Raw genomic sequence first — 57671 nt, 5'->3', positions numbered from 1 at the left:
AGCTGACCGCTTATCGCCAATGGCTGCTCAGACTGACTATTTGCGACCCGGCTTGCGGTAGCGGAGCTTTCCTGAACGCGGCTCTCGATTTTTTGATAGCAGAGCATAATCTTCTCGACGAAATGTCCGCCAAACTCTTAGGCGGAGGACTTGTATTTCCCGATGTAGAAAATGCTATTTTGGAAAATAATCTTTACGGCGTAGATATTAATGAAGAAAGCGTTGAGATTGCCAAATTAGCGCTGTGGTTGCGAACCGCCAAACCCAACCGTAAACTCAATTCTCTGAACGACAATATAAAATGCGGCAATTCTCTTATTTCCGACCCCGAAGTTGCCGGCGACAAAGCCTTCGATTGGCAAAAAGAATTTCCGCAAGTGTTTAAAGAAAAAGAAAAGAAAGCCTTTCATATCACGACAGCTATTCACGACAGCCGGACTTCTCAACGAATGATTGATTATAAGGTTCGTCAAAAACGATATAACGGCACTTTGCCCGAACCGCAAGTATATCCACTTAGTGATAACGATGAACAGATTATAACAGAGACCATTGCCAAAATAGTAAAAGAAGACGGACTCAATGTAATGGCGTACAATATTTGCGTAGATCATTTGCATTTGCTTTTGGTATGTGAAGAAGAGGAAGTTCCTAAAATAGTCGGAAAAATAAAGTCGATGACCGCACGAGCCTGTAATATAGCACGGGGCGTAACGATTCCATATAACAATGGGGCATGCCCCATTGTCAAAGAAAAGGAAACGGCATGCCGCCCTCTTGTCGAAGAAAAAAGAGGAGAAACGCAAGTCCCGTTATGGACGCAAAAGTTCGGTTGTAAGGAAATAACTTCCGATGAGCAACTGTGGAATACGGTAGAATATATCCGAAATAACCGCGTAAAACACGGACTCGCCGATAGCGATGCCGATACCACCAACAAGAGGGCATGCTCCCTTGTCAAAGAGATAGCCGAAATAGAAACCGACTTCGAACACGCTTTCCGTACCGAATATAAAGGCGGTTTTGATGTGGTGATTGGAAATCCGCCGTATGGAGCAAAAATCGACAATAAACAAATATCATTTTTGACAAAACGATTTGCAAATTGGGGAATTACCAACTCGATGAATGATACCTATTTTGTTTTCTATGCAATTTCATTGGAATGTATTTTGAAACAAAATGGAGTTCTTGGTTTTATTACTCCTAATACATGGCGATTGATTGAAGGAGCAAAAGATTTCAGAAAAAAAATATCGGACGGCGAATTTCAACTTTTACAAATAATTCAACACGCGAATAAAGTTTTTGCCGATGCCACAGTTGATTGTGACACATTAATCGTTCAAAAACAAAATCGGGCTGAAAATAATATCTCAATTTTATTCTTAAACAATTCAAATATTGATAATAAACACATTCTCCCACAACTGACACTTACAAAGCAAGATTACTACAATCTTTTTCTTACCGAAGAGGATTATGCGTTGAAAGATAAAATTCTTAAACAATCTGAACTTGTAAAAGACGAATTTATCATAAAAAACGGAGTTAAGCCTTACGAAAAAGGAAAAGGAAAACCTGCACAAACTTCGGTTACAATGCAAGAAAAGCCTTTTACTTCGGAAATTAAAAAAGATGATTCATTTTCTCCGCTTATTGGAGGAAGTTATTTTCATAGATACAAATTATTATGGAACCATGATTATTGGATACAATATGGCGAATGGCTTGCCGCTCCAAGAGATAAATTCATTTTTGAAGCGGAAGAAAAATTGATTTTCAGACAAACAAGCGATTGTTTAATAGGCGCTTTGGTGACAAAAGGGTTTATTATGCGAGATAATACTCACATTTTATTGAACAAGGAAGATTCTGACTACAATCTTAAATATGCATTGAGCATTTTAAATTCAAAACTCCTGAATTATTTTTATTGGACAATCAATCCTGAAAAAGGCGAAGTGATGGCACAAGTAAAAGCTTTTCATTTAGGATTACTTCCAATCAAACAAATTCCACTCTCCGCTCAACAACCCTTTATCGAAAAAGCCGATTTAATGCTTTCGTTGAACGCAGAACTTCAAACCAAACGCCAGCGTTTTATCTCACGGCTGAAAGATAATTTTGAGAATATAAAAATCACTGGAGCATTAGAGAAATTCGATGAATCGGACTTCAAAGGATTTGTCGCCGAACTAAAAAAACAAAAAATCACACTATCCCTCAAACAACAAGACGAATGGGAAGAATATTTTTCCGAATACAAAACGGAATGTAATCAACTATCTTCGCAAATAGCCGAAACGGTTTATGAATTGTATGGTTTGACGGAGGAGGAAGTGAAGATAATTGAAAAAACATAAAAAGAGATGCTTTATATAATAATGAAAATATAATACTTTTGTAAAATGGATAAAAAGAGAATGGAATATATTAAAAATCTTGAGACTCTTGACTTTCAAATTGAAAATCAAGATAACTCCTCTATTTATCTTGTTGATAAATTGGAGGAGTATATTAAGCAAGACGATGTCTCTCCGTACATTATAATTGCATTGGACAAAGCAAAACTATTCGATGCTGATGCTGTTTATTTTCGTTTTTTTGATGATAATCGTCCGCCATTAGCTCAGATTTATTTGTATGATAATATTCAAAAGCAAAAAAACTCTGAGTATTATGCTGAGAAACACCGCGAAATTTGGAGTAGTTGTGAAGTTGCCGTATTTTTTGTAATAGATAAAACAACAATAAGAATATACGACAGTAGAAAACCAGTTGAAACAAATAATGACGGGAGTATTAGCTCGAAAACGATTGATTGCATAGATTTCTTATCCGATGTTAATAATGCAATAAATAAATATCGAGCACAAAACTTTAACAATGGCAGTTTCTGGGAAAATCAATTGTCTGGAAATAACTTTTTGGATTCTAAAATTGCCTCCGAACGACTGATAAATGGATTACGCATTGTTCGAAATGAATTACGTAAAAGTAAACTATCATATGCTCTGATTGACAAACTTTTGATTATCTGTATTCTTATTAAGTATTTGGAGGAAACAGGGATAGATAAAAACGGAGAAAATTATGCATGTGCATTTTTCAAGAAAGCAACAGGGTATGAAAAATTAGAAAGTATCATATTTAACAATAAATTACATTGTCTCTTAACCGAATTAACAAAGCATTTCAATGGCGGAATTTTTCATATAGATGATAATTTCAAGGAGGAACTTCAAAAATCAGATATTAGCATTTTATCTCATTTTTTTGAAGCGGGATATAAAAATAATTTATTTGGATGGAAGGAATATTCTTTTGAACATATTCCTATTGAGTTGATTAGTAATTTTTATGAAGAATTTATTCCTAAAATAGGGACGAATAATAAAAAAGATACAGGTGCGGTTTACACTCCAAGTTTTGTGGTAAATTTACTAATTGACGAAAATTTGCCATTGAACAATTTAGACGAGAATATAAAACTTATGGATCCTGCCTGTGGTTCGGGAATTTTTCTCGTTGCTGCATACAAAAGACTTGTGCAGCGTTGGCGAATTAAAAATATTGCTCAAAATAAATTAGCTGATACTAATCCTAAAATATTAAAGGGTATCCTGTCAAAAAATATTTTCGGAGTCGATGTAAATCCCAATTCGATAAATTTGTCAATGTTCAGTTTGCAATTAGCATTATGTTCCATGCTAACTCCAAAGCAAATATGGACGGAACTTCAATTTATTGATTTAAAAGCGGATGGAAATCTCGTGCAAAAAGATTTTTTTGAGTATTTGATACAAGATAATACTCGCTATGATTACGACTTAGTAATAGGTAACCCTCCGTTTAATAAAAGGAAATTAAATGAAAAAACGTATGAGTACTATATAGAACTATTAAACGATAAATTTCCGATAAAATTTAAAAATCCTAAAAAAGAATTTGCCTTACTTTTTCTTGAAAAAGCAATGCACCTTCTTGAAGAAAAAAAAGGAAAATTATGTTTAATACTTCCTTCTGGCTCATTATTATATACCGATAATTCTTTGTTTTTCAGGAAGAATCTATTCTCGACATATAATATCAAACAAATTATTGATTTTACTTTTCTTCGTAGAGTTTTGTTTGAAGCTACAGTTGCCTCATTGGCTATTTTTGTTGATTGCAACCAACCAACAGAATTTCCTATATTACATATCACGGCAAAACGCACGAAACAAAGCAAAGAACGTTTTTATTTTGAGTTTGACCATTATGATTTTTATCAAGTTCCAAAAAATTTGGCTGTTGATAAATTGAATGTATGGAAATGCAACTTATTAGGTGGTTTCAGAGTTTGCGATATTATTGACAATTTTAATAAGATTGAACCTAACTTCAAAACTTGGTGTGCATCTAATGAAATAACAATATCAGGTACTGTATTTGAAGATGACTTGTTTGATGGAGTAGAGAAAAAGATAGTAAAGGAGTTATTATTGTTTGAGAAAGAAATATTCACACCTAAAAACAGACTTGATTGTTGGGGTATTAAAAAAAATATTACAAAAGGAATGTTCCCTACGGAAATTTCTGCTAAAGATTTCAAGAAAAGAACATTTGATGGGATTGAATTTAAGGGAACTCCTGAAAAAATACAATCACTGAAGAATTATTTTAATGAATATTCCGATTTAATCGCTTTTTATATTACGGCTATAAGTGGTCGGCAAGGGATTAGAAGTCCTTATGTGTTCGAATTGGTTGATTTAAAAGAAACTCCCTATTTCCCAAATCGGGATAATATTTCTGAATCAGACAAAATTATCATTGATGATGTAATAAAGTATACATTAGAAGAATTTGGACAAGGAGAAAAGTCGCCAATAAATACAGAAATTGCGAGTAAAGAAAATTTAATTGATTTTGCTCACATTTATTCCGAAAATCTGAATAGATACTATTCTTCTGATGGGAAACAGTATAAGTTGATTAACTTAATGCAAGGAGATGCTTATTTTGTTTGTGAATTAAAATACACAGATGAAAAAGTATCTAAAATATCTTTTGAGAAGCGAGAAGATTCATTAGTCGATTTATTGACAGAATGGAATCCGTCAGAAAGTGCAAAAATTCATAAAATCATACGATATTATGATAATGAAAATAATATCATACGAATAATCAAGCCGAAACAATTGCGATTTTGGTTGAAAAGTAAAGCATTGAGAGATGCGGACGAAACATTTGATGATATTCTAACACATTAATTATGCAGATAATTTCAAATAATACAGGTATTCCCCCATCTTCTCTACCCATTTATGAAAATTTATTTGGTTTCATTGAGTGTAGCTTGCCTGATTTTACTCCATTGAGCAAAACAAATAAAGGGAAACAAATTGACCAAGAAGATGATATTACCGAAGATTTGGTAAGTTTTTTTGAAGATAAAATAGAGTCTCTTAATTTGGATGAAAATAAAACATTCAAGTTTACCAATCAGAGTAAACAAGGTAGAAATAGAACCGATATAGGAGTCAGGCTTGGACGTAAATATCTTGCTAGTAATCGTCCTCTCTTCTGTTGGATTGAATCCAAACGGTTACCCACGCCTAACGCTGGAAAAACACGCGATGAAAGAGAATATGTAATTGTTGATAAGACTAATAAAAAATTCAAAGGGAATGGTGGGATTCAACGATTCAAAGAAGGCAAACATGCCTCTAACCTACCTTTTTCTGTAATTATTGGATATATTCAGTCCAATGATGCGTCCTATTGGCTATCGCAAATAAATGGTTGGATAACTAATCTTGAAAATGAATTTCCTATCATTTGGACTGCAAATGATTGTTTGCAAGGGCAAATGTCGGAAAAATGTAACAGATACGTATCTTTACATGAACGGGAGAATAATTTAGGACAAATTGTCCTACAGCACTTTTGGGTAAATATTTGATTTTTTGAAAGATATAATCATGTCCGACGATAAAATCCAACCCACCCAAAGCCAATTTATCCTCTATCAAGATGATAACGGCATAACCAACGTCAATGTCCGTTTTGATGGCAAGGATGTTTGGCTATCGCAACAACAAATAGCAATGCTGTTTGATACTACGCGCGAAAATGTTGTTCAGCACATTCGAAATATTTATCAAGAAGTTGAATTACAGGAAGAACGAACTTGTAAGGATTTCTTACAGGTTCAAATGGAAGGCAGGCGATCCGTGAAACGTAATGTTCCTAACTATAATTTAGATATGATTATCGCTGTCGGCTATCGTGTGAAATCGCAAGTTGCAACCCGATTTCGTCAATGGGCGACTCAACGCCTACATGAATATATCCAAAAAGGATTTGCCATTGACGATGAACGCCTGAAAGGAAACGGCAATCGCTATTTTAGGGAATTGTTACAACGCGTTCGAGATATTCGTTCAAGTGAACGCAATTTGTATCAGCAAGTAACCGATATTTATGCTACAGCAATTGATTACGACCAACAAGCCGATATTACTCGTCAGTTTTTTGCCATTGTGCAAAATAAAATGCATTATGCAGCACAACAACATACTGCTGCAGAAGTAATTTATCAGCGTGTTGATGCCGACAAACCAATGGTCGGCATGACCAGTTTTAAAGGAAATTATATTACACGAGACGATGTAAAGATTGCAAAAAACTACTTGTCGGAGAAAGAATTGCAAGTCTTGAATTTATTAGTATCTCAATATCTTGACTTTGCCGAATTGCAAGCTATCGAACAGCACACTATGACCATGCAACAATGGATAGAGAAACTGGATAATATTCTCTCTGTTGGCAATCGTCCTTGCTTAGCAATGCAGGAATGATCTCTCATAAACAGGCTATTGAAAAAGCAACTCAGGAATTTGAAGTTTATCGCCGCAAAGAAATGTTGCAATATGAAAGTGATTTCGATAGGGCAATCAAAGAGTTGAAAGCACAATCGGACAATAAAAAAGAAGAAGAAAATAATGGTTGAAATTCGCTGAATCCAAATTCAAATAATTATGTCCGAAACTCAAAATATAGAATACAAATCCTCATGGCGAGACGAATTTCTGAAATGGATATGCGGTTTTGCCAATGCACAAGGCGGAACATTATTCATAGGAAAAAATGATAACGGCAATGTTGTAGGTTTGAAAAACGCAAAAAAATTGTTAGAAGATTTACCAAACAAGATAACGGCAATTTTAGGCATTGTTGCCGATGTAAATTTGCACCAAACCGAGCAGGGCGATTATATTGAAATCATAGTTGAACCTCACTCCAACCCTGTGAATTACAAAGGCGAGTATCATCTTCGCAGGGCAGTACCAAGCAAGAATTAAAAGGTTCGGCATTGGATAAGTTTCTGTTGAAAAAGCAGGGAAAACATTGGGACAGCGTGCCAATTCCAAATGTTGCAATTGAAGATTTGTCGCTAATTGCCTTACAGCGTTTCCGCAACGAAGCCGCCCAAAGCGGTCGCGTTGACGAAGATGTTTTGAATGACGGCACCAAACATTTATTGCAAGATTTACAATTGATAGATGATACTTCGGGCAATCTGAAACGAGCGGCAATTTTATTTTTCCACCCCAAACCCGAAAGATTTGTAACGGGAGCTTACATAAAAATCGGCTTTTTTCAAGGCGATGACGACGATTTGGCTTTTCAAGATGGAATACACGGATCGCTAATGGAACAAATCGACAAAGCATTTGATTTACTGAAAAGTAAATATGTCGTTTACGCTATTTCATACGAAGGAGTTTCTCGACGAGAAAAACCCACTTTCCCGATAGCTGCTTTGCGAGAAAGTCTTCTGAATGCTATTGCTCACAAAGACTATACTTCGGGCGTTCCGATTCAGATTAGCGTTTATCCCGACCGTATTGTTTTTTGGAATTCAGGGCAGTTGCCTCATTCCATAACCATTGAAAAACTTTTGCAAAAACACCCTTCTATTCCGTACAATCCTGATATTGCCAATACGCTTTTCCGTAGCGGCGACATAGAAGTTTGGGGCAGAGGTTATCGCAAAATTATTAAATCCGTATTGGACAATAAGCAATTACCGCCTGTAATTAAAAATGTAGGCGGTTTAATGCTCACATATTACACTAACCGTACATACGCAACTGAAAGCGGAAAATATTAATGAAAAAATAATACAAATCATAAAATATGTGATTGCTAACGGAAGTATCAACAATTCGGAAGTGCAAAAATTGTTGAACACAAGTAAACCAACAGCGACACGCTTACTCAAACAAACGGAAAAGTGGTTGGAAATGAAAAATGTTGGAAGAAGAGGAGTTGAATACTATTTTAAACGAGGATATTAACGGCTCATTAACGGCTCAAAAATAAGTGTCATAATGCATATATTTCTGATTATCTTTTGTTTAAACAAATATTTAATGGCTCATAATTGGCACAATTAGAAAAATAAAGGAAGTGGAACTGAATTATACGGCATATAACAAGCAGTTTGCCGTAATGCGGGTGTCGCCCGCAGAAAGTCCTGTCGGATTTTCAAGCGTTCGTCCCCGCACAAACAGCAGTTAGCCGCCACCTTCGCCAAGCCGCCGACCATTGGCGGTAACTTTGGCGAGCGATAGTGCGTTAAATAACTGATTATATCCTTTATTGTCCCTCGATGAAATTCCAGCAACACGCTTGAAGAATTTCCCCAAAAACGTTGAGAACGAAAAATTCAGTTTATTGCCAATTTGTTGAATGGCATATTGATTGATTTCTCAACACTCTCGATATTCTTTGGGCGACATGCCTACACAGCTCTTAAAATATTTACAAAAAAACGATGGATTGGGAAAATTAAGCTCATTGCTTATTTCTTGAATCGAAAGTTCGGTTGATTTCAGCAGAAGTTTAATTTCCACAACCGTACAGCTGTCAATCCACTCTTTTGCGGAACGTTTATCCATATCCAATTCTTTCAATATTGCTGAAAGATATTTGGGCGTAATATGAAGTTTTTCGGCATAAAATGAAACTTCTCTGCTGGTTTTGAAATGTTTCAATACCAAACTGCAAAATCGTTCCATTATCCCCGTCTTACGCGAGCGGGAAGAATGTTCCAGCGATTCGTGTCTTTTTATTTTATCGTAAACGTCCAAGAAAAAATTACGTAGCGTATTCATGATTATTTCTCTGCAAAAAAGATTTTCTTCGTCCCCGTAATACAGTTTCAAAGAACAAAAGCAATGTCGGTAAAATTTATCGAATTCTAATTCGCCATATTCATGCGTGTTGTTTTCTTTAATATAACCCACAAAAGCAGGCGGAAAACGAAACAGAATTTCGCTCATGAATTTGGATGACAATCTTATGTATAAAAAAGAAAAATCGGGTATGGTCGATACAGCTTTAGAAGTAAAGAAATATGTCAAATCCGTATTCGGAGCAACTTCGCCCCAATTCAAACAAGTAAGCAAATTAGAGTTTTCTCGCCCGAAATAGAGCATAAAACTCGAAACCGATAACAGAAATAAGCCTTGCTTCGCAAGGCTTATTTCTGTTATAAGTTACATTCTTCCGTCCGCTTTTGATATTCCATTATCCGCATTTGTAATTTTCCCAAAGGGGGATTGTATTTTTTTTATCCGAGATTGATATTCTTGCATACGGGTTTAATATTTTAGTGTCCGAGTTTGTAATTCTTTCGTCCGAGAGTTATATTATTCAATCCGATAAATATATTCTCACAACCTGACCAAGTATTTTCCGATCCGAGTTCATAATTGTTTAAAGAAAAATTGTACTTTTACAAATCGGATTTCTACATATAGAAAACGACAATGAAGAAATAAGCAGTAAAGCAACCCCCAACAAGCGTTATGAGGAATCAGGTTATGATACAAGAATTATAAAATAATAAAAAAATGATTGATGTGATTTTTCAAATTATTGCAATACTGATTTTGATATTTTTCTATGCAATTTATATCGGAAAAATGATTGCACAAAGAAAAAAGGGAATTCAAACGGACCAAATAGCTCGCGGGAAGAAATCAAAAAGACTTTTCAGAATAGAAATAGCAATGAAATTAGCAACTTACAGTATTGTTGTGGTTTAAATTCTGAGCATTTTTATGAATACAACGATTTCCTGTTTCCCGGTTAAAATTGCTGGTTCTGTTTTAGGAATATTAGGTGTTGCGATTTTTGGTGTTGCTGTTTATACAATGCAGGATAGCTGGAGAGCAGGAATACCGGAAAAAGACAAAACAGAACTGGTTACAAAAGGTATTTTCAAAATAAGTCGTAATCCGGCTTTTCTGGCTTTCGATTTAGTTTATCTGGGCATTCTGCTTATGTTTTTTAATTGGATATTGCTTTTCTTTACCATTTGGGCCATGATTATGTTACATTTGCAAATAAAACAAGAAGAGAAATTCTTATTATCGGCATTCGAAGAAAAATATATTGAGTATAAAAAGCGAACCCGAAGATATTTATAAATGAAAACCACAAACGAGAAAATAGAATTAAAAGATAAGAACGGCAAAAATCGTATCGGAAGAAAAATATCCGTAAGTTCTACATTCAATTGCTCGCCTGAAATAATGTGGGAAAAATTACTCGATATTGAAACACTTATAGAAATATGCAAACCCAAAGCCTCTTTTAAAAGTGTTTCCAAGATGCCGGAAAAATGGGAAGAAAACGTTATTTATAAATTCAAACTTTTCATTTACGGATTTATTCCTTTTGGAAAACATGAAATTCTATTGGAAAATATCGATCAGAGCAGAAAAGAAATACAATCAAAAGAACACAATAAAATTGTTCGTATTTGGAATCACTTGATTATTCTGAATGAAACACAAGATGGGAAAACCTTCTACACAGATATTGTCGAATTGCATTCAGGAATATTTACATACTTTACTGCTCTTTGGAGTATAGGTTTTTATAAGCACAGACAAAAAAAATGGAATAAAATAATAGAACGGTCAGGTAAAGAATCGAAAGAAAATACCTGTACAAGCGTTTCGGCGTAATGCAGAACTTTGTCGTGGTTTAACAATTCATTGCGATTTTACCTCTTCCAAATGCCAAGTCTCATAAAGTTTAGTGCCATTTGTAGTAAAAATATATGATTTTATTCAGAAGATAAATTCTGCTGTAATAAAATTTCCAACCTAAAATACAGATAATTACAAAAATTTTCCTACATTTCTTCAATCAAAATCAGAATTTTAAAAATAAATTATACGATTATCGTCACATAATAAAACAATCGTATATTTGCTTTCGAATCGTAAACAGAAATTAATATATAAATTGATTGTCTATTTATCTGATTATATAAATTTTAAACTTAATGCTAAGTTTTTATGAAAGCAAAAACAATTATAGAATTAAATGATTTAGTGAAAAAATTTCCTGTCGGAGACGGATTTTTTACTGCATTGAACAAAATTAATCTTTCGTTTGGCGAAGGAGAATTTGCCGGTTTGGTGGGACCAAGTGGTTCAGGGAAAACCACTTTACTCAATATTATCGGTTCTCTTGATGTGCCAACTGAGGGCAAAGCAATTGTAATGAATCATTCCATTGACAAACTTACAGCAAAAGAATCTGCTAAATTACGAAATGAAAATATTGGGTTTATTTTCCAGAGTTACAATCTCTTGCCTGTTTATACGGTATATGAAAATGTAGAATTTGCCTTGCTCCTGCAAAAAATTCCATCCGAAAAACGCAATAAAATGGTCATGGAATCTCTTGAGTGGGTCGGACTTACCGACAAAGCAGATTCTCGTCCGTCTCAACTATCCGGCGGCGAAAGCCAGCGTGTTGCTATTGCACGCGCAATGGTAAAACGCCCGACCATTGTTCTTGCCGACGAACCTTCCGCCAATCTGGATGCGAAAAACTCGCATACCATTCTTCAAACCATGAAAAAACTAAATGAAGAATTAAATACAACCTTTATTTTTGCCACCCACGACGAAAAGGTAATGCAATATCTAAACCGCATTGTATCTCTAAACGATGGAAAAGTGGAGAAAGATGAGCTTATTTGACGATTTAAAAATTTAATCTAAATAAAGTAAACAATATGTTAACAATACGTACTGCATTTAAAAACATACTCGGAGCAGGAAAACGCACTTGGCTCAATGTATTTGTGCTTTCTTTTACAATGGTTATTACTGTAGCTTTCAATGGATTGATTGACGGATGGGTGGAGGAATCGAAAGAAGAATCTATAAAATGGGAAATGGGAGACGGGCAGTTTTGGCATCCGAAATATGATCGATACGATATTTTCAGTCTTCAAGACGCTCATGGGCAAATTCCGTCAGAACTTATTTCTTATGTGGAAAGTGGCAATGCGGCTCCTGTATTACTCACTCAAGCAACCATTTATCCGCAAGGAAGAATGCAAAATATAATTCTAAACGGAATTGGCATTGAGCAATCCGTTTTAGAAATTCCTGTCGATTTATTACGGACTGAAAATAAAGCAGATATACAAGTTATCATTGGCGAAAGAATGGCAAATTCTGCCGAACTCAAAAAAGGCGACAGGGTAATGCTTCGCTGGCGAGACAAAAATGGCGTTTTTGATGCACAGGAAGTTGTAATTGCAGGAATTTTCAACAATAAAATTCCGACTACAGATGCAGGGAAAATCTGGATGAATATCAACGATTTATACAATATGACCGAAATGCATGGCGAAGCAACTTATATTGTAAAATCGAAAGATTGTCCCATAAATAATGTAAATCAATGGATTTTTCACGATTTAAAATATCTTTTGGCAGACATTGAGGAGATGCAAAAGAGTGCATCTATGGAGTCGGCTGTAGTTTTCATCCTGCTATTATCAATTTCATTATTAGCTGTTTTTGATACGCAAACATTATCTATATTCCGCCGTCAGAAAGAAATCGGAACCTACATAGCCTTAGGAATGACACCTCGAAAGGTTATAGGATTATTTACTCTCGAAGGAACTTGTTACAGTATTCTCGCCGTTGCTGCAGGAATAATTTGGGGAACGCCATTGCTGATTTTATTCAAAAAATACGGATTCAGTATTCCCGGTTCTTTCCAAGATATCGGCGTAGTAATGGGAGATGCGATGTATCCGGTTTATAACTTTTCAAGCATAATCACAACTTTGTTTATCATCATTATTTTATCCGCTTTCATCAGCTACATCCCCGCTCGAAAAATCGCCAAACAGAATGTGGTTTATGCGTTAAAGGGGAAGATTGAGTAGTGATGAGTTATGAGATGAGTGGAATAGTAAAATTTTAAAATGAAAGTATATGGCAAAAAGTATATTAAAAGATAAATCATTTCTCTTTGCAATTGAATGCATTGAGTTATATAAATTTCTTACAGAAACTAAAAAAGAGTTTGTTATGAGTAAGCAATTTTTAAAATCATCAATTTCTGTTGGGGCTAATATCCGAGAAAATCAAAATGCAGAAAGTTCTATGGATCTTATTCATAAATTAGCAATTACTCAAAAAGAATGCTATGAAAAAACTTATTGGTTAGAGTTATTAAAAGCAAAGAACTATATAGAATCGGACGTATTTACAAAGCACAACTACAATGCAACAGAAATTCTAAAAATGATTAGAAGCTCTATCCTAACAAAGAAAAACAATCTCAAAAACAAATCATAACTCATAACATAAATCTCACAACTATCACCATGAATAAATTTCTATTAAAAGGTATTATCCGAGACAAACGCCGCAGCCTTCTACCTGTGATTGTGGTTACTATCGGTGTATTTTTTGTCGTATTTTTGGATGGATTTATCGGCGGAATGATGAGCAACATGATAAAAATGACTGCAAATTTTCAAACCGGGCATCTTAAGGTAACGACTCGTGCCTATCTGCAAAATGAGGAGCAAAAGCCTAACGACCTGGCTCTGCTTGATGTAGATGTTGTAATGGACGAACTCCGGCAAGATTTCCCCAATGTAGATTGGAACGAACGTATTTACTTTGGCGGTTTGTTAGATATTCCCGATGAAAACGGCGAAACTAAAGCACAGGGACCTGTAAGCGGAACGGCATATAATCTGCTTTCATCAAAAAGTAAAGAATCGCAACGAATTAATCTTCAAAAATCAATTGTCGATGGCAACTTAATAAAAAAACAAGGAGAAATAATTGTCAGTTACGATTTTGCTCAGAATTACGGCGTAAAGCCCGGTGACGAAGTTACATTTTTTGGTTCAACGATGTACGGTTCAATGACTTTTGTTAATTATATCGTTGCCGGAATTGCTCGTTTTGGGACAGGAATGTTAGATAAAGGAGCTGTTATTCTGGATATTTCGGATGCTCAAACTTTGCTCGACATGGATAATGCGGCAAGCGAAATTTACGGATATCTTCCTCAAGAACATTACAACAATCTGCAGGCCGAAAAAATCAAAACTCAATTCAATGCGCTGTGTGCAGACGATAAAGATGAATACGCTCCTGTTATGCAGCAGCTTGCCGACCAAAACATGATGAAGCAAATGTTGGTTTACGTAGATAATATGTCGCTGATAATTGTTTTATTGTTGATGTTAGCTCTTTCAGTTGTTCTCTGGAACACAGGACTTTTGGGCGGAATCCGGCGTTACAATGAATTTGGCGTTCGGCTCGCAATGGGTGAATCCAAAGGACATATCTATCGTTCCTTACTAACAGAATCCTTATTTATCGGAATCATCGGTTCAATTTTCGGAACGTTTTTCGGCATTCTTCTATGTTCCTATCTGAGTAAACACGGAATTGATTACGGCAGTATGATGGACAATTTGTCTATGATGATTGACCCCGTGATACGCGCCGAAGTCCGGTCGAGACTATTTTACATCGGATTTATTCCGGGAGTACTATCCATTTTTATCGGTACCGCCTTAGCCGGAAGAGCAATCTACAAACGGAAAACGGCTATGTTATTTAAGGAATTGGATTGATTTGAAATTCAAAGATTTAAAAATTTAAATATTCAAAATTTTAAAAAATGAAAAAAATAACAATATTCACAATTGCAATCTTTTCGACTTTGGGTTTATTTGCTCAAACCGCAACGGAAATTCTGGACAAAATCGACAAAAACATGTCGGCAGAAAGTCGGGTTATCGAATCAACAATGATTATTCACGGAAAACGCAACGACCGTACCCTGACTTCGAAAAGCTATGTCGAAGGCGAGAAAAAATCCTTTACAGAATATCTTTCTCCTGCTCGCGACAAGGGAACAAAAATGTTGAAATTAGACAAAGAACTTTGGGTTTATTCACCTTCTACAGACCGTACAATTATGATTTCGGGACACATGTTACGTCAATCGGTAATGGGTTCCGACCTTTCGTATGAAGATATGATGGACGACCGAAAGCTGCAAGACACTTATACATCGGTTATTACAGGGGAAGAAACCATTGACGGACGAAATTGTTTCGTTCTCAAACTTACCGCCAAAGCAGATGACGTTGCTTATCATACGCAAAGCATTTGGGTGGATAAAGAACGCTTTATTCCATTGAAACAGGAGTTATTTGCCAAAAGCGGGCAACTGTTAAAACGAATTACGCTTTCCGATATTCGAAAAATCGGAAAGCGTTGGTTTCCCATGATGATGAATTACAAAGACATGCTCAGCAATGGCGATGGAACAGACTATATCATCAATAGTATAGAATTTGATAAAACTATTCCCGAACATATTTTCAGCAAAGCAGGATTGAAGCAATAGGGAAATTCAGAAATTCAAAGACTTAAAGATTCAAATATTCAAAAATTTAAATTTCTTATGGAAGTAAACAAAAAACAAATCGACATTCTCAACGCAACTAAGGACTTATTTTATAAATACGAATTTCGGAAGGTAACGGTAGAAGATATTTGTCGCGCCGCCAATGTGAGTAAAATGACTTTCTACAAATTTTTTTCCAACAAATTAGAGGCAGCAAAAAGCATGTTAGACCTGCTTTTCGGTGAAGCTATGGATAAATTTGATGCTATGATGGGTTCCAACATTCCTTTTGCCGAGAAAATGAAACAGATTGTAGTAATGAAAGTCGAACGTTCAAAGAATTCGGAAATGGTTATTATTCAGAATCTTTATACCGATACTGATCCCGAAATTGCACAATATATTCAAGGCTGGATTCATAAAGGATTGAATTTCACAAAAAAACATTTTCTAGAAGCACAACAGAAAGGCGAAATGCGGAATGATATTTCGGTAGAACTCATTATGCTTGCTATCGATAAAATGCAAGAGATTGCTAAAGATAAACGTATTTTTCAAATATATGACAACACCCGTGATTTTACGACCGAAATAACAAAGCTGTTTTTGTACGGAATAACTAATGATGAGGAAAAGTATTAAAATTCAAGAATTTAAAGATTAGAATATTACGCATTTATAAGTCTTACGATAAATTCCAAAAAATATCCAAATAGAAAATAAAAGTAATAATAAAGAATCGCAACAATAAATAATGAAACTCTTAAAACTCCGAATCTTTTATTTTTAAATAAGAAATACAAAACCGTTTGAAACCAATTATATACATAACGTTATTACTTTTTTCGATGCAAATATTTGCCCAGGAAGCGGATACAATTCCTCATGCAAACAAAGAAAATAATTTTCAATTCAGCGGACAACTCTCGGGATGGATGCAATATACGCCAAATATTGACATGGACTTTTGGATAGGAGGACGATATATTCCGCAAATCAACTACAAAATTCCATTTAAAAAGAAGAAGGATTTGATGATTGATTTTGAGGTTTCCGCAAATATTTACGGAGATATGGGCGTGCATTTCTTTGATAGTCTTGATTTTTCAGGAAAGATAAAACCCTACCGCGCCTGGGTGCGATTTTCTTCTCGCCGCACTGAATTACGATTAGGCTTGCAGAAAATTAACTTCGGCTCCGCAACTATGTTCCGCCCGCTGATGTGGTTCGACCGTATGGATGCTCGCGACCCATTGCAACTGACAGACGGTGTTTACGGGCTGTTGTTTCGTTATTATTTCCAAAACAACACCAATCTCTGGTTTTGGGGGTTGTATGGCAATCGCGATACTAAAGGCTTTGAAATTCTTTCCGGCAGCAAAAAATATCCCGAAGGTGGAATGCGGGCGCAATTTCCGATAAAACGCGGAGAAATTGCCGGAACGTATCATTTCAGAATGGCAAATACAAAACTGTTGCAAGATTATGGTTTGCCACTCAATTACAATGAAATCGGAGAACACAAAATCGGTTTCGACATGCGTTTGGATGTCGTTATCGGACTTTGGCTGGAAGCCTCTTGGACAACTTTTAACAGGAATCTGGATGTTTACACCAATCAGGAAATGATTACATTAGGAATGGATTATACCTTTGGTGTCGGAAACGGATTAAATTTTGTTTTCGAACAGATGGTTTACTCCAATGATAAATCGCCATTTGCCTTCTCCAACGCTACAACTTTTTCCGGGCTTTCCCTCTCCTATCCGCTTGGCATGTTCGACAATATCAGCACAATGATTTATTTCGACTGGATAAATGCAAAAGTCTATGCTTATTTAAGTTGGAAGAAAGAGTTTAAAGTCGTAACTTTTCATGTAATCGGCTATTGGAATCCGGAACAATACGCACTACCGGGACAAAGTCTTGAAAGCAATCGATTCACCGGAAAAGGGTTGCAGTTTTTGGTGGTATGGAATCATTGATTTTTCATATTAACCATTCAGTAAAAATTTATATTTTTGTATCCGTTATTTCATTTTAAAAAATGAGAAAAAGGAGTTGATTTAATTGAATAAAATAACAACTATCCGACAAAATTTCAATTTCAAAATAATGAAATAAAGTATTTGAATGATAGTTCGACGAATTTCATAAAATAAATAAGAATTTATCAGAATGAAATATTTTACATACATATTAATTTTATTTTTTATGGCTGGATGTACAAGTGTATCCTCAAACAAAGAGAATAGTAAAGCTACGATTATTGCTTTGGAGAAACAGGCTCTGGAGTTATGGAATAATGGAAATCCGGACGGATTTTTAGATTTATCTTCCGATGATGTTGTTTATATTGACCCTGCTTTCGAGAATAAATTAGAAGGAAAAAAAGCTCTGGAAGAATATTATAATAGCGTCAGAGGTAAGATTAAAATCGATTCGTATGAAATGATAAATCCTACAGTACAGTTATCAAAAGACATTGCTGTTCTGACATATAATTATGAGGTTCAAAGAGATGGTCGGATATTCAAAATGAACTGCACAGAGGTTTATAGATTAGATATATCTGATCGGTGGAAAATCATACACACTCATTGGTCTTTCGTTCAACCCAATGAATAAATCAAAAATAGAAAAATAATCGTCTTTTCGGTAAGCGGTTCGGCATCAAGCTAAACGTCCGAATACCAAGGCATCGGCCGTTGTCCTCGATTAAGCTTGAAGAACAGGAATGATAACTTTTGCGAATAAAGTACAAATCGTCAAAAATCAGTTCGGCATTACCGGCGATACAGTAAAAAACAGGAACAATTTTTAAAACTTCAACATATCAGAGCGAGATTGCTCTGAATCAAAATAATTTGTGATACCTCATCTTTTAATCTTATCATTTTCTTAACAAGTCCGAAAATCAGACGTAACATTCTACGAATACTTTTGTGGCGTCAAATTAAAAAAGTATAAGTATGATGAAACATTTAAGATTAAGTAAAAAGACATTGTTTGTTTTATGCGGATTTTGTTTATCTGCAATGAGTTTCGCACAATCTCAGGAAGCCGACACCAATCGGTTTGAAGTAATGAAACAGAAAACACAAGCGTTGGAAGAAGAAGTAAAAGGATTAAAAAAGTTTAAAGTTTCGGGTTACATTCAGGGACAATACCAGTGGGGTGAAGAAAATGCTTCTCTAAAAGTAGGTTCGGCAAACGAAAATCCTGAAAAAGCATTTAACCGTATCGGCATCCGTAGAGGACGAATCAAATTTACGTATGAGGGGAAAATTGCTTTGGGAGTATTTCAGTTGGATTTGACTGATAAAGGCGTTGGATTCAAAGATGCTTATCTCGGTATTAAAGACCCGTGGTTTAATTCGCAGAGCATGATTAAAGTCGGTATTTTCGATCGTCCGTTCGGCAATGAAATCAGTTATTCTTCTTCACTTCGCGAGTCTCCCGAACGTTCAACCGTTTTCCAGACACTCTTTCCCGAAGAACGAGATTTAGGAATCATGTTACAATTACAAGCCGGTAAATCTTCGCCGTGGAATATTCTTAAATTGGAAGCAGGAATTTTCGCCGGAAACGGTATCAAAATGGAAACCGATAACCGTAAAGATTTTATCGGGCATCTTTCCGTAAATAAATCTTTTGGAAGTAATATAAAGCTCGGAGGAGGAATTTCATATTACCACGGTAGCGTTTATCAAGGCAGTAAAAACATATATACAATGGATAACAACGGATATATCCTCAGCAGTGACGACATAAATATAGGAAAATTTGCCAAACGGGAATATGTTGGCTTTGATATTCAATTCAGCATTTCCAGTATATTGGGTATGACACAATTAAGATCGGAATATTTGTTCGGACAACAACCGGGCGGTAAATCCAACAGTAAAAGTCCTAACTCATCATCATTACCTTCAAGCGATACCTATATTAGAAATTTTTCCGGCTGGTATGTGATTTTCATACAGGATTTTGGTCCGCTTCCTCTTTCTGCCGTGCTTAAATACGATGTATATAATCCAAATACAAAAATATCCGAAAATGAAATCGGTTTAAACAATACAACAGCCGGTGATATTGCTTATAATACATTGGGTTTAGGATTGTTATGGCGAGCTACAAGCGACATAAGAGTTCAGGCATATTACGAAATCATCAAAAATGAAAAAACGGAAAATCTTGCCGGTTACGAAGAAGATAGAAAAGATAATGTTTTCACATTGAGATTACAATACAAATTTTAATTGAAGTTTCAAAAATCGAGAACAAAAAAATGAGAAAACCGAAATTTAATCCAAAATTAAAAAAACGAATAATACATTTCTTAGTAAATTACATCACAAATCACTGGTTAATAAATCCTTCAATTATGATAGACATTGTATTAAACTCTCAAAAGAAATCTTAACAAAATCGTAACAACATTGTCAACAAGGCGTAACATTGACAATCTATTTTTGCACCGAATAAGTAAGTAAATAAAAAACATTAATTTAATAGTAAAAAGAAATGAAAAAAGTAATTTTAGCAACAGTAATTTTAGCAAGCGTCATGTTTAACGCCACTGCACAAAAAATCAAAGGTTCCGATACCGTATTACCAATATCACAAAAAGAAGCGGAAAGCTATATGAAAGAAAACGCTTCACAATCTGTTACCGTAACCGGAGGCGGAAGCGGCGTAGGAATATCCGCCTTAATGCAAGGTACAACAGATATTGCACAATCTTCGCGAAAAATTAAGTTCGATGAAAAACAAAAACTGCAAGAAGCCGGAAAATCAGTTAAGGAAGTTGTTATTGCCTACGATGCTTTGGCAATCGTTGTACACCAGAGCAATAAAGTAACCAACCTTACCCGAGAGCAATTAGAAGACATCTTTACCGGAAAAATCACTAACTGGAAAGAAGTTGGCGGCGAGGATTTAAAAATTGTGCCTTATTCCCGTGAAACATCATCCGGAACTTATGAATTTTTCAAAGAAAGCGTTTTGAAAAATAAAAACTATATGAACGGCATAATGAGCATGCCGGCTACCGGTTCTATTATTCAATCTATCAGTCAAACAAAAGGTGCTATCGGTTATGTTGGATTAGCCTACTTAAATAAAGATGTAAAAGCTATTCATGTTTCTTACGACAATGGGAAAACATACACAGAACCGTCTGTTGCCAATGCAAAGAACAAAACTTATCCAATTGTACGCCCTTTATATTACTATTACATAACAAGTTCGGAATCAAAAATAAAACCGTTTATTGATTATGTTCTTTCAGACAAAGGACAAAAAATAGTATCTGAAGTCGGATTTATTATGATTAATTAAGAATTAACGGCGAAGAATAGAGAGTTAAGAATCGGAATGAAGAAAAAACAATATATTAAATTGAAATAAAAAAATGAAACAAAAAAGAAATTTTCAATTCTCAACTCTCCATTCTCCATTCAAAAAATTTATAGAGTGTATTGTTGAAAGTATTTTAACTGCAAGCGGAGCTATTACAAGCATTATAATATTATTAATTGTCCTATTTTTATTCAAAGAAGGTTTTGGTTTATTTAAAAGTCCGACAGTAGAAAAAGGATATATGCTTTGTGTAAATGCATCAAATCCTATTGAAACTCTGACATCGCAACAAATAAAACAAATCTTTGACGGTGAAATCACAGAATGGAACATTGAAAATGGAGAGTTGAAAACAGAAGGCGAAAATAATTTTCAATCCTCAACTCTTAATTTTCCATTAGAAATTATGATATTCCGTTTTGACGACATATTCAATCTTTATTCCGACGAGGAGTTGGGAGAAAATTATGATCTGCTTCCGGAAAAATTAGGTGAAGTAATTTCGGAAAATCCAAATATCATAGCCTTTCTTCCCGAAAAATATCTTCCCGAAAACAATGATGTTAAAACGCTATCATCAACTCATATAACTCCTGCCGATTTCTTTTTAGGTAAAGAATGGATACCTACTGCTACTCCTGCTGCTCAATTTGGTGTTCTTCCATTAATTATGGGAACATTATGGGTAAGTATTTTTGCCATAATTATTGCTTTGCCTTTAGGTTTGGGCGTAGCAATTTATCTTTCGGAATTAGCTGAAGAGCGCACCAGAAAATTATTAAAACCAAGCATAGAATTATTGGCGGGAATACCGTCGGTAGTATATGGATTTTTCGGATTGGTAGTACTTGTACCTTTGATTCAAAAAACATTCAAACTTCCTGTAGGCGAAACTGCTTTTGCCGGCAGTTTGATATTAGCCATAATGGCATTACCGACCATTATAAGCGTTGCGGAAGATGCAATGCGAAATACACCGCGAACCCTGCGGGAAGGAAGTTTGGCCTTGGGAGCAACACGTTGGCAAACCATATATAAAGTTGTTATTCCGCATTCCATCTCCGGTATCTCAGCCGCAGTGGTTTTAGGAATCGGGAGGGCAATAGGCGAAACTATGGCGGTGCTTATGGTTACGGGAAATGCCGCTGTAATTCCAAATTCACTTTTTCAACCTGTTAGAACTATTCCCGCCACTATTGCCGCAGAATTGGGAGAAGCTCCGGTTGGCGGAACTCATTATCAATCACTATTTATGTTAGGTTGTATTTTATTTGTCATTACGTTGATAATTAGTATTACAGCCGAGACTATTTCTAAAAAACAACCAAATAAAGGATTATAAGACTGATGAATAGAAAAATAACCCAAAATATAGCATTCGCTATTTTCAGAGTTCTCGGCATTTTTGTAGTAGGTATTTTATTTTGGATACTGGGGTTTATCATTTACAACGGAATTGGCATTATCAGTTGGGAATTCCTCACTACAGCTCCATCGGAAGGAATGACGGCAGGCGGAATATTTCCTGCAATTATCGGAACATTGTGCCTGATTGCCGGAAGTATTTTATTTGCATTTCCGTTAGGAATAATGTCTGCAATTTACACTAACGAATATGCGGGAAACGGATTGGTTATCAAATTTATCAGAGTGATGACCAATAACCTTAGCGGTATTCCGTCCATAGTATTCGGACTATTCGGAATGGCATTGTTTGTAAACACATTAGGATTCGGAGACTCAATTCTTGCGGGCTCCCTAACTTTAGGTTTGTTAATTTTACCTCTGATTATTCGTATTACGGAAGAAGCGCTAAAAGCTGTCCCAGATTCATATCGAACTGGGAGTTATGCTTTGGGAGCAACAAAACTTCAGACCGTCCGCAAGATTGTTTTACCTGCAGCAGCACCCAATATACTTACCGGTTTAGTATTGTCTATAGGCAGGGTATCCGGAGAAACGGCTCCTATTCTTTTCACAGTTGCCGCCTATTTTTTACCTAAACTGCCAAACAGTATTTTCGATCAAGTAATGGCTTTGCCTTATCATTTATATGTAATTGCAACCAGCGGAACCGATATTGAAGCATCCCGACCAATAGCTTACGGAACGGCTTTAGTATTAATTATAATCGTTTTACTAATGAATTTACTTGCAGCATTCTTCAGACGTTATTTCGGAAAGAAAACAAAAACAAATTAATTTAACATGATTCAAGCAAAAGATATTAATTTTTATTATGGTAATTTTCACGCTTTGAAAAACATCAACATGAAAATGCAAGCCAACACCGTTACAGCCTTTATCGGTCCATCCGGTTGCGGAAAATCGACCTTTCTGCGATTGTTCAACCGAATGAATGACCTGATTAGTAATATCAGCCTAACCGGAGAATGCTTGATTGACGGTGAAAATATTTACAATAAATCCGTGCAGGTTGATCAATTGAGAAAAAATGTAGGAATGGTTTTCCAGAAACCAAACCCGTTTCCGAAAACCATTTTTGAGAATGTGTCCTATGGGCTTCACGTCAATAATATGGGAGACAAAAAATACATAACGCAACGAGTAGAAGAATCGCTCAAAGCAGCAGCTCTTTGGGATGAAGTCAAAGACAAGCTGAAAAAATCGGCTTTCGAATTATCCGGCGGACAGCAGCAAAGACTGTGTATAGCCCGTGCATTAGCAGTATCTCCTTCTATTTTATTGATGGACGAACCCGCATCGGCATTGGATCCGATTTCAACTTCAAAAATAGAAGAATTGATACACGATTTAAAAAAGGAATACACCATTGTTATTGTAACGCATAACATGCAACAAGCAGCAAGAGTCAGCGATAAAACGGGATTTTTTATGCTCGGCGAATTAATCGAATACAGCGATACAAAAAAAATGTTCTTAAATCCCGATCAAGAACAAACACAAAATTATATCACAGGAAGATTTGGTTAGGCAATGAATAAAGGAAAATTGAAAAAACATAATATAAAATATTCATGTATATCAAAATTAAAAAAAGTAAATAAGATCAATATATCCATAATTATAAAAATTTAATTTTTCAATCATTTACATATGAACAAACACAAAAACATAGCATTAGTTGCCCACGACAATTGCAAAAAAGACCTTATTGAATGGGTTGAATGGAATTGGGAAGAATTAATTCAACATAAATTGATATGTACCGGCACAACAGGAAACTTCGTTGAAAATGTTTTACATCAAAAATTGAAAGATAATGGTAAAACAAAAACTTTCAATATAGAAAAACTTAAATCAGGACCTTTAGGAGGCGACCAACAATTAGGAGCTTTGATTTGCGACGGTGATGTGGATATCCTTATTTTCTTTTGGGATGCCATGGAACCGCAACCGCACGATGTAGATGTAAAGGCTTTGCTTAGAATTGCTACTTTATACAATATAGTTTACGCATGCTCAAGATCCGCCGCAGATTTTATAATCTCATCACATTTGTTAGACACAAAATATTCTCCGATCCTTCCTGATTTTGACAACTACAAAAATCGTAAATTATCATGAAACATACTGAACAAGAATTACAATCTCTTAGGGAAGAGATTAATCAAATGTGGCAATTAGTTTTATCGCAACTTGAAAAATCGAAACAGGCATTCTTGAATAGCGATATTGAATTAGCAAGAGAAATTGTCAGTCGCGAAAAAAGAGTAGATGTTTTTGAGCTAAAAATAGATAGTGATTGTGAAAATTACATTGCACTTTACAACCCCGTAGCAATAGATTTGAGATTGATATTATCTCTTATGAAAATAAACAGCACCTTGGAACGCATAGGCGATTTTGCCGCAGGAATAGCCCGTCATGTTATTGACGACGACTGTAATAAAATCGATATTTCCATATTTGAAGAATTACAAATCGAAAAAGCATTCGATATATTGCTCTCAATGCTGTCTGATTGTTTCGTAGCTCTTGAATCGGAAAACACAAAAATCGCAGGGAAAATATTGGCAAAAGATGAAGACATCGATGAAATTTACCGCAATTCTATCGTCATTCTCACAAAATATTTGCAGGAAAACCCCGCATACATACATTGCGGGTTGAAAATCATTCTTTTAGTAAGAAAATTAGAACGCATAGGAGATCATTGCAGTAATATTGTAGAAGAAATCGTTTTTTATGTAGATGCAAAAGTATTAAAGCATAACAATAAAAAGAACTTACGAAAATAGAGAAGCTAAATCTCTTCAGAATTGATTATTTGTTTACTTTTGTAAAAATATTTAGTGGATGCAACATAAAATCCTTATTGTCGATGACGACCGAAATATTTGCGAAATCCTCGAATTTAATTTAATTAACGAAGGTTATCAGGTTGAATGTGCCTATTCGGCAGAAGAAGCTTTGAAGAAAATATCCTCGGAACATACGCTCATCTTACTTGATGTTATGATGGGTGGAATATCGGGCTATAAAATGGCGGAAAAACTACGCAAAGACAACAATCAGATTCCTATTATTTTCCTAACAGCCAAAGATACTGAAAACGATATGCTTACCGGATTTTCCGTAGGAGCTGATGATTACATTTCCAAACCGTTTTCCATAAAGGAAGTAATTGCCCGCATAAAAGCCGTTATAAAAAGAATAGATGCTACAGAACAAAATACTAATGATAATAAAATCATTTTTGATGATATTATCATTGATATTATGGCAAAAGAGCTTATTATTAATCAAATACCTGTTACGCTCACCAAAACCGAGTTTGAAATTTTAATTTTGCTTGCTAAGAAACCCGATAAAATTTTTTCACGCGAAAATATTATTGATACTGTTTGGCAAGATTTTCCTTATATTACTGAAAGAACTGTAGATGTACACATTACCCGTTTAAGAAAAAAAATGGGGAAATATGCTTCCATCATTGTTAATCGACCCGGATATGGTTATAAATTTACTCCTTCCAATATATGAAATTAAGTTATAAACAAAAATTATTTCTTTATATTTTTATCATATTCGCGCTGTTTACGGCAGGAATTGTAATATTTGAACAGGCAAAAGAAAGAAAAACCAGAACAGAAATATTAGAAGGAAAATTGGACGCTTACGCCGAAATTGTCTATGCGGGGTTATCGGCTACCGGAAATAATCTGCAAAACATAGATAGCATAACCCGATTACTTCCTCAAAATATACGCCTCACCATAATAGATAAAAAAGGAAATGTGCTTTACGATAATAATGTTAAGAATATCTCTTATTTAGAAAACCACTCTGTTCGTCCGGAAATTATGATTGCGCATGAAAAAGGGAAAGGAACAGATATTCGTACATCTGCTTCCAATAATAAAGAGTATTTGTACTACGCCAAAAAATTCAACAATTATTACATTCGCACCGCCTTGCCTTACGACATTCAAACACAGCGATTTATTAAACCGGACAATCTGTTTATATACTTTATTATTGCTTTCTTTTTAGTAACATTATTTGTTATCAATATTATTGTCGGAAGATTTGGAAAATCAATACAAAAATTACGGGATTTCACTCTGTCTGAAAACAAAGACCAATTTATAAAAAATACTATAGAATTTCCTCACGACGAATTAGGCGAAATCGGAACAAAAATCATTCGGGATTACAATTATCTTCAGGAAAGCAAAAAAACAATAGCTCTTGAAAGAGAAAAATTACTACAACATGTTCATACCTCCGAAGAGGGATTATGCTTTTTCAGTGCCGATAAAAAAATCGAATATTATAACGGCCTTTTTATGCAATATCTCAATACAATCATTGGAAATACAAGCATAGATCCATCTGTAATTCTTTCGGACGACACTTTTAAAGATGTCTCAACTTTCATTATTTGTAATAATGAAGAGAAATATTTCGAAACACAAATCAATAAACAGGGAAAACACTTTACTATACGGGTAAATATTTTCGACGATAATAGCTTTGAAATTATTCTGAACGACACCACTAAGCATGAAAAAGTAAGACAGCTAAAACAAGAGATTACCGGCAACATAGCACATGAATTGCGAACTCCAGTAACAAGTATTCGCGCTTATCTTGAAACCGTTTTAGGAAAAAAATTAAGCACTGAAAAAGAGCATCATTTCATTCAACAGGCTTATGACCAATCCGTTGTATTATCAGAATTGATTCAGGATATGGGCTTAATCACAAAAATGGAAGAAGCTCCAAATTCATTCAATCTTACCCCAATCAATATAAACGAGTTGCTCAACAATTTAAAAAATGACCTTCAAATACCCTTACGGGAAAAGGGAATAAAAATGGAATGGGACATTCCGGAAAACCTGATAATAAATGGAAATCAAAACCTCATCTATTCTATCTTCCGCAATCTGACCGATAATGTTATTCGTTATGCAGGAGAAAATGTAACAATAACAATTACAAAATACAATCAAGATAAACAATTTTACTATTTTTCTTATTCCGACAACGGAGTAGGAATTTCCGATGAATCTCATTTGAATAGACTTTTCGAACGTTTTTATAGAATAACCGAAGGTCGCACCCGTGATTCGGGCGGCTCCGGATTAGGATTATCCATTGTTAAGAATGCAATCGCATTTCACAAAGGTTCAATTGTCGTTAAAAATAAAAAAGGAGTAGGTTTGGAATTTTTATTTACTTTGAAAATCGATTAATTATTCAAAGAATTCAAAAAAGACGAATGCCGAATATTGTAAATATTTACAGACAACACAGTGTGTAACTAAGTCAGTAACATCTAAAGAAAACATTGATTTGTAAAACTGTTTAAAGTTTTGAATTCCGGAATTTTGTATCTTCGCAGAAAATTTTGCTGAAATCTTGCATTATACTACGTCGCAAAAACGTTAATAGCAATATTATCAGATAGTATAATTTATAATAATATAATAATAACATTAAGATTATGGAAAAAAATTATTTAAATGCAGAAATCAAATTGATAGATAACGGACTTAAATTTCAAACAAAAACAGGAAATAATCCGGAAATAATTACCGACTATATTCCTCCTTTGGGAAATGGCGAGGGATATATGCCGTTAGAATTATTTTTAATAAGTTTCGGAACTTGTATCAGTGGAGTCGTATTGCCGATGTTAAGAAAAATGCAAAAAAATATCGAAGAATATTCTGTGAAAATAGCAGGAATTAGAAAGACAGAACATCCTACCGGATTTAATAAAATAATTCTTGATATATTTATAAAATCAAAAGATATTACTAAAGAAGAAATAGAGAAAATAATTAAAATGGCCGAAACAACATACTGCCCTATATGGTCTATGCTGAAAAGCGACATAGAAATAGAAACAAACGTATTTATTAAATAGAAGATATAAAAAAAACATTTCACACAACAAACTGCTTTGTAACCATAAGATTAATGACTCCTTTCGATAAAATATTAGCTACTCCAAACAGGTTTAGAAAAATAAATATCGTAAATTTATAATTCCGGAAAATTATCCGAAAAAACTTACAATCGTACTATTTGGTATTGAATTACAAAATACTCCATTCCTGATCGTTAGCAAAAATGATTATCATTGACTTGTTCTGATGAACAAAAAACTTTATTTTTTACAGTCGATATAAAAAAGTATGTGCAAATAAAGAATACATAACATTATGTAATTACGAAGAATAATGTTTAAAACCAAGTGAATTAAAAAAGATATAATTTTTCAATAATAATTTGAAATATTAAAATAGATTTACATATAACAATCAATTATGCGTAATGACAATTAAAGTATTCAATATGGTAAATTTTAGGTACATTTGCAAATGTTAATTAATCTAAAGATTTTGAATATAAATCTACACAACGCTATAAAACTTCGAAAACGATGTTTTACATATAAAAATAATTCTAACAAATAATCATAATTGCATTGAAAATGAATCTAATGAAAATATTAAAAAAATATGAGACTACGATTATTATAACAGCATTAATCCTGATTAATTTTTTAGTTAAAGTAGTATTCCTATCTTATAATTCTCTAGGTAATGATGAACCATTCAGTGTTTACCATGCACAAATGGATATTGCATCAATAATAAAATTACTATCAAGTGGCAACAACCCGCCTTTATATGAAATAATATTACATTTTTGGATTAAAATTTTTGGAATCTCTGAATTTTCCGTTCGTTTTCCATCCTTAATATTTAGCTGCATAACTGTCCTATTTATATATAAATTAGGAATTAAGCATCTAAATAAACGAATTGCACTTTATGCAAGTATTATATTTATATTTTCAAATTATCAAATATTATTTGCTCACGAAGCCAGAGTTTATGCATTTTTAGGAATGTTGTCGGTATTATCAATGTATTATTTCTTAAATGTAATAAATGAATGTAAACTAAATACAGATACTGGAAGTAAGAATCTACTAAATATTAAAATTAATAAGAATTTAATAATACTTTTACTTGTAAACATACTTATAATATATTCTCATTATTTCGGATTCTTCATACTAATAACACAATTTTTGTTTTTATTATTTAATTGGAAATTATTTTTAAAATATTGGAGACAAATAACAATATGTATCGGAATAATTCTAATATTCTATATCCCAAACATAATTGTATTTTTTTACAGGCTTATTACTTCTTCAGTAAATGGCACATGGGTTAGCACTCCAAATGGATTCGAAAGTTTATATAATATGCTATGGCAATTTTCTAATGCCCCAGTTGTGACTATAATAGTAATCTCAATCTTTATAATATCATTGATAAAATATATAATTAAGCTTATAATCCGAAAAAAATCCAAGCAATATAATCAAGTTAATTTAAATTATCAATTAATGTTCTTCTGGTTTATATTTATTTTCTTTTTTATGTTTGGTATTTCATATTTTGTTCCAATGTTTTTAGACAGGTATTTAATGCCCGCATCCATAGCTTTTTGTTTCGTATTAAGCATTTCTGCCAATTATTTAATAGAGAATCCTAAATTCAGATATATAATACCGATTATCATTTGTGTATTATTTATTGCAACTACCAAACCCAATATTACTAATAAAAGAAATGTCAAGGAAACAGTTGAAAAAGTAAAAGAAATAAAAAATGAAAATACACTTGTATTAATTTGCCCTCAACATTTTATTATTAATTTTGTTTATTACTATGATATAGAAATGTTTAAAGATTATAACACCAAAAACATATATGCAAATATTGACACGGATTTAAAGAATGAAAACATTTATGGAATAAACAATATCAGCGAGATTAATTTTAAAAAGTATAATAATATAGTTTTTTTAGATGCAGCAGCAAATTTTTCATTTCCGAATAATAATATAAATAATGAGTTGGATGCAAATTACAGTTTAAAAAATGAGTATAAATTTTACGAAATATTTAAAGTGCTTGAATATGAATCTAAATAAGCAGGAGCTAATTGTTTAACATTTAATTTCAATATTGCTTTTTGATTGAAAATTTATTTTATTGGTACGCTTATACCCATGAAAATATTTTCATTTTTAATACTGTACGTGAGATTACTATCCTTTAGTACGATTTAAACCGATAGAAACCAAATTAAATATGCAGAAAATAATAACTGAAATCCGTAAAACATTGATAAATTGTTCCGATGAAAAAACGCGTGAAGCTTCAAACAAATTTTTCAAAAAAGGTGAAGAGGCTTTAGTTCACGGTACAAAAACTGTTGATGTTTACAAGATAGGTAAAGAATTTCTTAAAGAAATAAAAGAAAAACCAAAGGAAGAAATCTTAGAAATTTGTGAAGAACTTTGGAAATCTAAGTATTTTGAAGAAGCGGCTATTGCTTGTATATTCACAGAATCTTTACATAAGAAGTATGAACCTTCCGATTTTTTAATTTTTGAAAATTGGGTCAGAAATTATGTAAATAATTGGGCGGATTGCGATACTTTATGCAATCATACTATCGGAACATTTATAATGATGTATCCTGAATATATTAACGAATTAAAGAAATGGGCAAAATCTCCCCAAAGATTTGTAAAAAGGGCTTCTGCAGTTACATTAATTATTCCCGCCCGCAAAGGAATGTTTTTGAATGATATTTTTGAAATTGCAGATATTCTCCTACTTGATAAAGACGATATGGTACAAAAAGGTTACGGATGGATGTTAAAAGCAGCAAGCCAAGCTCATCAGAAAGAAGTTTTTAACTATGTAATATCGAAAAAATCGGTAATGCCACGTACTGCATTACGCTATGCGATTGAGAAAATGCCTCAGGATTTAAAAACCGAAGCAATGAAAAAATGATAATTAAGCAACGTAATTCCGCCCCTGATTAATTGAATAAAATCAGAAAGTTGTTATTACCTAATTACTAACATTTCACTATATTTGCAATATTCTTGTAAAATATTTATTATAAAAACTATCTTTTTAAAAAAATTATTAGCACGAATTCGTCAATTTTTCACTCGAATTGCAAACCGCCAAATATTCAATTGCGGTAAAGTTATGTGTAATCAAAAAACAATAAACTATGAATTATAAAATAAATTTTTTGACATTAATCTTTTTAATGGTAATTTCAGGAACAATTTATGGACAAGATTGCGATTGTCAAAGCAATTTCGAATGGACAAAAAAAACGTTTGAAGAAAACGATGCAGGTTTTCAATATATTATCGCAAATAAAGGACAACAGGCATACGATATTCATAATATGCTATTTACCGATAAAATAAAGGCAGTAGATAAACTTGAAGATTGTACTAGATTATTGTATGAATGGCTTACATTTTTCAGATCCGGACATATTGGCATCGAATTATTAAAATATGATGAATACAATAATAATAAAATAAATACACCGGAAACTCATTATGAAACATTTGATATAAATATTTCGGAATTTGAAAAATATATTAACGAAAAAAAAGAGGCTGATTTTGAAGGAATTTGGGAAACAGGAGCTTATAAGATCGGTATCAAGAGAAATGGTGACGATTATATCGGATTTATTATTTCTTCCGCTGCAGATACTTGGAAGGAAAAACAAATTAAACTCCGCATAACAAAAGATAAGGATACTTTTCAATCTGTTTTTTACCTTAGAGATCATTCCCCGGAAGAAACGGGAAAACCTGAATTATTAGGTAATAATTATTTAGAAATAGGAAGACATATACTTAACCGATTAAGCCCTTCTTTTCCGCAAGATAAAGAAGTTGAAGATTATATGAAACTCTTATCAACACAAGAACCTTATTTAGACGAAATAAACGAATCAACTTTGCTATTAGTAATCCCGAGCTTTGACTTCAGTCAGAAAACCGCTATCGACAGTGTTATTCTAACCAATAAAGAACGGATACTTAGAACAAAAAATTTAATTATAGACTTGAGGTGGAACGGAGGAGGTTCCGACCAATGTTTTGAAGAAATAATTCCTTTTCTTTACACCAATCCTATACGTACTGTTGGAGTTGAATTTCTGTCTACGAAGCTAAATAATCAGATGATGTCGGAAGCCGCTGATATCGAATCTGGTTTTAATGAAGACACCAGAAATTGGGCAAAAGAAGCCTATGATAAAATGGAAAAACATTTAAATGAATTTGTAAATATTTTTCCTGATGTATTAGATATCACAGAGCAAGATACGGTTTATATGTATCCAAAAAATATAGGAATAATTATAAACGAAGGAAATGCCAGTACTACAGAACAATTTTTATTGGCTGCGAAGCAAAGTAAAAAAGTAAAGCTGTTCGGCACTACAACATACGGCGCATTAGATGTATCTAATTTGAATGGCGTAGAATCTCCATGTGAAGAATTTAAATTATGGTATTGCACATCAAAAAGTTACAGAATTCCGGATATGGCTATTGATGATATAGGAATACAACCTGATTTTTTCATTGATAAAAGTATTCCTGAATATAAATGGGTAGAATTTATAACGGATATATTAAAATAAAGAATCAAATTGATGTGTAATAAAAAATAAATATGACACAAATTGAATTTGCATATAAGGCAAAAAACATTTTAGCAAATGATGAAAATATCATAGGCTTAGCGGTTGGCGGTTCATGGTTGACAAATCAAATTGATGAGTTTTCCGATCTTGATCTTATAATCGTTACAAAAGAAAAGATTTCCGGCAACAAAAGTAAAATGTTTGATTATGCCAAACGGTTCGATAATTTTTTATCGGGATTTACCGGCGAACATGTAGGAGAACCTCGTCTATTGGTATGTCTCTATGATAAGCCGTTATTACATGTCGACCTCAAGTTTGTTACGCTTGACGAATTTAAAAACCGTATTGAAACTCCAACAATTTTATTAGATAAAAACGAACAATTAAAATCTGCACTAACAAACTCCGAAGCAAAATTTCCATATCCGGAATATCAATGGATCGAAGACAGATTCTGGATTTGGATACATTATATTTTACTGAAAATAGGTAGAGGTGAATACTTTGAAGCTTTAGACTGTTTCGCTTTTTTAAGGTCAGCGGTATTTGGACCCCTGCTGCATATTAAGAACGGTAAATTGCCTCGCGGTGTAAGACGTGTTGAGACGGATCTGGAAAATGAAGATTTGAATTTACTAATAAATACTATTCCCGAATATAACAGAAAATCTTTATTAGAGAGATTACAAAATTCGATTTCGCTATATAAAAAACTTCGTAAATCATTATTCGGTAAAGAAATTAATTTACAGAAAGAAACTGAAATAAAAGTGTTATTATTTTTTAGTGAAATTGAAAAACAAAATGAATACTGATTACAAGGTTGGCGATTTGATTTATGACGCAAGTATTTATGATGGATTAAATACTTTCTTATTTGATTTGCAATTTTACAAAAAGTGGCTACCGAAAAATAAAGATGCTAAAATACTTGAGCTTTGCTGTGGTACGGGCAGACTTACGCTTCCAATTGCAAAGGACGGATACAATATTTGTGGAGTAGATTACACTTCATCAATGCTTGAACAAGCAAAGATAAAAGCTTCCGAAGCAGGATTAGAGATTAATTTCATTGAAGCAGATATTAGAACTTTAAACTTGCAGAAGAAATTCGACCTTATTTTTATTCCGTTTAATTCAATCCATCATTTGTATAATAATGATGATTTATTTAAGACACTGAATGTCGTTAAAAATCACCTCAAAGATGATGGTTTATTTCTTTTAGACTGCTTCAATCCTAATATTCGATATATTGTCGAAAGCGAAAAAGAGCAAAAAGTAATTGCCGAATATACAACCAACGATGGACGGAAAGTATTGATAAAGCAGACAATGCGTTATGAAAACTCAACCCAGATTAATCGCATAGAATGGCATTATTTTATAAACGGTGAGTTTCATTCAATCCAAAATTTGGATATGAGAATGTTTTTCCCTCAAGAATTAGATTCATATTTGGAATGGAATGGTTTCAATATTATTCACAAGTTTGGAGGATTTGAAAAAGAAGCATTTAGTGATAATTCGGAAAAACAGATATACGTTTTAGCATTTAATTAGTGATGTTACCAATTTTAGACGTATAACGAAAAGATAACTCAGCAAATAACATAAAAACATCTGAACTGTAATTCTTTACATCTGAACAAAAAGAATATTTCAAGAACTTTACAAGAACGGAATGTCAACACTAAGCCTTACGGGTTCTTACGGAAAATCTCCGCAACTATGCTACGATTCGGATAGTATTGTACCGAGAAACGCTGAAATATGCACTGTTACCAAATCGTTACTTGTGAAATTTATATTCTGCGAAAGACTTATTCATCAATCGGTTAAATCAACCGGATAAAAATATAAAATAAAAAATAATTACATCAACAGGTTTATTTTAATCCGACACGAAACAATCAAAAAAATTACATACCTTTGTAAGGCAAATAATAATTCTAATTTTAATGAAAAAAATTATATTCTTTATAACTTTTCTTTTTTTCCAAACATTTATTAACCTGCATGCTCAAGACACTCTCTTTATTAAGGAGCATAAAATTATAGACATGGGAGAAAGCATGATAATTGAACCAAACACAGTAGTATTATTTACAGGCGAATATAAAATAACTGTTGTGGGAACAATCATTGCAAAAGGTACAGAAGAAAATCCGATTAAATTTACAAGTATGTTCAATCAAAATAATCCTCAGGGAACTTCATGGAGAGGTATTGCTTTTCTATCCGTAAATGATAATCCTACCGCAGATTCATCAATCTTTGAACATTGTACCTTCGAACATTCATATACATATTTAGCTTGTGGTAATGAAGGCAACGGAGGCGCCGTTAATATTTACAATTCTTCAATTATACGTTTTTCCGATTGTATTTTTCAAAACAATTGTGCAAATTTTGTTGGTGGAGCCGTAGCACTTACAAACTCTGATGTGGTTCTTGAGAGGTGCATTTTCCAAAACAATAATACCAGCGATATTTCCGAAAGTTACGGAGGTGCAATTGCAACGGAAAATTCCGCTTTTAAAATGTACAATTGTATTTTTGATGGCAACACATCAAGCAGTGTAGGCGGCGCTATTTATTGTAATGAATGCAACGATGCGGCTATTGTCGGCTGTGAGTTCAGAAACAACACCGGATCCAGTGGCGGTGCGGCTTTTATTACCGGTTGCAGAGATTTAAAATTTAACAATAACTTATTTCATCATAACACGAGCACTTTTTTTGGTGCGGCCTTTGCCGTTAAAAATTCTAATTTCAGGATGTTGAACTGCACTGTTGCGGACAATCATTCCAAACAAAGCGGCGGCGGTATTTATTGTAGTAATGATGTTATTATCAATATTTATAATTCAATTTTCGCAAAGAATGAAGCTGAATCAAGCGGAGACCAGATACATATAGCATACAATGAAAGTATTGTCAATTTATCTAACTGTACTATCGAAGGAGGAAAAGATTTATTCAGCGGTGCAGGCTCAGGAGAATATTTTCTTGGAATTTACAACGAAATTATTGAGGAAAACATCGAATTTGAAACATACGATAACTACGACTACTATCTTCCCGGAAACTCCCCATGCATTGATGCCGGTGAGATGAAAGTTTTGGAATATTTGGACGAATACGATTTTGCAGGCAACGCAAGGGTTGTTAACGGGTTAATAGATATCGGCGCTTTTGAAAGAGTTGATGTTTTAAATATTGATAAATATAATGATGAAATAAACGAATTATTGGTATATCCAAATCCGGCAAATGATTTCATCACAATTAATTTATCAAGTGAAACTCTCTACGGAAATTATTACATAATAGACATTTCCGGCAAAATTCTAAAAACTTTCAACATTAAACAAATTAATTCTAAAGTAAATATTTCCGATTTAAATACCGGTATTTACTTTATAAAGAATGATTTTGGTTACGTTAGTAAATTTATTGTTGAATAACAAGTTTTTTGAGTTTAAAAGACCTATTTTAAAATTCAACAATAAAGAAACTTATTCTTTTATTAAAACACTCGCATATAAACAATTACATAATTCCGAAAATTAGTATGGAAATAAACTCCAAATACTTATTTTCTTTATTTTCGAACCATTTTATGACTATGAATATTTGTTATTTCGAAAGTTTCATATACTCAAAATAACTATCGAAATTTAACTTTTTTTATATTTACTTCTTTACTTATACAAAACAGATTGTCAACGCTGTAACAACTTGTTCGTTTTTTCCCTCATTTTGATTTGTTTTTGTCAAAAAATTTACTAAATTTGCAAAACATTTTTAAATAAAAAAATAATAATTTCAATTTATATTAAATATTTAATAATCAATAATAACCGTTTATATTTATTCAAGAAATTAAACGGTAAAATTTTTTAAAATTATGGCAAAAATTAAATCACTTGACGATCTCCGTAAAGTAAAATCGGAATTACAAGAAAAAATTAAGCTTAGAGAAAATGCCGACAACCCAGATGCAATAGTTCAAATTAAGGTTGGGATGGCTACGAGTGGTATTGCTTCCGGCGCCAAGGAAGTTTTCAACTATCTAAGCGAAGAGTTACCCAAAAGAAATATTGATGCTATTGTTACCCAAACCGGTGACATGGGATATTGTTATGCAGAACCTACTATCGAAGTTACGATGCCCGGCCAAGAACCTATAGTTTTCGGCTATGTTAACATAACTAAAGCCAATGAGATTATTGAAAAATATATCAAAAACGGCGAGTTGGTCGAAGGTATTATCCCTAAAAACTACAAATCAGTTGAATAATTAATTTCGGAGGAATAATGGCTAATTATAAATATCATATTTTAGTTTGCGGCGGTACAGGATGTCAAGCTTCAAACAGTGCAACTATCATCGAGAATCTGAAAAAAGAACTCGAAGCACAAAATTTACAAAATGATGTTCAGGTAATTGCTTCAGGTTGTTTCGGATTCTGCGAAAAAGGACCTATCGTTAAAATAATGCCTGACAATACTTTCTACGTTCGCGTTACCCCTGAAGATGCTGCTACTATTGTTGCAGAACACATAATCAAGGGACGTAAAGTAGAAAAATTATTATATACTGATCCGGAAACTCATAAACATATCAGCGATTCCAAGCATATGGGCTTCTATCAAAAACAATTGAGAATAGCTCTAAATAACTGCGGATTCATTGATCCTGAAAATATTGACGAAGCTATTTCCCGCGATGCTTATTTAGCTCTTGGAAAAGTTCTTTCAGACATGACTCCGGAAAGCTGCATCAACGAAATTAAGAAATCCGGACTAAGAGGTCGTGGTGGCGGCGGTTTTCCCACAGGATTAAAATGGGAACTCGCACGTAAAAGCGTTAGCGATCAAAAATACGTTGTTTGTAACGCCGACGAAGGCGATCCGGGCGCGTTTATGGATAGATCAATCCTTGAAGGCGATCCTCATTCGGTTATTGAAGCAATGGCTATTTGCGGTTATTGCATCGGTGCAGATACCGGCCTTATTTATATCAGAGCCGAATATCCGTTAGCAATTCAACGATTGAAAATAGCTTTAGGACAAGCTCGTGAATACGGATTGTTAGGTAAAAATATTCTTGACAGCGGTTTCAATTTCGATATAGAACTTCGCTACGGAGCAGGTGCTTTCGTTTGCGGTGAAGAAACAGCTCTTATCCATTCTATGGAAGGCCATCGCGGTGAACCTACTTTCAAACCGCCGTTCCCGGCTGTTAGCGGTTACCTTGAAAAACCGACCAACGTTAACAACGTGGAAACTTTCGCTTGTATTCCTATCATTATTAACAAAGGCGCTGACTGGTTCAATACTATCGGTTCCGAAAAATCAAAGGGAACAAAAGTATTTGCTCTCGCCGGTAAAATCAATAACGTAGGTTTAATTGAAGTTCCAATGGGTACAACACTCCGTGAAGTAATTTATGAAATCGGCGGCGGTATAAAGGGCGGCAAAAAATTCAAAGCCGTTCAAACAGGCGGTCCTTCCGGCGGTTGCCTCACAGAAAAACATCTTGACACTCCTATCGACTATGATAATCTGATTGCAGCGGGTTCTATGATGGGTTCCGGCGGTATGATAGTTATGGACGAAGATGATTGTATGGTAAGTATTGCTAAATTCTACCTTGAATTTACAGTAGAGGAATCTTGCGGAAAATGTACACCTTGCCGTGTAGGTAATAAAAGATTACATGAAATTCTTGACAAAATTACCAAGGGCGAAGGAACTATGGAAGATCTCGACAACCTTAGAAATTTAAGTAAAGTTATTAAAGATACTGCTTTATGCGGATTAGGACAAACATCACCGAATCCTGTTTTATCTACAATAGATAATTTTTGGGATGAATACGTTGAGCACGTTACAGACAAAAAATGCCGTTCAGGTGTTTGTCGCAGCATGTTACGCTATGTCATTGATCCTGAAAAATGCGTAGGTTGTACATTGTGTGCACGCAACTGTCCTGTTAACGCTATTACAGGCGAACGTAAAATGCCTCACGTTATTGATCAATCTATTTGTATCAAATGCGGTGCATGTAAAGAAAAATGTAAATTTAATGCTATCGAAATTAAATAATCAAGGAGAATAATGGAAACAATAAAAATAAATATCGATAATAAGAATTTGGAAGTACCAAAAGGTTCTACCATTTTACAAGCAGCAAGAATGAACGGTATTCATATCCCGACTTTATGTTATCTTAGTCTTGATGATATGAATATCGAAAATAAACCGGGCGGATGTAGAGTTTGCGTTGTGGAAGTTGAAGGAAGAAAAAATCTTGCTCCCGCTTGTGCTACCGAATGTCTTGAAGGTATGATCATAAAAACTCATACAACAAGAATTTTAAATGCACGCAGAACAGTTGTCGAACTAATTCTTTCAGACCATCCTGCAGATTGTCTGGTTTGTGCAAAAAGCGGTAATTGTGAATTACAAACTCTTGCTCAAGATCTGGGAATAAGACAAATTACATATCAAGGAGAACAATCTACATATCGTATGGATACATCTCCGGCTATCATCCGTGATGTTGACAAATGTATCATGTGCCGCCGTTGTGAAATGATGTGTAACACCGTTCAAACTGTAGGTGCTTTATCTGCAATCAACCGTGGTTTTGAAGCTGTTGTTGCTCCTGCTTTCGAACAAGACCTTATAAAATCAACATGTACTTATTGCGGTCAATGTGTTGCGGTTTGTCCGACAGGCGCTCTTACCGAAGTTGACCACACTCCGCAACTTATCAGAGATCTCGCCGATCCTAATAAAACCGTTATAGTTCAAACAGCTCCTGCAGTTCGTGTTGCTTTAGGTGAAGAATTCGGGATGAAACCGGGTAGCATTGTTACCGGTAAAATGGCCGCTGCTCTTAAGGAAATCGGATTCGACTATGTTTTTGATACCGATTTTGCTGCGGATCTTACTATTATGGAAGAAGGAACAGAATTACTTGACCGTTTGACAAAATACTTAAACGGCGATAAAGATGTTAAACTTCCTATTTTAACATCTTGCTGTCCTGCTTGGGTTAATTTCTTCGAATATTATTTCCCTGAAATGAGAGATATCCCGTCAACAGCACGTTCTCCGCAACAAATGTTCGGCGCAGTAGCCAAAAATTATTTCGCTAAGAAAATCGGCGTAGATAGAAAAGATTTGGTTGTTGTATCCGTAATGCCTTGTTTAGCTAAGAAATATGAATGCGGCCGTGACGAGTTCAAAGAAAACGGAGATCCGGATGTTAACTATTCAATCTCAACAAGAGAATTGGCTCATTTAATCAAACAATGTAATATAGATTTCAATAAACTACCTGATGCTGATTTTGACAATCCATTAGGAGAATCCACAGGTGCGTCTGTTATATTCGGTACTACCGGCGGCGTTATTGAAGCAGCCGTTAGAACAGCTTATGAAGTTTTCACAAAGAAAAAACTGGAAAAGATTGATTTCGAATGTTTACGCGGACTGGAAAATATTCGTCAGGCTACTGTTGATTTCAACGGAACCAAAATAAATATAGGTATTGCTCACGGTTTGGGAAATGCCCGTAAACTTTTAGAAAGCGTTAAGAAAGGTGAATGTTCATTCCATGCTATAGAAATCATGGCTTGTCCGGGCGGATGTATTGCCGGCGGCGGACAACCTCTGCATCACGGAAACGTAGACATCATAAAAGCACGTCACGCTGCAATTTATGAAGAAGACAAAAACAAACCTATCAGAAAATCTCATGAAAATCCGTATATTATTAAACTATACGAAGAATTCTTAGGCAAACCATGTGGAGAATTATCACATCATTTATTGCATACTCATTATTTCGACAAAAGTAAAGTTGAAATATGTATTGAATAATTAATTTGTTAAATTTAAATTAAATAGAAATGGCTAATATCAAAATAACTCTTCGCAAAGACGATGTAGAAAAATTAAAACAAGTTTGCAAAGAATTTAATAATGCTCCCGGTGAACTTATAAATGTTTTACATAAAGCTCAAGGTATCTTCGGATATCTTCCCGCTGAAGTTCAAGAGATTATTTCTAAAGAATTAAAAGTTCCCGTAGCAAAGATTTATGGCGTTGTAACTTTCTATTCATTTTTTACAATGAAGCCTAAAGGAAGATTCCCTATATCTATTTGCATGGGTACCGCTTGCTATGTTCGCGGCGCTGAAAAGATTTTAGATGAAATCAAAAAACAACTTTCTCTTGAAGTTGGCGCTACTTCCGAAGACGGTAAATTTTCTCTAAGTTGCTTACGTTGTGTTGGGGCCTGCGGTTTGGCACCTGTTGTTTTAATCGGTGAAAAAACCTACGGACGTGTAACACAAGAAGGCGTTAAGGAAATTCTTGCCGAATACGACGAAATGTAAGATTATCAATTATCTAATGATAAATCTAAAAGCGGAGGAAAATTTTCTTCCGCTTTTTTTGTGCAATGAAATTCGGTTAATGAAATATTCTTAATATTATTTTCCCCACAATTAATATTCTTGAAATTAACGTAAAAACATTGGTTGTAAGTAAATAACCGGATTGAAAATACATTATGAGGAATATATTAGATTGGATGGCATAACTAACCTGTCGAAAATTATTACCTTTGCATTTAGTAATTTTTTAATTTATATGACAATGAAAAATCAAGACATCATTAAACCTTATAAAATAGGACTTGCATTAAGCGGTGGTGGCATAAAAGGTCTTTGTCATGCCGGAGCATTAAAGGCATTGGAAGAATATGGTGTTAAACCCGATGTAATTTCCGGAGTCAGTGCAGGTTCAATTGTCGGCGCCTTATATGCCGACGGTTATTCGCCGGATGAGATTGGTGATTTCTTTCGCAAAGTCAGTTTTCGCGAAATGACTTCGCTTGAGATGAGCGGCGGACTTTTTAACATAAATGAATTCGAAAAATTTTTGCAAAAGAAACTTCGTTCCGAAACTTTCGAAAACTTGAAGATTCCACTTAGAATTGTGGCAACAAATTTGGACAACGGACATTGTGTTACTTTTTCGCAGGGAAAATTACTTGAAAAAATAATCGCTTCATGCAGTTTACCGGTATTGTTCTCGCCAAAAAAAATTGATAATGTAAATTATATCGATGGCGGTGTTCTCAAGAATTTTCCGGCATCAACAATTAGGGAGGAATGTGATGTGTTGATTGGAATTAATGCCAGCCCGATGGTCGCTCATGATTATAAACTTGGTATTAGAAATGTTGCTATGAGATCTTATCATTTCATGATGAAATCTAATATTTTACACGATAAAGATATATGCGACATTTTGATTGAACCGATAGATATGGGAAATTACGACACTTTTGATGTCGGAAAGAGTCGCGAAATCTTCGACGTTGGCTACACCTCAACCAAACATATTATTGAAAAAGGTAATTTCTTCCCTGAGGAACACGATTAAAAGTAATATGTCTAAAAGTAAAATATATAAATATAGTTTTGCTTATTATCTTCTTAGCAGAATAGCATTTCTGTTTATGCGGATTTATTACCGGAAAATACACATTCGCGGGCAAGAAAATGTTCCGACTGACAAACCAGTTATTTTTGCTCCAAACCATAAAAACGGGTTGATGGATCCTTTGCTTATTCTGTTTTCTTTTCCTCATGATCAGATTGTATTTATGGCTGTTAGCTATTTCTTTGCTGTCAATAAAACATTTTCAACGTTTCTGCGATTCCTTAAAATGTTGCCGGTATATCGCGCCCGCGAAAATGTTGCCGATTTAGACAAAAACAGGGATCCGTTTATAGAAGCCATTGAAACATTGGAACAAAATAAGAAACTTTGTCTTATGCCTGAAGGACGACAAATAGAAATCCGAAAATTATTACCCTTAGTTAAAGGCATGTTCCGTATTGCTCTTTTTGCACAGGAAAAGTTCGGCGTTTCAGATGGTGTAAAAATAATTCCTGTGGGAATTGAATACGAAGATTTAAATTCATCGGGACGGAATGTAACAATCCAATTTGGCAAACCGCTCGAAATGTCGGATTATTTCGAGTTGTATCTTGAAAATCCCGCAAAAGCATACAACACGATACGTGCCGATTTATACCCGAGAATATCGGAATTAATGTTAAATGTAAATTCTGCAAATCATTATGAATCAATCTATCTGGCAACTATTTTGCAAACAGATGATTATATTATCGAAAATAAACTTGCCGACAATGTATGGAATCGATTAAAAGCAAAACAGGAAATATGTCGCAACTATCTTGATGAAGAAAAAAACAATCCGGAGAAATTGAATATCTTGGATGCTGAAATGGGGAGATTATTAAGTTCCGGAAAAAGTAGTGACAAAATTTGTCGTTTACTAAAAAAGTCGCAAACTATTGATGTCCTGAAGATTATTTTATTATTGCCGTTTTTTATTCCCGGCGCAACAGTCATGCTTTTACCATATTTTATTATTAAATTTTCTGCCCGAAAAATGGCAAACAAAGGATTTTATTCGTCACTTTCCTTTGTTATGGGAATATTTATACCTGCACTATTTTTTATACTGTATTTTTTTATTTTCCGCTTTTTTATGTCTGCTTTGGTAAGCGCATTGATTTCTTTTGTTGTTATTCCGATATTAAGCATTATTGCTTTCAAATTAAAAAATCTTTATTTTGATACAATTCAACGTTTTTTCTTCCGAAGGAAATATCAAATAAAAACTCAAGAACTTTTTCATTTTTTTTAAGAACAGTAAGATAGATATAATTCGTGTAACACTTTGCCGTGTTATATAATATCGCAAATATTAAAAAATCGTACTCATAGTTTTGAAAGTGTGTATGAATATAAAACATTTTAAATCGAAGCGGTGAGAATTTATTTTTAACTTCCTCTTCCTTCGATAAAAATTACACTTGTATTTTATCCTAAAAATTTTATTTATTAAGGAAACCTACGCTGAAACCGGGATAGGATTTTGTTACACAATCCATATTATCTATTTCAATATTATCATTCAAATATTCAAAAACAGCAAATGCCATCGCAATACGGTGATCATCATGGGTTTTTATCATGATTTTTTTATTAATATTCGAAATATCATTAATTGATCTGTATATTATCACATCGTCATCGGATAATTGGACAACATCATAAGATAACAATTTTAAATTATCCAGCACAGATACAATTCTATTCGATTCTTTCCAAATCAAATTATTCAATCCTGTAAAATGTACTTCAACATCACTCAAAGCAAAAGCAACTGCAAGCGGCGGAAATAAATCGGGAGAATTCTTTAAATCAATTTTTACAACTTTATCGGGTTTCTCTATTATTCTTATCCCAGACTTAGAAAGTATAATTGAATTATCATTTTCAATATAATCAATATTCAAATAATGTAGATAATCCAAAATTACCTTATCGCCCTGAACAGATTTTGTGGTTAAACCTTTTAACTCAACACTACCCTTTTCAAATGCAGAAAGTATTGTTACCCAGAATGCCGCTGCCGACCAATCTTTTTCAAAAATAAAATCATCAAACATCACTTTATCAGTTTGCGATAAAACATAAATAAGATTATCATTAAAAACGGTTTTCAATCCCACGTTATTCATTATCTCCGATGTCATAACAATATATGAATGAGAAACATTTTGTTCGCATAATTCAATATTTAATCCGAGAGGCAACAAAGGAGCTATCATCATTATTGCAGAAACAAACTGACTACTAATATCCGACTTTACAAATATTGTTTCAGGATAATTATTCAGATTTATTGGTGATATTATCCTTACCGGTGGATACCCTACTTTATCTAAATATTCTATTTTTGCTCCTAATAATTCTAAAGAATCTACCAAATCTTTGCAGGGCCTTTCCCGCATTCTTTCGGAACCATCAATAATTCTCGATTTACCGGAAAGGGAAGAAACAGCTAAAATAAATCTGAAAACCGTTCCGGCATTCATACAATTACAAAAATCGGGAATATCTTCTTTCAGAATATTGTACAGAAGAATGGAATCATCAGGTGTGCCGGAATCCAAGCTGACATTTGATAAATCATCATATAAATATTTTAATATTAAATATCGGTTTAAAATACTTTTATTTATCGGCAGATCAATAGATTCAGAAATTGTAATATTGTTAGGCATGTTATAAATTATGAAGCAGGGCTTCTAAAATTTGATCTTCAGTTACAGAAATATTAATAACAGCATCTTCAATTCCTTTTAATAAAACAAAATTAATCTCACCATCATAATTCTTTTTATCATAAGACATTTTATTTATTATGGTTGGAATATCTTCAGCATAAATTTTCGGTAGAGGAATATTGTTAAATACAATATCACAACAATACGTATAATCATTATAGTTAAGATTCAATAATTTTTTTGAAAGGTACAATGAAGTCAACATACCTAATGCAACACACGAGCCATGACTATATTTATCTTCATACACGGCTTCTATTGCATGAGCTACAGTATGACCGAAATTTAACTTTTTCCTTTCACTCCAGTCGTTAATATCTTTGTCAACAATTTCCTTCTTAACATTAACCGACTTTTTTATAATCGGTAAAAGATATTCTGAAGAATAAGAAACACCATCTTCAATATCTTTTAAAATAGACTTATCGCCAATTATGCCATGTTTTATAACCTCAGCAAGTCCGGAAGAAAATTCTCTGTCGGGTAGAGTATTCAGGAAATCAGGATTAACAGCCACAAGATTAGGTAAATTTATTGTACCTATTTGGTTCTTCAATTTATTAAAATTTATGCCGTTTTTTCCGCCCCATGCAGCATCGGTTTGAGCTAAAAGAGTGGTAGGCATATAAATAAAATTAACGCCTCTTTTATATGTAGTAGCAATAAATCCGCCAATATCGCATAAAACGCCGCCGCCTAAAACTATAAACAAAGAGTTGCGGTCGAAATTCAGATTTATGAGTTTTTGCCACAATTTTTTGCTGGTTTGTAAATTTTTGGTTGTTTCGCCGCTGTTGATATGTATCAGATAATAATTTCTATGTTGCAGAATCGGCATTATTAGCGGAAGACAATGAGTTGTTGTATTTTCATCTATCAACAAAGCTATTTTACACTCGGCGTAATTGGCATCAATATAATTATTAACCTGATTAATAAAATCCTCGCCATTACAAATAATTTCATCCATAATATTTAAAATTAAGAATTAACAGATATTATTCTCGATGAGTCGCTATCACCGATAGCAATATTTATATCAACATATCCTTCAGGAAGATGTTTTTCAATAATTTGCGGCCATTCAATAAAACAATAATTTCCACTGTATAAATAATCTTCACCGCCGATATCAAGAAATTCGGCAAGGTTTTTTAAACGATAACAATCGAAATGAAACACAGAATCTCCGGATGCAGTCAAATATTCATTAACAATTGCAAAGGTCGGACTGTTAACAACGTCAATAACGCCCAACTGTTCACATAAAACCTTAGTTAAAGTAGTCTTACCAGCCCCCATGGCTCCTGTCAAGGCAAATACCCTTTTGTCTTTATAAGTAGTTAAAATTTTCCCTGCAATAGACTCAAGGTCATCTAATCCATTTGAAATTAATGTCATAAAAATATAGTTTTAATCGCCTAATGTTGATTTAACGTTACACACAATTGTTCCTGATATTTATTAATGATAGTTTATAAAGATTATTTTGCCGATAAAAATGCCATAGGAATAAGCATTTCTTCCATTGAGGCTCCTCCGTGTTGGAAAGAGTTTTTATAATAACCGACATAATAATTGTAATTATTCGGATAAGCAAAAAAGTCATTAGATTTAGCAAAAACATAAGTTGAAGTAAGATTGGTTTTCGGTAAATGAAAATCTTCCGGCCTGCGAATCTCAAAAACTTCTTTTTTGTTATATGCCAAATTTTTTCCGACCTTATACCGCAAATTGGTATTTGTTGCTTTATCTCCGACAATTTTTACCGGGTCACTGACTTTTACCGAACCATGGTCTGTAGTAATTATTATATCAATTTGTTTTGAAGCCAAATATTCAATTACATCATAAAGAGCCGAATGCTCAAACCATGATTCCGTTAATGAACGGTATGCAGCATCATCATCTGCAAGTTCCTTAATTATTTCCATCTCTGTTCTCGCATGCGAGAGCATATCAACAAAATTGTAAACCACTACATTAAAATCATTACTCAATAAATTAGGTAAAGTTTCGAATAGTTTCTTTCCGGCAGCAAGATTTAAAATCTTATTATATGAAAATTTGATATTACCTTTTCCATGTCTTTTAAGATTTTCGGCGAGGAAAAACTCTTCGTGCTGATTTTTTGTACCTTCATCGTCTTCATTTAGCCAATACTGCGGATATTTCTTTTGAATATCAAGAGGCATAAGACCTGCAAATAAAGCATTTCTGGCATATTGTGTTGTTGTAGGAAGAATACTTGAAAAAATATACTCGGAATCTGTGCGATAAATATTTCCTATTATTCTTTCAATAGCTTTCCACTGATCTAAACGCATGTTATCGACAACAAACATAAATTTAGGTTTTTTACCTAAACTCGGGAATACATATTCCTGAAGTGCATAATGAGACATAACCGGTTTTTTAGAATCTTTACCGTTAAGCCAATTTTCATAATTATTCTCTATAAATTTAGAAAACAAGGAATTAGCTTCATGTTTCTGCATTTCAAACACTTCATACATATTCTGATCTGATGAAGCATCAAAACGTAATTCCCAATTTACTAACTTTTTATATATGTCAGTCCATTCTTCAAAATTAAGATTATTGGATAAATCCATTCCGATATTTCTAAACTCTTGTTGATACGACTGAGTGGTTTTCTCACTTACAATTTTTCTATTCTCAAGAATTTTCTTTAAACTTAACAATATTTGATTCGGATTTACCGGCTTAATCAGGTAATCTGCAATATTAGACCCGATAGCATTTTCCATCAGATTTTCCTCTTCGCTTTTTGTTATCATAACAACAGGAATATTCGGGTTGATATTCTTTATTGTTTCCAACGTTTGTATCCCAGACATTCCGGGCATTTGTTCATCAAGAAAAATTATATCAAACACTTGTTCATTTATAAGATCTATAACATCATTACCGTTGTTTGTCGTAACTACGTCATACCCTTTGTTTTCAAGAAATATTATGTGAGGCTTGAGAAGTTCTATTTCGTCATCAGCCCAAAGAATTTTTATTTTACTCATTTATTATGTAAAAAGTTAAGTATATAGTGATAATGTTTAAAAGAATAGAAATATTGTTTTTGTTCTGCAAAAATATCATAAAACTTTTATTATTAATTTCAGATTGTGCTATTCGATTAACTAAAAAATCAAATATCTATAAAGTTCAGGAATGATCTTTATTGATTCTATTAATGAATTCTCCGGATATATTAAAATTAAATATAGTTCATAGACGATAAAAACATTTATATTTCTTTTTAAATTACCATCATTTTTTAAGTATAAAAAATGAAATAAAGATTAACTTTGCAACATGAACGAAGAGAAAAATATTAATCGAAAAACTAAGTCGACATATAAAACGCAAACAGCTGTTAATGATAATATTTACGGCAAATTACCACCTCAGGCTTTAGACCTTGAAGAAGCTGTTCTCGGTGCAATTATGCTGGAAAAAGATGCGCTCACAGATGTGATTGAAATTCTTCAACCCGAAATGTTTTATTTAGACTCACATCAAAGAATATTTAATGCTGTAAAAAAATTATTCGCGGATAATAAACCCATTGATATTCTAACCGTAACCAACCAGTTAAAATCTTTTGGTGATTTAGATATTGTCGGCGGAGCATATTATATTTCAAAACTTACTAACAGAGTATCATCATCTGCAAATACGGAATTTCACTCTCGTATTTTAATGGAAAAATATATCCAGAGAAAGTTAATCGAAGTTTCTTCAATGGTTATTAAAGATGCTTACGAAGAAGTTACCGATGTTCTATCACTATTAGATAAAGCTCAAAACGAATTATTTGATCTTACCGAATCTAATTTTAGAACCGGAACCCGTGATATGAGCCTGATACTTAAGGAAGCAATAGATGAAATTGAAAAATCAAGAAAAAATACCGACGGATTAAGCGGGGTACCGTCAGGTTTTGTGGAAGTAGATAAAATAACCGGCGGCTGGCAAAAATCGGATTTACTTATTCTTGCAGCCCGTCCCGGTATGGGTAAAACAGCTTTCGCCTTATCAATGTTGAGAAACATGGCTGTAGATCATAAAAAACCGGTCGCGTTCTTCTCTTTAGAAATGTCGGCAGTACAACTTGTTACGCGTCTTATTTCTGCCGAAGTAGGAATTTCCGCGGATAAACTTAGAAAAGGAGAAGTTACATCCGAAGAATGGCTGGGATTAACAAGTAAAATAACAAAACTATCCGAAGCTAAAATTTTTATTGACGACACTGCCGGTTTAACTATTTTTGAAATGAGGGCAAAATGTAGAAAGTTGAAAGCGCAATACGACATACAATTTGCCGCAGTCGATTACCTGCAATTAATGTCTGCAGGAAATGAGAAAGAGCGTAACGGCAACAGAGAACAGGAAATCAGCACTATATCCCGAGGATTAAAAGCACTTGCAAAAGAACTAAATATCCCTATCCTCGCTTTGTCTCAATTGAGCCGTGACGTAGAAAAAAGGTCTGGTGAAAAAAAACCGGTGCTTTCCGATTTACGTGAATCTGGCGCTATTGAACAGGATGCGGATATTGTTATGTTTATATATCGTCCCGAATATTATAATTTCGGCAGTGATACCGAGAAAGGACTTGCTACCGAAGGGCTTGCCGAACTTAATATAGCAAAACACAGAAACGGTAAAACAGCTAATGTGCCGCTTAAGTTTATTGCTAAATATGCCAAGTTCACAGATCCTGATAACGAGTTTACTAAATTATATACTGATCCTGAAATGTATAATCCGAATGATTTTCCAACATCAAGTCAAAAAGCCGTTACCTTTCAATCAAAAATGAATATTGACAATAATTTAAATGATGATATTCCGTTTTAATTAAGCATAAAATTATCACAATGAATAAAATAAAATATTTTCTGATTTTGCTTTCTATTGTTTTTCCAAGTTTATTGGTTGGAAGTACTATTCTCATTACTATGGATAATACTCAAAACAATCATCTTAAAGCATACGGAATTGCTTATTGGGTACTACAAAATAATCTTGAAGTGGATTGGCTTTTGAATTATAAAGGAGGGAGCTTTGCCTGCACATATCTTGATCAAATTGAAACTGAATGTAAAATTCGTGGTGTGTCTTACACAGTAATTGCGGATGTACAGTACAATTCAATTCTTACAAGTATTGCCGATAACGAATCCAACACCGATGTAATAAAATTATATAATGCTCCGAAAATTGCGGTTTACACTCCACTCTCAAAATTGCCTTGGGATGATGCGGTTACTCTTGCCTTGACTTATGCCGAGATTCCTTATGATAAAATTTATGACAAGGAAATTATTGAAGGCGAATTAATCAAATATGACTGGTTGCATTTACATCATGAAGATTTTACCGGACAATACGGAAAGTTTTGGTTTGCCCATAAAGAATCTGCTTGGTATATACAAGATGTGAAAAATTCGGAAGAGCTTGCGCAAAGCCTTGGATTCTCAAAAGTTTCGCAATGTAAATTGGCGGTTGCAAAAAAAATTAAGGAATATGTTATGAATGGCGGTTTCCTGTTTGCAATGTGTTCGGCTCCTGACAGCTTTGATGTTGCTCTGTCTGCAGAAGGTGTTGATATTTGCGATTCGATGTTCGACGGAGATCCGATGGATTCCCAAGCTCAAAGTAAACTCAATTACGATAATTGTATCGCATTTACTAATTTCAAAATAAGTACAAATCCTTACGAATACGAAATTTCAGACATTGATGTTACTAATCATAGAAGTGTTAAGGAAGATTCCGATTATTTTGTTCTATTTGAATTTTCCGCAAAATGGGATCCGGTGCCTACCATGCTCTGTCAGAATCATGAAAGAATAATTAAAAGTTTCATGGGACAAAGTACTGCTTTCAATAAAAACAGATTAAAACCGAATGTGCTTATTATGGGTGAAAATAAATCTCTCGGCGAAGTGAAATACATTCACGGAGAACTGGGACAAGGCACATGGACTTTCTATGGCGGTCACGATCCGGAAGATTATCGTCACTATGTCGGCGATCCTCCAACCGAATTAACACTTCATCCTAATTCACCGGGATATAGATTGATTCTCAATAATATTCTTTTTCCATCTGCTAAGAAAAAGAAACAAAAAACTTAGAAACCGGTTGGCTCTTGCTAATTGACGATATAAAGTCTAAAGATTGTAAATTAAATTTTCAAAGCTGTCGCTGCAAAAAGTAAAGCGACAAGCAATTCATAATCAAACTAACAGAATTTCATTATTTTTGTGCTATGAATAAGATACTTGATAAAATCTCCGAAATAACTACTGAGGCAATAGAAAAAATATATAATATTGAATTTGATAAAAATCAAATTGTTATCCAAACAACAAGACCAGATATCGAAGGCGATTTTACTTTGGTTGTCTTTCCTTTTACAAAATTTTCGAAGAAAAAACCTGCAGAAACGGCTGAAGAATTAGGACAATATATAGTCAGTAATTGCCAGGAAATAGAATCTTTCAATGTAATTAACGGATTTCTTAACTTCGTAATGAAAAAAACTTTCTGGACTTATTTGTTGTCAGAAAATTATCTTAATGAAACTTACGCACAACAAAATATCAATCAGGAAAATAAAATATTAATCGAATTTTCTTCTCCTAACACTAATAAGCCCCTTCACCTCGGTCATGTAAGAAATAATCTTATCGGGACGGCAGTTTCAAATATTTTAGAAGCAACCGGAAATAAAATGATTAAAGTGAATCTTGTAAATGACAGGGGCATTCACATTTGTAAATCGATGATTGCTTGGCAAAAATGGGGAAACGGAGAAACTCCGGAATCAAAAGGGATTAAAGGAGATCATTTTGTCGGCAAATATTATGTTGAGTTCGACAAGCATTATAAGGAGGAAATTAAAAGTTTGATGAATGACGGAATGTCTGAGGAAGACGCTAAAAATGAAGCTCCTTTGATGAAAGAAACCCGCGAAATGCTTCAAAAATGGGAAGCCGGAGACGAAGAAGTTTTAAGTCTCTGGAACAAAATGAATTCTTGGGTTTATGAAGGGTTCAATGAAACATATAAAAGACTCGGAATTTCTTTCGATAAGATTTATTATGAATCACAGACTTATCTGCTTGGAAAACAAATTATAGAAAATGCCCTCGAAAAAAATATTCTGACTAAAGATGATGATAATTCCGTATGGATTGACCTTACAAACGAAGGGCTTGATAGAAAATTATTGTTGAGAAAAGACGGCACTTCGGTTTATATTACTCAAGATCTCGGAACCGCCGTTTTAAGGCATGATGAATTCGATTCAAATAAAATGATTTACGTTGTCGGAAATGAGCAAATTTATCATTTTGATGTTTTAAAGTCAACGCTTAAACATCTCGGCTACGGCTGGGCGGATTCTATTTACCATCTTTCATACGGAATGGTTGAACTTACTACCGGCAAAATGAAATCCAGAGAAGGAACAGTTGTAGATGCCGATGATTTGATGGACGAAATGTATGGAACCGCATTATCCATTATAAATGAGCAAGCCCGCACAAACAACGATGAAGCGGAAAATCTTGCAAATATGGTAGGTTTAGCAGCTTTGAAGTATTTTATTCTTAAAATTGACCCGAAGAAGCAAATGTTATTTGACCCAAATGAATCCATCGACTTTACCGGAAATACCGGCCCGTTTATTCAATATACTCATGCAAGAATTTGTTCATTGCTTAAAAAAGCCGATTGTAATTTATCAGATATAAAAATAAATTCAAACTTTATAAATTATAATGATATTGAATTGGCGATAATAAAAACCTTGCACGACTATCCGAATATTTTAAATAAGGCTGCAGATGATTTAAGCCCAGCTATTATTGCTAATTATATTTATGAACTTGCAAAACAATATAATAAGTTCTATCAGGAAGTGAATGTTTTAAAAGAAGATGATAATGAGCTGAAAATAATGAGATTAAAGCTTTCCAAATTTGTAGCCAATGTAATTAAAAACGGAATGAAATTACTTGGTATTGAAGTTCCCGAGAGAATGTAAATAAACCGATATAAATTAACTGTAAAAATTAATAATTATAAACAATCATTGTAAATTTGTCACAAAAGCAATAACCGAGAGCAACAAACTCGCACTATCAATAAAAAAATAATAATGAAGACGCGTGCATAATTTATATGTTTACAAATGATGATTAATTTAACAATAAACAAATTCAAATTATATTCGTATGAGTCCGACACTATCCAACTATCTAAATAGAATGAATTTCCTTTTTTGGCTCAATATTACGACAAACGTTAATAAACAATTCAAATTACATTAATATGAAAAAGATTATGATATTTATGATCGGAGCAATTATTTGCACACTTTATGCCTGTAACAAAAAACAAGCACCGGTTATGGGAAGTATAATTCATTATGACAAAAAGGCCACTCCCTATACACTGACTTTGGGAGCTTCGATTTACGATACAGGTGGTGATGCGATTACGGATAAGGGTTTTTGTTACAGAAGAGGTGGTGGCGTTGTTCCTACTTATACCAATTGCGACTCTGTTGTACAGGTTAGAGGATATACTTCGGTCGGTTATTTTGAACATGAAATCGGAGGTTTGCACCCAAACACTACTTACATAATTGTTGCCTACGCCGTGAATAGTGTTGATACATCATATAGTAATGCCGTATATGTTTCAACATTGAAATAACGGAATCTAATTATTTCAAAATAATTAGATTACAATAATTTAATTTGATTTTTATCTATAAACCGGTTATGGTAATTTAAAGCCCGGAATTAAATAATTCCGAACAAAGAACCAAAACATCAAAACAAATAATATGTCAGACGATAAAAAAATAATTTTCTCTATGGTGGGAGTTGGAAAAATCTTTCCACCTAATAAACAAGTTTTAAAAGATATATATCTATCATTCTTTTATGGCGCCAAAATAGGTATACTCGGATTAAACGGAGCCGGAAAATCTTCTCTTTTAAGAATTATTGCCGGTGAGGATAAATCTTACATTGGAGAGGTAGTTTTTTCGCCGGGATATTCCGTCGGATATCTTGAACAAGAACCAAAGCTTGACGAAAGCAAAACCGTTAGACAGGTTGTTGAAGAAGGTTTACAGCAGGTTGTAGATTTATTGAAGGAATACGACGAAATAAATATGAAGTTTACTGAGTCGATGGATGACGACACGATGATGAAGTTGATTGAACGCCAAGGTGAACTTACCGAACTTCTTGAAATGCACGATGCATGGAATTTGGATTCCAAGCTTGCGCGCGCAATGGATGCTCTTCGTTGTCCGGATGACGATGCTTTAATAAAAAACCTTTCCGGCGGAGAACGCCGCCGCGTTGCATTATGCAGATTACTACTTCAAGAACCGGATATTTTACTTCTCGACGAACCGACCAATCATCTCGACGCCGAATCAATTCAATGGTTGGAACTACATCTTCAACAATATAAAGGAACTGTAATTGCAGTTACACACGACAGATATTTCCTTGATAATGTTGCCGGTTGGATTCTTGAACTTGATAGAGGCGAAGGTATTCCATGGAAAGGAAATTATTCATCTTGGCTTGAACAGAAAACCAAACGCCTTGAACAAGAAGAAAAACAAGCAAGTAAAAGACGTAAGACACTGGAACGGGAACTGGAGTGGGTAAGAATGAGTCCGAAAGCCCGTCACGCAAAAGGAAAAGCACGTTTGAATGCTTATGATAAACTTATGAGCGAAGAAACGAAAGAAAAGGAAGAACGTCTCGAAATCTTTATTCCTAACGGCCCTAGATTAGGAAATAATGTTATTAAGGCGGAAGGTGTTATTAAAGCTTACGGCGAAAAACTTTTATACGAAAATCTTAATTTTGAATTGCCGCCTGCCGGCATTGTTGGTATTATTGGTCCTAATGGTGCCGGTAAAACAACCTTATTCCGGTTAATAATGGGATTGGAAAATCCTGATAGCGGAACCTTCACCGTTGGTGAAACCGTTAAAGTAGGTTATGTAGATCAGCAACACCAACAAATTGATCCGGAAAAAACAGTTTGGGAAGTTATTTCCGGTGGTAATGAACAAATTCAACTTGGAGGTAAACTTATAAACTCAAGAGCATATATTGCAAGATTCAATTTTTCCGGTAACGATCAGAGTAAAAAAGTAGGATTGCTGTCTGGCGGTGAAAGAAACAGATTACACTTAGCAATGACTTTAAAGAGTGAGGCCAATGTTTTACTTCTTGACGAACCTACCAATGATATAGATATTAACACATTGCGAGCTCTTGAAGACGGTCTGGAAAACTTTGCCGGTTGCGCAGTAATTATTTCTCACGACAGATGGTTTCTGGATAGAATAGCAACTCATATTATTGCTTTTGAAGGCGATTCACAAGTTAATTTTTTCGACGGCAGTTATTCGGAATACATTGAAAATCGCAAAAAAATGGGTATGGATGTCGGTCCGAAAAGAATCAGATATAAGAAATTAATGTAAATTTGCAAAATATCATCATTATTTATCAATATGAAAAAAATTATTATAACATTAGTATCCGCATTAGTATTCATTAATTTGCATGCTCAAATAGATATTCAAGAATATCTGGGAGATAATCTGTTTTATATTTTCGACAAAAATATTCATACTCTGCAAATACATCCGTCCGGATTGCCGACAAGTGACCCGGTCATAAGATTAGGTTATAGAGAAAATTTAACATGTAGTTTTGATGATTTCGATTTCGTAGGTAAAAGTTACGCTTATACTGTATATCATTGTGATCCGGATTGGAAAATATCGACCGGAATAAGACAAAGCGATTATATGTCTGGTTACTTTTTCGAAGATTATATAAGAGATTTTAATTCGTCACTTAATACTTTACGAAATTATATGCACTATACGTTTTCATTTCCCAATGAAAACATAGATATTAATTATTCGGGAAATTACGCTCTTGTTGTGTATGATGAAGAAGATAGTCCGGATAACCCTGCTTTTATTGCACGATTTTATGTTACCGAAAATGCTGTAGATGTTGCAACAACAATAGGATATAGCAAAAATCCGGAAAATTTAAAAACAAAACAAAGAGTCAGTTTTTCAATCAATACTTCAAATTACAGAATCGACGATCCGAATAGAAATCTGGCTGTATATATCAATCAGAATGACAGGCAATACAGCAAATTCAGGAATGTTCAGCCAATCACAATATCAGGCAATAACATTATTTATGATTTTCAAGATAAGTTTGAGTTTAACGGTAATAACGAATTTCGTTTTGCACATATATACAATGTAAAATTTCTTAGTCGTAAAATATATTCTATACATGTTGAAGATAGAGAATATCATATTTACCTTGATCCTGAGCCTACTTACAAAGGCAGACCGTATATAACACAAACTGACCTCAACGGAAAATTTTTAATTGAAGTTAATGATAATGATTACCCTGATACCGAGGCTGAATACGCTTACGTATATTTTACTTTAGTTGATGGAATCCCTTTTTCGAATACCGATGTTTATATTTGCGGAAATTTTAACGGTTGGCAATTCAACGAAGATAATATTATGACTTATAATTATGAAAAAGGATATTATGAAGGCAGTCTTTATCTTAAACAAGGCTATTATGATTATACTTACATAATAAAAAGAAACGATACCGGCATAATTAATGAAACTGAAATCGACGGTACATATTCGGAAACTCGAAACGATTATAAAATATTTGTATATTATAACAACCCCGGCGACCTTTACTATAAATTATTGTCTTATACAGTAGCAAGTAATTAATAGAAGTTTTGATGAAAAAAATCATTATTTCAAATAAAATAAAATCTAACTGTCCCGAATTAGTTCTCGCTTCAATAGAATGCAATGCGGTTAATAACGGCTTCTCCCCATTGTTGTGGAAAGAAACGGAGGAATTAATCAAAAACATAAAAAATAATTATCAAATTGAGAATATCAATAAGATTCCCGCAATTGCCGCAACAAGAAATGCTTATAAAATCTTAGGTAAAGATCCGAATAGATACAGACCATCCGCAGAAGCTCTTCTCAGAAGAATAATTCGCGAGATGGATTTACATAAAGTCAATACAATTGTAGATATAATTAACTACGTTTCAATTAAAACCGCCTACTCTATCGGTGGTTTTGATGCCGATAAAATTCAAGGCGATGAACTT

Annotated in this window: 53 protein-coding genes and 2 pseudogenes (2 of these 55 cut by a window edge); 50 read left to right on the top strand and 5 right to left on the bottom strand. The window is 33.8% G+C overall.

Annotation, left to right across the window (positions count from 1 at the left end; translation table 11 throughout):
* The 7 genes and pseudogenes from LBP67_02650 to LBP67_02620 form a co-directional block, all read left to right on the top strand.
* Nucleotides 1-2366, top strand: the 3' portion of a protein-coding gene (locus LBP67_02650; GenBank protein MDR2083878.1) for an N-6 DNA methylase. 1321 nt of this gene lie to the left of the window's left edge; 2366 of the gene's 3687 nt are visible here — the last part of the coding sequence; the start codon falls outside the window, past its left edge; it ends in the stop codon at nt 2364-2366.
* 45 nt (nt 2367-2411) lie between these two features.
* Nucleotides 2412-5258: an SAM-dependent methyltransferase gene (locus LBP67_02645; GenBank protein ID MDR2083877.1), complete on the top strand. Its 2847-nt coding sequence runs from the start codon at nt 2412-2414 to the stop codon at nt 5256-5258.
* 2 nt (nt 5259-5260) lie between these two features.
* A complete protein-coding gene (locus LBP67_02640; GenBank protein MDR2083876.1) occupies nt 5261-5950 on the top strand; it encodes a hypothetical protein in 690 nt (229 codons plus the stop codon).
* 19 nt (nt 5951-5969) lie between these two features.
* A pseudogene (locus LBP67_02635) lies at nt 5970-7000 on the top strand (virulence RhuM family protein).
* Nucleotides 7001-7028: 28 nt separating this feature from the next.
* Nucleotides 7029-7352: an ATP-binding protein gene (locus LBP67_02630; GenBank protein ID MDR2083875.1), complete on the top strand. Its 324-nt coding sequence runs from the start codon at nt 7029-7031 to the stop codon at nt 7350-7352.
* 11 nt (nt 7353-7363) lie between these two features.
* Nucleotides 7364-8164, top strand: a complete 801-nt coding sequence (locus LBP67_02625; GenBank protein ID MDR2083874.1) for a hypothetical protein — start codon at nt 7364-7366, stop codon at nt 8162-8164.
* Complete coding sequence (locus LBP67_02620; GenBank protein ID MDR2083873.1) at nt 8160-8351, top strand: winged helix-turn-helix transcriptional regulator; 192 nt, start codon at nt 8160-8162, stop codon at nt 8349-8351. The genes LBP67_02625 and LBP67_02620 overlap by 5 nt, the downstream gene beginning before the upstream one ends.
* Before the next feature lie 414 nt (nt 8352-8765).
* On the opposite strand, the gene LBP67_02615 is transcribed toward LBP67_02620, so the two are convergent.
* Nucleotides 8766-9338: a helix-turn-helix domain-containing protein gene (locus LBP67_02615; GenBank protein ID MDR2083872.1), complete on the bottom strand. Its 573-nt coding sequence runs from the start codon at nt 9336-9338 to the stop codon at nt 8766-8768.
* Between LBP67_02615 and LBP67_02610 the strand changes: the two genes are divergently transcribed.
* From LBP67_02610 to LBP67_02435, 36 genes and pseudogenes are all read left to right on the top strand, one after another.
* The gene (locus LBP67_02610; protein ID MDR2083871.1) at nt 9337-9489 is read left to right on the top strand and encodes a hypothetical protein; all 153 of its coding nucleotides are present in this window, start codon (nt 9337-9339) and stop codon (nt 9487-9489) included. The genes LBP67_02615 and LBP67_02610 overlap by 2 nt on opposite strands.
* 422 nt (nt 9490-9911) lie before the next feature.
* Complete coding sequence (locus LBP67_02605) at nt 9912-10106, top strand: hypothetical protein (GenBank protein ID MDR2083870.1); 195 nt, start codon at nt 9912-9914, stop codon at nt 10104-10106.
* Between the two features lie 15 nt (nt 10107-10121).
* Nucleotides 10122-10490, top strand: a complete 369-nt coding sequence (locus LBP67_02600; protein MDR2083869.1) for an isoprenylcysteine carboxylmethyltransferase family protein — start codon at nt 10122-10124, stop codon at nt 10488-10490.
* Nucleotides 10491-11033: a hypothetical protein gene (locus LBP67_02595; GenBank protein MDR2083868.1), complete on the top strand. Its 543-nt coding sequence runs from the start codon at nt 10491-10493 to the stop codon at nt 11031-11033.
* A 336-nt stretch (nt 11034-11369) separates the two neighbouring features.
* Nucleotides 11370-12062: an ABC transporter ATP-binding protein gene (locus tag LBP67_02590; protein ID MDR2083867.1), complete on the top strand. Its 693-nt coding sequence runs from the start codon at nt 11370-11372 to the stop codon at nt 12060-12062.
* Between the two features lie 35 nt (nt 12063-12097).
* Nucleotides 12098-13270 (top strand): FtsX-like permease family protein, encoded by a 1173-nt coding sequence (locus LBP67_02585; GenBank protein ID MDR2083866.1) that lies wholly within the window; start codon nt 12098-12100, stop codon nt 13268-13270.
* 49 nt (nt 13271-13319) lie between these two features.
* Entirely contained in the window at nt 13320-13685 is a 366-nt protein-coding gene (locus LBP67_02580) for a four helix bundle protein (GenBank protein ID MDR2083865.1), read from the top strand.
* A 29-nt stretch (nt 13686-13714) separates the two neighbouring features.
* The gene (locus LBP67_02575) at nt 13715-14986 is read left to right on the top strand and encodes an ABC transporter permease (protein MDR2083864.1); all 1272 of its coding nucleotides are present in this window, start codon (nt 13715-13717) and stop codon (nt 14984-14986) included.
* A 47-nt stretch (nt 14987-15033) separates the two neighbouring features.
* The gene (locus LBP67_02570; GenBank protein MDR2083863.1) at nt 15034-15768 is read left to right on the top strand and encodes an outer membrane lipoprotein-sorting protein; all 735 of its coding nucleotides are present in this window, start codon (nt 15034-15036) and stop codon (nt 15766-15768) included.
* A 57-nt stretch (nt 15769-15825) separates the two neighbouring features.
* On the top strand, nt 15826-16410 hold the full coding sequence (locus LBP67_02565; GenBank protein MDR2083862.1) for a TetR/AcrR family transcriptional regulator: 585 nt from the start codon (nt 15826-15828) through the stop codon (nt 16408-16410).
* A 206-nt stretch (nt 16411-16616) separates the two neighbouring features.
* Nucleotides 16617-17753, top strand: coding sequence for a hypothetical protein (locus tag LBP67_02560; GenBank protein ID MDR2083861.1), 1137 nt, complete (start codon nt 16617-16619; stop codon nt 17751-17753).
* A 229-nt stretch (nt 17754-17982) separates the two neighbouring features.
* Nucleotides 17983-18396 carry a nuclear transport factor 2 family protein gene (locus LBP67_02555; protein MDR2083860.1) on the top strand — a complete coding sequence of 138 codons (414 nt, stop codon included), beginning with the start codon at nt 17983-17985 and terminating at the stop codon, nt 18394-18396.
* A 344-nt stretch (nt 18397-18740) separates the two neighbouring features.
* A complete protein-coding gene (locus LBP67_02550) occupies nt 18741-20030 on the top strand; it encodes a hypothetical protein (protein MDR2083859.1) in 1290 nt (429 codons plus the stop codon).
* Nucleotides 20031-20295: 265 nt separating this feature from the next.
* Nucleotides 20296-21111, top strand: coding sequence for a PstS family phosphate ABC transporter substrate-binding protein (locus tag LBP67_02545; protein MDR2083858.1), 816 nt, complete (start codon nt 20296-20298; stop codon nt 21109-21111).
* Between the two features lie 73 nt (nt 21112-21184).
* Nucleotides 21185-22474, top strand: coding sequence for a phosphate ABC transporter permease subunit PstC (gene pstC / locus LBP67_02540; protein ID MDR2083857.1), 1290 nt, complete (start codon nt 21185-21187; stop codon nt 22472-22474).
* A 5-nt stretch (nt 22475-22479) separates the two neighbouring features.
* Entirely contained in the window at nt 22480-23334 is an 855-nt protein-coding gene (gene pstA, locus LBP67_02535; GenBank protein ID MDR2083856.1) for a phosphate ABC transporter permease PstA, read from the top strand.
* A gap of 6 nt (nt 23335-23340) precedes the next feature.
* On the top strand, nt 23341-24087 hold the full coding sequence (gene pstB / locus LBP67_02530; GenBank protein MDR2083855.1) for a phosphate ABC transporter ATP-binding protein PstB: 747 nt from the start codon (nt 23341-23343) through the stop codon (nt 24085-24087).
* A gap of 123 nt (nt 24088-24210) precedes the next feature.
* Entirely contained in the window at nt 24211-24681 is a 471-nt protein-coding gene (locus LBP67_02525) for a methylglyoxal synthase (GenBank protein MDR2083854.1), read from the top strand.
* Nucleotides 24678-25355, top strand: coding sequence for a phosphate signaling complex protein PhoU (phoU, locus tag LBP67_02520; protein ID MDR2083853.1), 678 nt, complete (start codon nt 24678-24680; stop codon nt 25353-25355). The genes LBP67_02525 and phoU overlap by 4 nt, the downstream gene beginning before the upstream one ends.
* Before the next feature lie 58 nt (nt 25356-25413).
* Nucleotides 25414-26100, top strand: coding sequence for a response regulator transcription factor (locus tag LBP67_02515; GenBank protein MDR2083852.1), 687 nt, complete (start codon nt 25414-25416; stop codon nt 26098-26100).
* A complete protein-coding gene (locus LBP67_02510) occupies nt 26097-27818 on the top strand; it encodes a two-component sensor histidine kinase (GenBank protein MDR2083851.1) in 1722 nt (573 codons plus the stop codon). The genes LBP67_02515 and LBP67_02510 overlap by 4 nt, the downstream gene beginning before the upstream one ends.
* A 251-nt stretch (nt 27819-28069) precedes the next feature.
* On the top strand, nt 28070-28495 hold the full coding sequence (locus LBP67_02505; GenBank protein MDR2083850.1) for an OsmC family protein: 426 nt from the start codon (nt 28070-28072) through the stop codon (nt 28493-28495).
* Nucleotides 28496-29209: 714 nt separating this feature from the next.
* Nucleotides 29210-29770: pseudogene (locus LBP67_02500) on the top strand (glycosyltransferase family 39 protein).
* Nucleotides 29771-30055: 285 nt separating this feature from the next.
* A complete protein-coding gene (locus tag LBP67_02495; GenBank protein MDR2083849.1) occupies nt 30056-30586 on the top strand; it encodes a hypothetical protein in 531 nt (176 codons plus the stop codon).
* Between the two features lie 160 nt (nt 30587-30746).
* Nucleotides 30747-31460, top strand: a complete 714-nt coding sequence (locus tag LBP67_02490; GenBank protein MDR2083848.1) for a DNA alkylation repair protein — start codon at nt 30747-30749, stop codon at nt 31458-31460.
* A gap of 229 nt (nt 31461-31689) precedes the next feature.
* Nucleotides 31690-33132, top strand: a complete 1443-nt coding sequence (locus LBP67_02485) for a hypothetical protein (protein MDR2083847.1) — start codon at nt 31690-31692, stop codon at nt 33130-33132.
* A 32-nt stretch (nt 33133-33164) separates the two neighbouring features.
* Nucleotides 33165-33953, top strand: coding sequence for a hypothetical protein (locus tag LBP67_02480; GenBank protein ID MDR2083846.1), 789 nt, complete (start codon nt 33165-33167; stop codon nt 33951-33953).
* A complete protein-coding gene (locus tag LBP67_02475; protein MDR2083845.1) occupies nt 33943-34701 on the top strand; it encodes a class I SAM-dependent methyltransferase in 759 nt (252 codons plus the stop codon). The genes LBP67_02480 and LBP67_02475 overlap by 11 nt, the downstream gene beginning before the upstream one ends.
* A 121-nt stretch (nt 34702-34822) precedes the next feature.
* Entirely contained in the window at nt 34823-34993 is a 171-nt protein-coding gene (locus LBP67_02470) for a hypothetical protein (GenBank protein MDR2083844.1), read from the top strand.
* 106 nt (nt 34994-35099) lie between these two features.
* Nucleotides 35100-36608, top strand: coding sequence for a T9SS type A sorting domain-containing protein (locus LBP67_02465; GenBank protein MDR2083843.1), 1509 nt, complete (start codon nt 35100-35102; stop codon nt 36606-36608).
* 443 nt (nt 36609-37051) lie between these two features.
* Nucleotides 37052-37444 (top strand): (2Fe-2S) ferredoxin domain-containing protein, encoded by a 393-nt coding sequence (locus tag LBP67_02460; GenBank protein ID MDR2083842.1) that lies wholly within the window; start codon nt 37052-37054, stop codon nt 37442-37444.
* A 17-nt stretch (nt 37445-37461) separates the two neighbouring features.
* Nucleotides 37462-39255 (top strand): 4Fe-4S binding protein, encoded by a 1794-nt coding sequence (locus LBP67_02455; GenBank protein MDR2083841.1) that lies wholly within the window; start codon nt 37462-37464, stop codon nt 39253-39255.
* Nucleotides 39256-39267: 12 nt separating this feature from the next.
* A complete protein-coding gene (locus LBP67_02450) occupies nt 39268-41040 on the top strand; it encodes a [FeFe] hydrogenase, group A (GenBank protein MDR2083840.1) in 1773 nt (590 codons plus the stop codon).
* Nucleotides 41041-41069: 29 nt separating this feature from the next.
* Entirely contained in the window at nt 41070-41558 is a 489-nt protein-coding gene (locus LBP67_02445) for an NAD(P)H-dependent oxidoreductase subunit E (GenBank protein ID MDR2083839.1), read from the top strand.
* Between the two features lie 262 nt (nt 41559-41820).
* Nucleotides 41821-42612: a patatin-like phospholipase family protein gene (locus LBP67_02440; protein MDR2083838.1), complete on the top strand. Its 792-nt coding sequence runs from the start codon at nt 41821-41823 to the stop codon at nt 42610-42612.
* A gap of 7 nt (nt 42613-42619) precedes the next feature.
* Nucleotides 42620-43909, top strand: a complete 1290-nt coding sequence (locus LBP67_02435; protein MDR2083837.1) for a 1-acyl-sn-glycerol-3-phosphate acyltransferase — start codon at nt 42620-42622, stop codon at nt 43907-43909.
* A 190-nt stretch (nt 43910-44099) separates the two neighbouring features.
* On the opposite strand, the gene LBP67_02430 is transcribed toward LBP67_02435, so the two are convergent.
* The 4 genes from LBP67_02430 to LBP67_02415 form a co-directional block, all read right to left on the bottom strand.
* Entirely contained in the window at nt 44100-45335 is a 1236-nt protein-coding gene (locus tag LBP67_02430) for a hypothetical protein (protein MDR2083836.1), read from the bottom strand.
* Between the two features lies 1 nt (nt 45336).
* Nucleotides 45337-46368, bottom strand: coding sequence for a 3-dehydroquinate synthase (gene aroB / locus LBP67_02425; protein MDR2083835.1), 1032 nt, complete (start codon nt 46366-46368; stop codon nt 45337-45339).
* An 11-nt stretch (nt 46369-46379) separates the two neighbouring features.
* On the bottom strand, nt 46380-46799 hold the full coding sequence (tsaE, locus tag LBP67_02420; protein MDR2083834.1) for a tRNA (adenosine(37)-N6)-threonylcarbamoyltransferase complex ATPase subunit type 1 TsaE: 420 nt from the start codon (nt 46797-46799) through the stop codon (nt 46380-46382).
* Between the two features lie 83 nt (nt 46800-46882).
* On the bottom strand, nt 46883-48436 hold the full coding sequence (locus tag LBP67_02415) for a PglZ domain-containing protein (GenBank protein ID MDR2083833.1): 1554 nt from the start codon (nt 48434-48436) through the stop codon (nt 46883-46885).
* Nucleotides 48437-48731: 295 nt separating this feature from the next.
* Here LBP67_02415 and dnaB point away from each other — a divergent pair, with 295 nt between their 5' ends.
* The 7 genes from dnaB to LBP67_02380 form a co-directional block, all read left to right on the top strand.
* Entirely contained in the window at nt 48732-50279 is a 1548-nt protein-coding gene (dnaB, locus tag LBP67_02410) for a replicative DNA helicase (protein MDR2083832.1), read from the top strand.
* A gap of 20 nt (nt 50280-50299) precedes the next feature.
* A complete protein-coding gene (locus tag LBP67_02405) occupies nt 50300-51562 on the top strand; it encodes an asparagine synthetase B (protein ID MDR2083831.1) in 1263 nt (420 codons plus the stop codon).
* A 134-nt stretch (nt 51563-51696) separates the two neighbouring features.
* Nucleotides 51697-53478 (top strand): arginine--tRNA ligase, encoded by a 1782-nt coding sequence (argS, locus tag LBP67_02400; GenBank protein MDR2083830.1) that lies wholly within the window; start codon nt 51697-51699, stop codon nt 53476-53478.
* 287 nt (nt 53479-53765) lie between these two features.
* Nucleotides 53766-54152 carry a hypothetical protein gene (locus tag LBP67_02395; GenBank protein MDR2083829.1) on the top strand — a complete coding sequence of 129 codons (387 nt, stop codon included), beginning with the start codon at nt 53766-53768 and terminating at the stop codon, nt 54150-54152.
* Nucleotides 54153-54285: 133 nt separating this feature from the next.
* Nucleotides 54286-55959, top strand: a complete 1674-nt coding sequence (gene ettA, locus LBP67_02390) for an energy-dependent translational throttle protein EttA (protein ID MDR2083828.1) — start codon at nt 54286-54288, stop codon at nt 55957-55959.
* Between the two features lie 30 nt (nt 55960-55989).
* Nucleotides 55990-57273, top strand: a complete 1284-nt coding sequence (locus LBP67_02385) for a DUF5103 domain-containing protein (GenBank protein MDR2083827.1) — start codon at nt 55990-55992, stop codon at nt 57271-57273.
* Between the two features lie 11 nt (nt 57274-57284).
* On the top strand, nt 57285-57671 hold the 5' portion of the coding sequence (locus LBP67_02380) for a hypothetical protein (GenBank protein MDR2083826.1). It continues 282 nt past the right edge of the window; 387 of the gene's 669 nt are visible here — the first part of the coding sequence; the start codon lies at nt 57285-57287; its stop codon lies off the right edge, out of view.

The organism is Bacteroidales bacterium (genome assembly GCA_031276035.1).
Classification (GTDB): Bacteria; Bacteroidota; Bacteroidia; order Bacteroidales; family BM520; genus RGIG7150.
This window is presented reverse-complemented; position numbering and strand designations above follow the sequence as displayed.

Bases quoted from the DNA above. Each gene is read 5' to 3' on its own strand.
- LBP67_02515 (MDR2083852.1), top strand. From the start codon at position 25,414: ATGCAACATAAAATCCTTATTGTCGATGACGACCGAAATATTTGCGAA.
- LBP67_02485 (MDR2083847.1), top strand. From the start codon at position 31,690: ATGAATTATAAAATAAATTTTTTGACATTAATCTTTTTAATGGTAATT.
- LBP67_02495 (MDR2083849.1), top strand. From the start codon at position 30,056: ATGTTTTTAGACAGGTATTTAATGCCCGCATCCATAGCTTTTTGTTTC.
- LBP67_02640 (MDR2083876.1), top strand. From the start codon at position 5,261: ATGCAGATAATTTCAAATAATACAGGTATTCCCCCATCTTCTCTACCC.
- LBP67_02395 (MDR2083829.1), top strand. From the start codon at position 53,766: ATGAAAAAGATTATGATATTTATGATCGGAGCAATTATTTGCACACTT.
- LBP67_02440 (MDR2083838.1), top strand. From the start codon at position 41,821: ATGAAAAATCAAGACATCATTAAACCTTATAAAATAGGACTTGCATTA.
- LBP67_02480 (MDR2083846.1), top strand. From the start codon at position 33,165: ATGACACAAATTGAATTTGCATATAAGGCAAAAAACATTTTAGCAAAT.
- LBP67_02580 (MDR2083865.1), top strand. From the start codon at position 13,320: ATGGCAAAAAGTATATTAAAAGATAAATCATTTCTCTTTGCAATTGAA.
- LBP67_02445 (MDR2083839.1), top strand. From the start codon at position 41,070: ATGGCTAATATCAAAATAACTCTTCGCAAAGACGATGTAGAAAAATTA.
- LBP67_02575 (MDR2083864.1), top strand. From the start codon at position 13,715: ATGAATAAATTTCTATTAAAAGGTATTATCCGAGACAAACGCCGCAGC.
- LBP67_02430 (MDR2083836.1), bottom strand. From the start codon at position 45,335: ATGCCTAACAATATTACAATTTCTGAATCTATTGATCTGCCGATAAAT.
- LBP67_02460 (MDR2083842.1), top strand. From the start codon at position 37,052: ATGGCAAAAATTAAATCACTTGACGATCTCCGTAAAGTAAAATCGGAA.
- LBP67_02405 (MDR2083831.1), top strand. From the start codon at position 50,300: ATGAATAAAATAAAATATTTTCTGATTTTGCTTTCTATTGTTTTTCCA.
- LBP67_02435 (MDR2083837.1), top strand. From the start codon at position 42,620: ATGTCTAAAAGTAAAATATATAAATATAGTTTTGCTTATTATCTTCTT.
- dnaB (MDR2083832.1), top strand. From the start codon at position 48,732: ATGAACGAAGAGAAAAATATTAATCGAAAAACTAAGTCGACATATAAA.
- aroB (MDR2083835.1), bottom strand. From the start codon at position 46,368: ATGGATGAAATTATTTGTAATGGCGAGGATTTTATTAATCAGGTTAAT.
- pstB (MDR2083855.1), top strand. From the start codon at position 23,341: ATGATTCAAGCAAAAGATATTAATTTTTATTATGGTAATTTTCACGCT.
- ettA (MDR2083828.1), top strand. From the start codon at position 54,286: ATGTCAGACGATAAAAAAATAATTTTCTCTATGGTGGGAGTTGGAAAA.
- LBP67_02630 (MDR2083875.1), top strand. From the start codon at position 7,029: ATGTCCGAAACTCAAAATATAGAATACAAATCCTCATGGCGAGACGAA.
- LBP67_02570 (MDR2083863.1), top strand. From the start codon at position 15,034: ATGAAAAAAATAACAATATTCACAATTGCAATCTTTTCGACTTTGGGT.
- LBP67_02385 (MDR2083827.1), top strand. From the start codon at position 55,990: ATGAAAAAAATTATTATAACATTAGTATCCGCATTAGTATTCATTAAT.
- LBP67_02645 (MDR2083877.1), top strand. From the start codon at position 2,412: ATGGATAAAAAGAGAATGGAATATATTAAAAATCTTGAGACTCTTGAC.
- LBP67_02600 (MDR2083869.1), top strand. From the start codon at position 10,122: ATGAATACAACGATTTCCTGTTTCCCGGTTAAAATTGCTGGTTCTGTT.
- LBP67_02545 (MDR2083858.1), top strand. From the start codon at position 20,296: ATGAAAAAAGTAATTTTAGCAACAGTAATTTTAGCAAGCGTCATGTTT.
- LBP67_02605 (MDR2083870.1), top strand. From the start codon at position 9,912: ATGATTGATGTGATTTTTCAAATTATTGCAATACTGATTTTGATATTT.
- LBP67_02490 (MDR2083848.1), top strand. From the start codon at position 30,747: ATGCAGAAAATAATAACTGAAATCCGTAAAACATTGATAAATTGTTCC.
- LBP67_02565 (MDR2083862.1), top strand. From the start codon at position 15,826: ATGGAAGTAAACAAAAAACAAATCGACATTCTCAACGCAACTAAGGAC.
- phoU (MDR2083853.1), top strand. From the start codon at position 24,678: ATGAAACATACTGAACAAGAATTACAATCTCTTAGGGAAGAGATTAAT.
- LBP67_02450 (MDR2083840.1), top strand. From the start codon at position 39,268: ATGGAAACAATAAAAATAAATATCGATAATAAGAATTTGGAAGTACCA.
- argS (MDR2083830.1), top strand. From the start codon at position 51,697: ATGAATAAGATACTTGATAAAATCTCCGAAATAACTACTGAGGCAATA.
- LBP67_02550 (MDR2083859.1), top strand. From the start codon at position 18,741: ATGATGAAACATTTAAGATTAAGTAAAAAGACATTGTTTGTTTTATGC.
- LBP67_02615 (MDR2083872.1), bottom strand. From the start codon at position 9,338: ATGAGCGAAATTCTGTTTCGTTTTCCGCCTGCTTTTGTGGGTTATATT.
- LBP67_02585 (MDR2083866.1), top strand. From the start codon at position 12,098: ATGTTAACAATACGTACTGCATTTAAAAACATACTCGGAGCAGGAAAA.
- LBP67_02470 (MDR2083844.1), top strand. From the start codon at position 34,823: ATGTCAACACTAAGCCTTACGGGTTCTTACGGAAAATCTCCGCAACTA.
- LBP67_02465 (MDR2083843.1), top strand. From the start codon at position 35,100: ATGAAAAAAATTATATTCTTTATAACTTTTCTTTTTTTCCAAACATTT.
- LBP67_02555 (MDR2083860.1), top strand. From the start codon at position 17,983: ATGGCTGGATGTACAAGTGTATCCTCAAACAAAGAGAATAGTAAAGCT.
- pstC (MDR2083857.1), top strand. From the start codon at position 21,185: ATGAAACAAAAAAGAAATTTTCAATTCTCAACTCTCCATTCTCCATTC.
- LBP67_02595 (MDR2083868.1), top strand. From the start codon at position 10,491: ATGAAAACCACAAACGAGAAAATAGAATTAAAAGATAAGAACGGCAAA.
- pstA (MDR2083856.1), top strand. From the start codon at position 22,480: ATGAATAGAAAAATAACCCAAAATATAGCATTCGCTATTTTCAGAGTT.
- LBP67_02475 (MDR2083845.1), top strand. From the start codon at position 33,943: ATGAATACTGATTACAAGGTTGGCGATTTGATTTATGACGCAAGTATT.
- tsaE (MDR2083834.1), bottom strand. From the start codon at position 46,799: ATGACATTAATTTCAAATGGATTAGATGACCTTGAGTCTATTGCAGGG.
- LBP67_02590 (MDR2083867.1), top strand. From the start codon at position 11,370: ATGAAAGCAAAAACAATTATAGAATTAAATGATTTAGTGAAAAAATTT.
- LBP67_02510 (MDR2083851.1), top strand. From the start codon at position 26,097: ATGAAATTAAGTTATAAACAAAAATTATTTCTTTATATTTTTATCATA.
- LBP67_02610 (MDR2083871.1), top strand. From the start codon at position 9,337: ATGAATTTGGATGACAATCTTATGTATAAAAAAGAAAAATCGGGTATG.
- LBP67_02505 (MDR2083850.1), top strand. From the start codon at position 28,070: ATGGAAAAAAATTATTTAAATGCAGAAATCAAATTGATAGATAACGGA.
- LBP67_02455 (MDR2083841.1), top strand. From the start codon at position 37,462: ATGGCTAATTATAAATATCATATTTTAGTTTGCGGCGGTACAGGATGT.
- LBP67_02525 (MDR2083854.1), top strand. From the start codon at position 24,211: ATGAACAAACACAAAAACATAGCATTAGTTGCCCACGACAATTGCAAA.
- LBP67_02560 (MDR2083861.1), top strand. From the start codon at position 16,617: ATGCAAATATTTGCCCAGGAAGCGGATACAATTCCTCATGCAAACAAA.
- LBP67_02415 (MDR2083833.1), bottom strand. From the start codon at position 48,436: ATGAGTAAAATAAAAATTCTTTGGGCTGATGACGAAATAGAACTTCTC.